Annotated in this window: 48 protein-coding genes; 23 read left to right on the forward strand and 25 right to left on the reverse strand. The window is 73.6% G+C overall.

What is annotated here, in order from left to right; all coding sequences use genetic code 11:
• Window positions 1-91: 91 nt before the first annotated feature.
• Window positions 92-958: a GNAT family N-acetyltransferase gene (locus tag ACFV3E_RS40230; RefSeq protein ID WP_500540521.1), complete on the reverse strand. Its 867-nt coding sequence runs from the start codon at window positions 956-958 to the stop codon at window positions 92-94.
• A gap of 141 nt (window positions 959-1,099) precedes the next feature.
• On the opposite strand from ACFV3E_RS40230, the gene ACFV3E_RS40235 reads away from it, so the two are divergent.
• Window positions 1,100-2,377, forward strand: coding sequence for an MFS transporter (locus ACFV3E_RS40235; RefSeq protein WP_500540523.1), 1,278 nt, complete (start codon window positions 1,100-1,102; stop codon window positions 2,375-2,377).
• A gap of 116 nt (window positions 2,378-2,493) precedes the next feature.
• Window positions 2,494-2,718, forward strand: coding sequence for a hypothetical protein (locus ACFV3E_RS40240; protein ID WP_500540525.1), 225 nt, complete (start codon window positions 2,494-2,496; stop codon window positions 2,716-2,718).
• A 103-nt stretch (window positions 2,719-2,821) separates the two neighbouring features.
• Here the strand turns inward: ACFV3E_RS40240 and ACFV3E_RS40245 are convergent, their stop codons facing one another.
• Entirely contained in the window at window positions 2,822-3,322 is a 501-nt protein-coding gene (locus ACFV3E_RS40245; RefSeq protein ID WP_500540527.1) for a DinB family protein, read from the reverse strand.
• 587 nt (window positions 3,323-3,909) lie between these two features.
• A complete protein-coding gene (locus ACFV3E_RS40250) occupies window positions 3,910-5,979 on the reverse strand; it encodes a SpoIIE family protein phosphatase (RefSeq protein ID WP_500540529.1) in 2,070 nt (689 codons plus the stop codon).
• A 187-nt stretch (window positions 5,980-6,166) separates the two neighbouring features.
• Here ACFV3E_RS40250 and ACFV3E_RS40255 point away from each other — a divergent pair, with 187 nt between their 5' ends.
• On the forward strand, window positions 6,167-6,751 hold the full coding sequence (locus ACFV3E_RS40255; protein ID WP_500540531.1) for a type 1 glutamine amidotransferase domain-containing protein: 585 nt from the start codon (window positions 6,167-6,169) through the stop codon (window positions 6,749-6,751).
• Between the two features lie 12 nt (window positions 6,752-6,763).
• Here ACFV3E_RS40255 and ACFV3E_RS40260 read toward each other — a convergent pair whose 3' ends face one another.
• Together ACFV3E_RS40260 and ACFV3E_RS40265 are read right to left on the reverse strand one after the other, a co-directional pair.
• On the reverse strand, window positions 6,764-7,423 hold the full coding sequence (locus tag ACFV3E_RS40260; RefSeq protein WP_499509200.1) for a response regulator transcription factor: 660 nt from the start codon (window positions 7,421-7,423) through the stop codon (window positions 6,764-6,766).
• Complete coding sequence (locus tag ACFV3E_RS40265; protein WP_500540533.1) at window positions 7,420-8,376, reverse strand: HAMP domain-containing sensor histidine kinase; 957 nt, start codon at window positions 8,374-8,376, stop codon at window positions 7,420-7,422. Before ACFV3E_RS40265 ends, ACFV3E_RS40260 begins: the two co-directional genes overlap by 4 nt.
• A gap of 264 nt (window positions 8,377-8,640) precedes the next feature.
• On the opposite strand from ACFV3E_RS40265, the gene ACFV3E_RS40270 reads away from it, so the two are divergent.
• Together ACFV3E_RS40270 and ACFV3E_RS40275 are read left to right on the forward strand one after the other, a co-directional pair.
• On the forward strand, window positions 8,641-8,922 hold the full coding sequence (locus ACFV3E_RS40270; protein ID WP_499509202.1) for a DUF3040 domain-containing protein: 282 nt from the start codon (window positions 8,641-8,643) through the stop codon (window positions 8,920-8,922).
• Window positions 8,923-9,081: 159 nt separating this feature from the next.
• Entirely contained in the window at window positions 9,082-10,662 is a 1,581-nt protein-coding gene (locus ACFV3E_RS40275; protein ID WP_500540535.1) for a multicopper oxidase family protein, read from the forward strand.
• Between the two features lie 28 nt (window positions 10,663-10,690).
• On the opposite strand, the gene ACFV3E_RS40280 is transcribed toward ACFV3E_RS40275, so the two are convergent.
• Window positions 10,691-11,953 (reverse strand): DUF6777 domain-containing protein, encoded by a 1,263-nt coding sequence (locus tag ACFV3E_RS40280; protein ID WP_500540537.1) that lies wholly within the window; start codon window positions 11,951-11,953, stop codon window positions 10,691-10,693.
• 272 nt (window positions 11,954-12,225) lie between these two features.
• On the opposite strand from ACFV3E_RS40280, the gene ACFV3E_RS40285 reads away from it, so the two are divergent.
• The 4 genes from ACFV3E_RS40285 to ACFV3E_RS40300 all read left to right on the forward strand — a co-directional run bounded on the left by ACFV3E_RS40285 (window position 12,226) and on the right by ACFV3E_RS40300 (window position 17,161).
• On the forward strand, window positions 12,226-14,319 hold the full coding sequence (locus tag ACFV3E_RS40285) for a SpoIIE family protein phosphatase (protein WP_500540539.1): 2,094 nt from the start codon (window positions 12,226-12,228) through the stop codon (window positions 14,317-14,319).
• A 125-nt stretch (window positions 14,320-14,444) separates the two neighbouring features.
• A complete protein-coding gene (locus ACFV3E_RS40290) occupies window positions 14,445-15,005 on the forward strand; it encodes a hemerythrin domain-containing protein (RefSeq protein WP_499509207.1) in 561 nt (186 codons plus the stop codon).
• 179 nt (window positions 15,006-15,184) lie between these two features.
• Complete coding sequence (locus ACFV3E_RS40295; RefSeq protein WP_500540541.1) at window positions 15,185-15,721, forward strand: hypothetical protein; 537 nt, start codon at window positions 15,185-15,187, stop codon at window positions 15,719-15,721.
• Between the two features lie 93 nt (window positions 15,722-15,814).
• Complete coding sequence (locus ACFV3E_RS40300) at window positions 15,815-17,161, forward strand: FUSC family protein (protein ID WP_500540543.1); 1,347 nt, start codon at window positions 15,815-15,817, stop codon at window positions 17,159-17,161.
• 36 nt (window positions 17,162-17,197) lie between these two features.
• Here ACFV3E_RS40300 and ACFV3E_RS40305 read toward each other — a convergent pair whose 3' ends face one another.
• Together ACFV3E_RS40305 and ACFV3E_RS40310 are read right to left on the reverse strand one after the other, a co-directional pair.
• Window positions 17,198-18,025, reverse strand: coding sequence for an alpha/beta fold hydrolase (locus ACFV3E_RS40305; RefSeq protein WP_500540545.1), 828 nt, complete (start codon window positions 18,023-18,025; stop codon window positions 17,198-17,200).
• Between the two features lie 136 nt (window positions 18,026-18,161).
• Window positions 18,162-18,758 (reverse strand): TetR/AcrR family transcriptional regulator, encoded by a 597-nt coding sequence (locus ACFV3E_RS40310; RefSeq protein ID WP_500540547.1) that lies wholly within the window; start codon window positions 18,756-18,758, stop codon window positions 18,162-18,164.
• Window positions 18,759-18,961: 203 nt separating this feature from the next.
• On the opposite strand from ACFV3E_RS40310, the gene ACFV3E_RS40315 reads away from it, so the two are divergent.
• Both ACFV3E_RS40315 and ACFV3E_RS40320 read left to right on the forward strand, forming a co-directional pair.
• Complete coding sequence (locus ACFV3E_RS40315; RefSeq protein WP_500540549.1) at window positions 18,962-19,876, forward strand: NAD(P)-dependent oxidoreductase; 915 nt, start codon at window positions 18,962-18,964, stop codon at window positions 19,874-19,876.
• A complete protein-coding gene (locus ACFV3E_RS40320) occupies window positions 19,873-20,739 on the forward strand; it encodes an SCO6745 family protein (RefSeq protein ID WP_500540551.1) in 867 nt (288 codons plus the stop codon). Before ACFV3E_RS40315 ends, ACFV3E_RS40320 begins: the two co-directional genes overlap by 4 nt.
• A gap of 8 nt (window positions 20,740-20,747) precedes the next feature.
• Here ACFV3E_RS40320 and ACFV3E_RS40325 read toward each other — a convergent pair whose 3' ends face one another.
• Both ACFV3E_RS40325 and ACFV3E_RS40330 read right to left on the reverse strand, forming a co-directional pair.
• Window positions 20,748-21,149 carry an SsgA family sporulation/cell division regulator gene (locus ACFV3E_RS40325; RefSeq protein ID WP_500372090.1) on the reverse strand — a complete coding sequence of 134 codons (402 nt, stop codon included), beginning with the start codon at window positions 21,147-21,149 and terminating at the stop codon, window positions 20,748-20,750.
• Window positions 21,150-21,301: 152 nt separating this feature from the next.
• Complete coding sequence (locus ACFV3E_RS40330) at window positions 21,302-22,657, reverse strand: PP2C family protein-serine/threonine phosphatase (protein WP_500540553.1); 1,356 nt, start codon at window positions 22,655-22,657, stop codon at window positions 21,302-21,304.
• 313 nt (window positions 22,658-22,970) lie between these two features.
• Here ACFV3E_RS40330 and ACFV3E_RS40335 point away from each other — a divergent pair, with 313 nt between their 5' ends.
• On the forward strand, window positions 22,971-24,515 hold the full coding sequence (locus tag ACFV3E_RS40335) for a GMC family oxidoreductase (protein ID WP_500540555.1): 1,545 nt from the start codon (window positions 22,971-22,973) through the stop codon (window positions 24,513-24,515).
• Window positions 24,516-24,533: 18 nt separating this feature from the next.
• On the opposite strand, the gene ACFV3E_RS40340 is transcribed toward ACFV3E_RS40335, so the two are convergent.
• Complete coding sequence (locus ACFV3E_RS40340) at window positions 24,534-27,287, reverse strand: AAA family ATPase (RefSeq protein WP_500540557.1); 2,754 nt, start codon at window positions 27,285-27,287, stop codon at window positions 24,534-24,536.
• Window positions 27,288-27,505: 218 nt separating this feature from the next.
• The gene (locus ACFV3E_RS40345; RefSeq protein ID WP_500372086.1) at window positions 27,506-28,093 is read right to left on the reverse strand and encodes a TetR/AcrR family transcriptional regulator; all 588 of its coding nucleotides are present in this window, start codon (window positions 28,091-28,093) and stop codon (window positions 27,506-27,508) included.
• A 220-nt stretch (window positions 28,094-28,313) separates the two neighbouring features.
• Between ACFV3E_RS40345 and ACFV3E_RS40350 the strand changes: the two genes are divergently transcribed.
• Window positions 28,314-29,588, forward strand: a complete 1,275-nt coding sequence (locus ACFV3E_RS40350) for an MFS transporter (RefSeq protein WP_500540559.1) — start codon at window positions 28,314-28,316, stop codon at window positions 29,586-29,588.
• A gap of 70 nt (window positions 29,589-29,658) precedes the next feature.
• Here ACFV3E_RS40350 and ACFV3E_RS40355 read toward each other — a convergent pair whose 3' ends face one another.
• Window positions 29,659-30,111, reverse strand: coding sequence for a lipocalin-like domain-containing protein (locus ACFV3E_RS40355; RefSeq protein ID WP_500540561.1), 453 nt, complete (start codon window positions 30,109-30,111; stop codon window positions 29,659-29,661).
• 123 nt (window positions 30,112-30,234) lie between these two features.
• Between ACFV3E_RS40355 and ACFV3E_RS40360 the strand changes: the two genes are divergently transcribed.
• Both ACFV3E_RS40360 and ACFV3E_RS40365 read left to right on the forward strand, forming a co-directional pair.
• On the forward strand, window positions 30,235-30,864 hold the full coding sequence (locus ACFV3E_RS40360) for a cysteine hydrolase family protein (protein ID WP_500540563.1): 630 nt from the start codon (window positions 30,235-30,237) through the stop codon (window positions 30,862-30,864).
• Between the two features lies 1 nt (window position 30,865).
• Window positions 30,866-32,443, forward strand: a complete 1,578-nt coding sequence (locus ACFV3E_RS40365) for an aldehyde dehydrogenase (NADP(+)) (RefSeq protein ID WP_500540565.1) — start codon at window positions 30,866-30,868, stop codon at window positions 32,441-32,443.
• A 19-nt stretch (window positions 32,444-32,462) separates the two neighbouring features.
• On the opposite strand, the gene ACFV3E_RS40370 is transcribed toward ACFV3E_RS40365, so the two are convergent.
• Both ACFV3E_RS40370 and ACFV3E_RS40375 read right to left on the reverse strand, forming a co-directional pair.
• Complete coding sequence (locus tag ACFV3E_RS40370) at window positions 32,463-35,111, reverse strand: tetratricopeptide repeat protein (RefSeq protein ID WP_500540567.1); 2,649 nt, start codon at window positions 35,109-35,111, stop codon at window positions 32,463-32,465.
• A 62-nt stretch (window positions 35,112-35,173) separates the two neighbouring features.
• Window positions 35,174-36,199, reverse strand: a complete 1,026-nt coding sequence (locus tag ACFV3E_RS40375; protein ID WP_500540569.1) for a terpene synthase family protein — start codon at window positions 36,197-36,199, stop codon at window positions 35,174-35,176.
• 263 nt (window positions 36,200-36,462) lie between these two features.
• Here ACFV3E_RS40375 and ACFV3E_RS40380 point away from each other — a divergent pair, with 263 nt between their 5' ends.
• From ACFV3E_RS40380 to ACFV3E_RS40390, 3 genes are all read left to right on the forward strand, one after another.
• Window positions 36,463-37,005 (forward strand): hypothetical protein, encoded by a 543-nt coding sequence (locus ACFV3E_RS40380; protein ID WP_500540571.1) that lies wholly within the window; start codon window positions 36,463-36,465, stop codon window positions 37,003-37,005.
• A gap of 77 nt (window positions 37,006-37,082) precedes the next feature.
• Window positions 37,083-37,862: a class I SAM-dependent methyltransferase gene (locus ACFV3E_RS40385; protein WP_500540573.1), complete on the forward strand. Its 780-nt coding sequence runs from the start codon at window positions 37,083-37,085 to the stop codon at window positions 37,860-37,862.
• A 22-nt stretch (window positions 37,863-37,884) separates the two neighbouring features.
• Window positions 37,885-38,844: a GNAT family N-acetyltransferase gene (locus ACFV3E_RS40390; RefSeq protein WP_500540575.1), complete on the forward strand. Its 960-nt coding sequence runs from the start codon at window positions 37,885-37,887 to the stop codon at window positions 38,842-38,844.
• Window positions 38,845-38,883: 39 nt separating this feature from the next.
• On the opposite strand, the gene ACFV3E_RS40395 is transcribed toward ACFV3E_RS40390, so the two are convergent.
• Window positions 38,884-39,150, reverse strand: coding sequence for a hypothetical protein (locus ACFV3E_RS40395; protein ID WP_500540577.1), 267 nt, complete (start codon window positions 39,148-39,150; stop codon window positions 38,884-38,886).
• A gap of 78 nt (window positions 39,151-39,228) precedes the next feature.
• Window positions 39,229-40,038 (reverse strand): NAD-dependent epimerase/dehydratase family protein, encoded by an 810-nt coding sequence (locus tag ACFV3E_RS40400; RefSeq protein WP_500540579.1) that lies wholly within the window; start codon window positions 40,036-40,038, stop codon window positions 39,229-39,231.
• A 257-nt stretch (window positions 40,039-40,295) separates the two neighbouring features.
• Here ACFV3E_RS40400 and ACFV3E_RS40405 point away from each other — a divergent pair, with 257 nt between their 5' ends.
• The 3 genes from ACFV3E_RS40405 (at window position 40,296) to ACFV3E_RS40415 (ending at window position 45,263) form a co-directional block, all read left to right on the forward strand.
• Complete coding sequence (locus ACFV3E_RS40405) at window positions 40,296-41,453, forward strand: hypothetical protein (RefSeq protein ID WP_500540582.1); 1,158 nt, start codon at window positions 40,296-40,298, stop codon at window positions 41,451-41,453.
• A gap of 81 nt (window positions 41,454-41,534) precedes the next feature.
• Window positions 41,535-42,473 (forward strand): GNAT family N-acetyltransferase, encoded by a 939-nt coding sequence (locus ACFV3E_RS40410; RefSeq protein WP_500540584.1) that lies wholly within the window; start codon window positions 41,535-41,537, stop codon window positions 42,471-42,473.
• A gap of 690 nt (window positions 42,474-43,163) precedes the next feature.
• On the forward strand, window positions 43,164-45,263 hold the full coding sequence (locus ACFV3E_RS40415) for a PhoX family protein (RefSeq protein WP_500540586.1): 2,100 nt from the start codon (window positions 43,164-43,166) through the stop codon (window positions 45,261-45,263).
• Between the two features lie 49 nt (window positions 45,264-45,312).
• Here ACFV3E_RS40415 and ACFV3E_RS40420 read toward each other — a convergent pair whose 3' ends face one another.
• The 8 genes from ACFV3E_RS40420 to ACFV3E_RS40455 all read right to left on the reverse strand — a co-directional run bounded on the left by ACFV3E_RS40420 (window position 45,313) and on the right by ACFV3E_RS40455 (window position 53,629).
• The gene (locus ACFV3E_RS40420; protein WP_500540588.1) at window positions 45,313-46,338 is read right to left on the reverse strand and encodes an LLM class flavin-dependent oxidoreductase; all 1,026 of its coding nucleotides are present in this window, start codon (window positions 46,336-46,338) and stop codon (window positions 45,313-45,315) included.
• Window positions 46,339-46,428: 90 nt separating this feature from the next.
• Entirely contained in the window at window positions 46,429-47,673 is a 1,245-nt protein-coding gene (locus ACFV3E_RS40425) for a cytochrome P450 family protein (protein ID WP_500328895.1), read from the reverse strand.
• Window positions 47,673-48,926: a cytochrome P450 gene (locus ACFV3E_RS40430; protein ID WP_500540590.1), complete on the reverse strand. Its 1,254-nt coding sequence runs from the start codon at window positions 48,924-48,926 to the stop codon at window positions 47,673-47,675. The genes ACFV3E_RS40425 and ACFV3E_RS40430 overlap by 1 nt, the downstream gene beginning before the upstream one ends.
• On the reverse strand, window positions 48,923-49,567 hold the full coding sequence (locus ACFV3E_RS40435) for a GTP-binding protein (protein WP_500540592.1): 645 nt from the start codon (window positions 49,565-49,567) through the stop codon (window positions 48,923-48,925). Before ACFV3E_RS40435 ends, ACFV3E_RS40430 begins: the two co-directional genes overlap by 4 nt.
• Window positions 49,548-49,907 carry a DUF742 domain-containing protein gene (locus ACFV3E_RS40440; protein ID WP_499509237.1) on the reverse strand — a complete coding sequence of 120 codons (360 nt, stop codon included), beginning with the start codon at window positions 49,905-49,907 and terminating at the stop codon, window positions 49,548-49,550. Before ACFV3E_RS40440 ends, ACFV3E_RS40435 begins: the two co-directional genes overlap by 20 nt.
• A complete protein-coding gene (locus ACFV3E_RS40445; protein ID WP_499509238.1) occupies window positions 49,904-50,347 on the reverse strand; it encodes a roadblock/LC7 domain-containing protein in 444 nt (147 codons plus the stop codon). The genes ACFV3E_RS40440 and ACFV3E_RS40445 overlap by 4 nt, the downstream gene beginning before the upstream one ends.
• A complete protein-coding gene (locus ACFV3E_RS40450) occupies window positions 50,344-51,876 on the reverse strand; it encodes a sensor histidine kinase (RefSeq protein WP_500540594.1) in 1,533 nt (510 codons plus the stop codon). Before ACFV3E_RS40450 ends, ACFV3E_RS40445 begins: the two co-directional genes overlap by 4 nt.
• Before the next feature lie 460 nt (window positions 51,877-52,336).
• Entirely contained in the window at window positions 52,337-53,629 is a 1,293-nt protein-coding gene (locus ACFV3E_RS40455; protein ID WP_500540596.1) for a YbfB/YjiJ family MFS transporter, read from the reverse strand.
• A 146-nt stretch (window positions 53,630-53,775) separates the two neighbouring features.
• Between ACFV3E_RS40455 and ACFV3E_RS40460 the strand changes: the two genes are divergently transcribed.
• Entirely contained in the window at window positions 53,776-54,372 is a 597-nt protein-coding gene (locus ACFV3E_RS40460) for a TetR/AcrR family transcriptional regulator (RefSeq protein ID WP_500540598.1), read from the forward strand.
• Window positions 54,373-54,397: 25 nt separating this feature from the next.
• Complete coding sequence (locus ACFV3E_RS40465; RefSeq protein WP_500540600.1) at window positions 54,398-55,363, forward strand: phosphotransferase family protein; 966 nt, start codon at window positions 54,398-54,400, stop codon at window positions 55,361-55,363.
• Window positions 55,364-55,514: the final 151 nt, after the last annotated feature.

Genomic DNA, 55,514 nt, shown 5'->3' on the forward strand with positions numbered 1-55,514 from the left:
CACCTGGCACATCGCCCCAGCCACCGCATAAACGAAAGGGCCGCCCGGCCTCCGGCCGGGGCAGTCCCACAACAAGATTTTCAGCAGTCTTCTAGGCGCCGCGGCGTCGGTCCCGCACCTCCCGGAGTCGCCGGAAGCCGGCTGACGTGTAGGTGGCGACGGCGGCGACATTGGAGCTCGGGGTGCAGACGATCGCGCTCGACGAGCCCAGCACCTGGAGTGCGGCGGCCGCGGCGAGGGTGATCGCCTTGCCGTAGCCGTGCCCGCGGTGTTCGCGGTGCACGCCCATCGGCTCGAGCAGCCCGGGCTTGCCCGGACCGGCCGACCACACCGTCACCGCCGCCACCGCGTGGCCCCGGTCGTCGTACGCGACCAGGCACCGGGCGTCGGCGTACGGCAGTCCGGCGGCCATCGCGTGCCAGCGCTCCTCCAAGAACGTCGACCTGTCGAACGACGCCCGCTGTACCGCGGCCCGCACATGCGACTGCTCCTGCCGGACCACTTCGATCCGCACGCCCGGGTCCTCCACCGGTTCCGTGAGGTCGCGGCGCAGCGGCGTCCACGGCTCGTCGGGGTTCCAGCCGTCCTCGGAGAGCAGATCGTGGACCAGCGCACCCTTGGGTGCCTCGATGTACGCCTTCCCCTCCGCCAGTACGCCGCGCTCCGGCCCGGTCACGTCCTCGACCAGTTGCCGCGCCAACTCCTCGTCCCGCTGGGCGTCCGGGGCGATCGTCAGCCGCAACAGTTCGGGCCCGTCCAGCAGCCCGACGGCGAGAATCCTTCCGTCCCGGCCCCAGGTCCGGACCGCCGCGGCCGTCGCCTCCGCACCGAACCGCCAGTACCAGCCCAGATCTCCCGGATGCAGCTGCATCGGCGCCCCGTCGTACTGCCACTCCCGCAGCACGCCCACGGCCTCGCCCAACCCGTCGACTCCCGGCGTGCCCAACACGATCGCCATGCCCCCGATCCCACACCACCGCGCGGACAGCTCGCACCTGGTTTCGCCCGGCCGGCAGGGCGAGCCCGGGACGCCGGGCCCGCTCGCCGACGGCTCGGTCGATCGTCTCCCGCGCAGCTCCACCTCCTCTAGGCTCTTTGCATGACGGCCCGTCAAGACTCCCTGGTCAACCAGGAATCCACACCTCCGTCGAAAGCGCTGTGGCGCAACCGGGACTACGTGGGGTGGTGGGTCGGTGAGACGGTGTCGGGTTTCGGTACCGCTCTGTCGGCTTTTGCGTATCCGCTTCTGATTCTCACCGTGACCGGATCCGCAGCGAGTGCGGGTATCGTCGGCTCGACCGTGAGCATCGGCGCTCTCACGACGATGCTGGTCGGCGGCTCGCTCGCCGACCGCCACTCACGGCGGATGCTTCTGCTGGCGGGCTCGCTGCTCCAGGCTGTGGCGGTCGGCTCCGTCTGCTGGGCCGTGGCCTTCGACCATGTCAATGTTGCGTACGTTGCTGCGATCGGACTGTTTCAAGGCTTTGCCGGGGGACTGACCTCCGGTGCGTCTCGTCCGGCCCTTCGGCGAATCGTGCCACCAAAGCAGCTTCCGGCGGCCTTCTCGCAGATGCAGGGTCGCGACATGGCGGTCAGACTGGCTGCACCTCCTACTGGGGGCTTCCTGTTCTCCCTCGCTCGTTGGGTGCCGTTCCTCGGGGACGCCGTCTCATTCCTTGTGAGTGCCCTGGGTGTGCTGCTGATCCGTCAGCCGCTGGGGCCGGACGTCAGGGAAGCGCGGAGGGAGCCCGTCGTGGCAAGCATCCGCATGGGACTCGCCTACATTCGCCGTGATGCCTATTTGCGGTTCTTGACCATCTACACCGCCACGTTCAACGCAGCGGTGGCCGGCATGTTCCTCCTGGTGATCGTGCTGGTACGTGGTCACGGTGGCGGCCCGATGCTCGTGGGCTGGGTGAATTCGATCGGTGCTGTCGGAGGTCTCGCCGGAGCCGTGTTCGCAGGCCGTGTCACCAGGCGCTTTCACGGCCGTGCCATCGTGATCCTGCTCTCGTGGGTCACTGTCGTGGTCTTCGCGGCGATCGGGGTCGTCCCCCTGCCGTGGCTGATAGGTGTGCTGGTGGCCGTACTGCTGTTCCTGGTGTCGCCGATCAACGTCATCTTCGCCACGTACGAGACCCGGATGATCCCGGACGAACTCATGGGCCGGGTCAGCAGCGCGATCGACTCCGGCGCCTCCTCACTGCGATGGCTCGGCCCCCTCTCCGCGGGAATCCTGTCATCCGCGTTCGGCCCGACCACCGCAATGCTGCTCCTGACGGCAGTGGTCGCCCTTGTGGCCGTGGGTACTCAAGTCGCCCGCGGACTGCGCGTGCTGGACGTACCCATCGGTGACGTACGACCCGGCAGCATCTGACGGCCGCCCCGTCCACCGGTGAACGCACCTGCGACGAGTCGTCACCGTCATGGCTAGGGTGGGCGGCTCCACGGCGACCGACCGATCGTCCGCGGAACCGGAGGAGGGGACCCGCGATGAATGCTGGGCTGAGGGCGGCATACGACCTCGGCTTGGGGGTGGTCCTGCTGCTGGTGGCGCTCAACGTGGGCGATGCGGCGGGGCGGCTTCATCGCTGTGTGGCGCGCCATCCGAGGGCCGGCGCCGTCCTCGCTCCCGTGGTGCTGAGGGCCGTGGGTGCGGTCTTCGGTGTGATCGGGACGACGATCGGCGCGGTCCGTCTGGTTCATGCCGCGGCATAGCTGCTGACCGCGACGCCTGTCACGCGTCCTTCGGGCGCGCGATGAGGAGGGCCACGTCGTCGCGGTCGGCGTACCGTCCTGGGAACGGTCCGGAGCTCCGGCCCTACTCGCCGACGGCTCCGTCGATCGCCTCGCGCAGCAGATCGGCGTGGCCGTTGTGCCGTGCGTACTCCTCGATCAGGTGGGTGAGCACGTAGCGAAGTGAGATCGGCTCCCCCCGGAACTCCACCGTGTCGTCGAGCGACCGGAAGGCGTCCGTAACAGCACGAGAGCGTCCGCACGCCTCATGCCACAATGCGAACGCCTCGTCGACGTCGGCGCCGTCGACATGGAACTCCCCGAAGACGCCATCGACCGCGGGCCACAGCGCCGCACGCCGCTCGTCGCACAAGGCCGCGAACCAACTGCGCTCGACCTCCGCTGCGTGCCTGACAAGGCCCAGCAGGGACAGGCCTGAAGTCGGCACCGCCTTCTCCTTCAGCTGGGTACCGGTCAGCCCCTCGCACTTCGTGGCCAGCGTGGCCCGTTGATAGTCGAGGAACGAGGTCAGTGACGTACGGTCGTCGCCCACCTTGGAAGGTGCCCTGCGCTGGTCATGACTCATTCGGCGATCATGACAAGGGATGGGTCCATCGAGCCACCTCGGTCCGGAGGGCGGACATCGCGCCCTCGTCCTTCATCCGCAGGAAGCAGGGCACTCGCAGCTCGCAGAACGAAGCGGCCGCGAGGCGGAGTGGATTGAGGTCACGGACTCCACAGCGAAGCGGGCCACTGCCACGCCCACACGCTCTGGGTCCGTGGGTGTCCTTGCCGTCACATCTGCGTGGTCTTGGTCAGGCACGGACAGACGAACGAGGTTGCTGAACACGTACTCGCCGTGTGTCTCGGAGAATCCATCGGCCCACAACTCGACGAACCGGCCTGCGACGAGTTCCAGATGCCACCGGCTCGGTGGACCAGCGGCAAGCTCCATGCCCGCAGTGTAGGGACACACCTACCTCCGACCGCCATCGCTCCGTGCGGGCTCGGCCCGTTCACCGCGGGTCACGGACCTGGCACATCACTTCTCGACGCCCGGAGCCCGCGGGCGTCCTGGTGATCCACGGGCAGGCGTGAAGGGGGCGGCCACGCCGAAGCCGGCGCCCAGGCAGTCCTTGACGGCCTCGAGCCACGCTGAGGATACGGCGCCTGTCACGCATCCTTCGGGCGCGCGATGAGGAGGGCCACGTCGTCGCGGTCGGCGGGGTGGCGCAGTGCGGCGAGGAGGCGGTCGCAGGTTTGCTCGACCGGTTCGTCGGGGGCGTCCAGGAGGCGGAGGAGGTCGTCGAGGCGCTCGTCGATGGCGCGGTCGCGGGTCTCGACCAGGCCGTCGGTGTAGAGGACGAGGCGGTCCCCGGGGACGAGGTCGACGGTGGTGCTCTCGAAGGGCACGCCGCCGACCCCCAGGGGGGTGCCGGTGGGCAGTTCGAGCAGTTCCGGGCGCTTGCCGACGCGGACGACGACCGGGGGCAGGTGGCCGGCGTTGGAGAGGTGGCAGACTCCGCGACCGGGGTCGTGGACCGCGTAGACGCAGGTCGCGATGTAGGGGTCCAGCCCGTGGGTGATCCGGTCGAGGTGGCCGAGGACCTGGGCGGGGTCGAGGTCGAGGCCCGCGAGGGTGGAGGTGGCGGTGCGCAGGCGTCCCATGGTGGTGGCCGCGGGGACGCCGCTGCCCATGACGTCGCCGATGACGAGGGCGACCCTGCCGTCGTCGAAGGGGATCACGTCGTACCAGTCGCCGCCGACCTCGTTGCTGGCCTGCGCCGCGCAGTAGCGGGCGGCGAGTTCGAGGCGGGGGTGGGCCGACGGAAGTCGCGGGAGGAGGCTGCGCTGCAGGGTCTCGGCGGTGCTGCGCAGCTGCTGGTGGAGGCGGGCGTTGTCGATGGACACGGCGGCGCGGGAGGCCAGTTCGCAGGCGAGGGTCTGGTCGTCCTCGTCGAAGGGCTGCGGGGTGCGGGCGCGGGCCAGGCCCAGGACGCCGAGGATCCGGCCGCGGGCGATGAGCGGTACCGCCATGGCCGTGTGGACGCCCGCCCGGGCGAGCAGCGTGGCGGCGTCGGGGTCGCGGGCGATGCGCACCAGGCTCCGCTCGTCGGCGTGGGTGATCAGGCCGGGGCGGCCGGTGTCCAGGCATCGGGCGGCCAGGTGGTCGGGGCCGTAGGAGACGAGGCGGCCGGGCCGGCCGAAGGCCTCGGCCGCCTCACTGGCCTCGGTGCACTTGGAGGAGAGCGCGCGGAAGCGGGGGCGGTCGTGGCCGGGCTCGCCGCCGTCGTCGCGCAGCGCGGAGTCGAGGACGTCGACGGCGGCGAAGTCGGCGAGTTCGGGGACGACGACGTCGGCGAGTTCCCGGGCGGTGTCCTCCACGTCCAGGGACGTGCCGATGCGGGCGGAGCTGTCGGCGATCACGGCGAGGCGCGCCCGGGCGCGGTCGGCCTCCTGGGCGGAACGGTGCCGGTCGGTGACGTCCACCACGGAGGTGGCGATGCCCAGGACGTGCCCGTTCCCGTCCTCCAGCCGGAAGTAGGACACCGACCAGGCGCGGTCGGTGGCGGGGTCCGCGGGCGTGCGGCCGACGACGTACCGGTCGACGATCGGTGTGCCCGTCCGCAGGACCTGCCGGATCGCGTCCTCCGCCATGCGGAACCTGGCCCCGGGGAGCACCTCGCGGAAAAGGCGCCCGATGTGGTCGCCCTCGGCGAGGCCGTGCATCTCGGCGAGGGCGGGGTTGACGGAGAGGTAGCGCAGGTCGGTGTCGAGCACGGCGAGCCCGATCGGGGACTGGGAGACAAGTTGGAGGGAGAGGGCCAGGCCGCGTTCCAGGCGCTGCAGTACGGGCCGGTCGGTGGCGATCCCCAGGGCGTAGACGCGGCCGCGGCTGTCCGTGAGGCGGACGTTGCGGAACTCCGCCAGCCGGGTGCTGCCGTCCTTGTGGCGGACGGGGAACGCTCCCGACCAGCTGCGGCCGGTCTCCAGCACCTCCGCGAACAGCCTCATGGCGTCGCCGCGGTGCTCGGGGCGGACGAGCAGCGGCGCGGCGTACCGGCCGACGGCCTCGCCCGCGGTGTAGCCGAACAGTTGTTCCGCCTGCGGGCTCCACATGTCGATGCGCCCGTCCGACTCGAGCAGCACCGCGGCGACTCCCAGGAGGTCCATGAGTCCGCTGGGGCCGAGTGCCCTGGCCTCGAGCTGATCGGCCCCGAGCGGTGGCCGCGCTTCGCTCATCGCAGGCTCCCTCTTCGCCCGCCCCCTGGCCGATCCCTTCCGCTTTCCGCCCGTCCGCCTACCCCGACTCCGGCGAGTGAGTCCTGCTCGCGGATACCCGGCGGCCCCCGGTGGCCGGGTTTCCCGGGCCCGCTCCCGGGCAGGCGCCCTTATCGCACGAGAAGCACACAGAAGAGGGAAAAAACCCATGGCTGCAGATTTCCCGGGCGGCCGCCGCGTCCTGGCGGTCGTCTCCAACTACGGGGTCGAGCAGGACGAGCTGGTCGTCCCCGTCGAGCACCTCCGTGAGAAGGGCGCCGAGGTCACCGTCGCCGCGACGCACCGCGACGCCGTACGCACCCTGGTCGGGGACAAGGATCCCGGCAAGGTCGTGGAGCCGGACGTTGCCCTCGACGAGGTGGATCCCACCGGTTTCGACCTGCTGCTCATCCCCGGCGGCACGATCAACGCCGACAACCTCCGCCTCCAGGGGAAGGCGATGGACGTCGTGCGGGCGTTCGCCTCGTCGGGGCGTCCGATCGCGGCGATCTGCCACGGTCCGTGGGCGCTCGTGGAGGCGGGCGTCGCGAAGGGGAAGACGCTGACCTCGTACGCCTCGGTGCGGACCGACCTGCTCAACGCGGGCGCCGCGTCCTGGGTCGACGAACCCGTGGTGAGCGACGCCTCCGCGGGGTACCCGCTGGTCACCTCGCGCACGCCGGAGGACCTGGACGCCTTCCTGGGCGAGGTCGACAAGCTCCTCGTCGGCTCCGTCGGGTCCGTCGGGTCCTGAGCGCCGTCGTGGTCAGGGCTCGATGAGTCCGGCCCGGATCGCGTAGCGCGTGAGTTCCAGTCGGTCGCGCAGGCCGAGCTTCTGCAGGAGGTTGGCGCGGTGACGCTCGACCGTCTTGACGCTGATGAACAGCAGGCCGGCGATCTCCTGGGACGTGTGGCCCTCGGCGACGAGCTTGAGGATCTCCTCCTCGCGTTCGGTGATGGCCCGGGCGGGCAGGGGCTCGCCCTGGCGGGCACGTTCGAGGTAGGTGCGGATCAGGGTGGTGACGGCGCCGGGGTAGATGAAGGGCTCGTCGCGTACGGCGGCCCTGCAGGCCTCGACCAGGTCGCGGTCGGCGACCGACTTCAGGACGTACCCGCTGGCCCCGGCTTTGAGGGCCTCGAAGAAGTACTGCTCGTTGTCGTACATGGTCAGGATGAGGATGCGCAGGTCGGGGCGGAGCCTGCTCAGTTCCCGCGCGGCCTGCAGGCCGGTCATGCGGGGCATCGCGATGTCCAGGACGGCCAGGTCGACCTGCTCCCCGCGGGCCTTGGCGACGGCCTCGGCGCCGTCACCGGCCTCGGCGACGACGGTCAGGTCGGGTTCGCCGTCGAGGATCAGCCGGACGCCCCGCCGCACCAGCGCGTGGTCGTCGGCGAGGAGGATCCGGGTGGGCGGCGGGGCGGTCATCGCGGTCCGTCCGACGCCGGAGCGGGTACGTCGAGGCGGACGTCGGTGCCGCCGCCGGGGGCGGCACCGACCGCCAGGCGGGCGCCGATGAGCAGGGCGCGTTCGCGCATGCCGCGCATCCCGGCGCCCTCGGGGACCTCGCCGACGCCTTTGCCGTTGTCCCTGATCAGTAGTTCGGCCCCGCCTCCGGGAACGGCGCCCAGGTGGATCTCCACCCGGTCCGCGCCGGAATGGCGGGCCGCGTTGGTGACCGCCTCCTGGGCGACCCGGTAGAGCACCAGCTCGGTCTCGTGGTCGAACGCGGGGAGCGCGGGGCCGAAGCGGTCCACGACCGTGAGTCCGGGGGCGGTGAACTCGCCGGCCAGGGCGCGCAGGGCACTGTGCAGGCCGAGTTCCTCCAGGACGCCGGGGCGCAGGCGGCGCGCGATGCGGCGGATCTCGTCGAGTCCGGCGCGGGTGGTCTCCTGCACCTGCCGCAGGTCGTCCTTGAGGGGATCGGGGGCCAGGTCGGCGCTGCGTCCCAATTGCAGGACGACGGCGGTGAGGGTCTGGCCGACCTCGTCGTGGAGCTCCTGGGCGATGCGCTGCCGTTCGTCCTCCTGGGCGGACAGCACGCGGGCGCTGGTGGTGGCGCGCTCGGACTCCAGGCGGTCGAGCATGGTGTTGAAGGTCGTGATCAATGCGGCCATCTCCCCCGATCCGCTGACGGCGGGGCGGCCCCCAGGGCGGAGCAGGTCGGCGGAGTTCATCGCCCGGCTCAGCCGCTGCAGCGGCGCGAGCCCGACCCGGAGCAGCAGGGCGTTGGCGACGAGCATCGCGACCAGTCCCACGCCCAGCACCAGCGCTTCGCCCAGCAGCACGGGGGTGGAGACCGTGACGGGGCCGAGCAGGAGCACCGTGGCGACGACCAGCACCGCGCCGTTCAGCAGGAAGATCCGCCAGTACAGCGACATGGTCCCGCCTTCCTCGGGGGCTTTCCTCCACTGTCCGCCGCCGTCGCCGTGACGTCCTGCGCGTGCCCTGCCGCGCTTCTCCCGCCGTGGGTGGTGGGTACCCGGGTCCCGCTTCCAGCCTGCGCCGGGCCGGGGGGCCACCGCCATCGGGGCCGGCACCCATTTCCGCGCCCCGGGATTGGGTGCCGGCCCCGATGGTTCCGCGGGCGGGGCGCGGGCGACGGTGGAGGGGCAGGGCCCACCCGGCTCCGGGAGGAGGACACCATGCCGTACCGACACAAGGCCATCGAGGACATCGAGGCCGAGACCCGGCGCACCGACCCCCGCTTCGCCGAGGGGTTGCGCACCGGGCGCCCGTGCGCGCCGCGCGAGTACCGGCGGCGGCTGGGCTGGTTCCTGCTGGCGGTGGCGCTCGCCTGGATCCTCGTCGGCATCGTGCTCCCGCAGGGGCTGCTGATGGCGGCCGGACTGGTCCTGGCCGGAATCGCCGCGGGTGTCCTGGACCCCCGCCACGACACCGTGGGACGGGGCCGCAGGCGGGCGTGATCCGGGCGTATGGCGGACCGGATCGGGGGCCGGACGGGTGGCGGGCCGCTCCGAAGGTTGTTCGCGGGGCCCGCGTGTGGCGCCGTCGCACGCGGCTCCGGCGGGCTATTGTGACGCCGACCAATAAATTGCGCAAATCGTCACATTTTGGAGCCCTACGTGATCGAAGGCATCGGCAGGCGCCGCTTTCTCGCCGCGGGGGCGGCCGTCGTCGGGGCGGGCGCGACGAGCAGGGCCTGGGCGGGCACACCGCTCGCCGATGTGCCACCGGGCGGGATCCTGCGGAGCAAGGTTCGGCTCCCGCGCCCGTACCAGGTACCCCTGCCGGTCCCGCCGGTCCTCGAGCCCATGTTCCGGACCGCGACGACCGACTACTACCAGATGACCCAGCGCGTGGCGAAACTGGAGATCCTCCCGGGACTGCGCACCAGCTGCTGGACGTACGACGGTCTCTTCCCCGGCCCCACGCTCGTCTCCCGCTCGGGGCGCCGCACGATCGTCACGCACCGCAACGAGTTGCCCCAGCCGACCGTGGTCCACCTGCACGGCGGCCACACGCCCTCCGAGAGCGACGGTTATCCGATCGACCTGACGATGCCCGTCGGCAGCAGCATGTCGTACGCCGACGCGATGGAGGGCATGCCGGAGATGCACGGCTCCTCCGGCCAGCTCAGCCACGGGCAGCGCAGCTACACGTATCCGATGCTGCAGCGCGCGGCGACGCTCTGGTACCACGACCACCGCATGGGCTACACCGGCCCGGCGGTGTACCGCGGACTGGCCGGGTTCCACCTCCTGACCGACGACGAGGAGGACCAGCTCGACCTGCCGCGCGGCTCCCGCGACATCCCGCTGCTGCTCGCGGACCGGGCGTTCGCCGAGAACGGGGCGCTGTTGTACCCCGCGGCCGACTCCGGCATGCACAAGCCCGGCGTCGTGCACGCGCACCACTTCGGCATGATGGGCGACGTCATCCTGGTCAACGGCGCCCCGTGGCCCGTGCACCGGGTCAAGCGGCAGCGCTACCGGCTGCGGTTCCTCAACGGCTGCAACGTCCGGGACTTCCGCCTGGAGCTGGACCCCCCGCCGCCGGGCGGCAAGGGCCTGCTGCAGATCGGCAGCGACGGCGGACTGCTGGGCAGCCCGCTGGCGCACGACAGCCTGCGCATGGCCCCCGCCGAACGTTTCGACGTCATCGTGGACTTCGCCCGCTACCGGCCCGGCACCAAGGTGCGCCTGGTCAACCGGTACGGCAGCGGCAGCACCGCGCAGGTCATGCGCTTCGACGTCTCGCCGTCGTCCCGGAAGCCGCACGACGACACCCACATCCCCAAGCGGCTGTCGCGCTACCCGGCCACCGTCCTCGACCCCCGCAAGGCCGTGGCGCACCGGACCTTCGCCTTCCGGCACTCGCGGGACGGCTGGACGGTCAACGGCCTGCCGTACAAGCCCGGACGCTCGCTGGCCCAGGTGAAGCTCGGCACGATCGAGATCTGGAAGTTCACCTCGGTGTTCTTCCATTCGGTGCACGTGCACCTGGACGCCTTCCGCGTGCTGTCCCGCAACGGCAAGAAGCCGGGCGCGTTCGACGCCGGCTGGAAGGACACGGTGGCGACGGGCCCGGGCGAGACCGTCGAGGTGGCGGTCCGCTTCACCGACTACGCTGGCAAGTTCATGATCCACTGCCACAACCTCGAGCACGAGGACATGGCGATGATGGCCGACTTCACCACGCATTGAGGCACGGCGGCCCCGGCCCGGCGGCGTCCTAGGACGCGGACGGGCCGGACGGCTGTCCGGGGGCGGTGCCGCCGGGCGGGGGGCTCTCCCCTCCCGGCGGTCCGGGGGTGCCGGGGGCCGGGCTCTGCGGAACGGGGCCCGTGCCGGGCGGCGGGGACTGCGGGGCGGTCCTGCCCTGTTCCCCCGTCGGTGCGGAGGGGCCCGTCGAACCGCCGCCCTCGTCCGGGGCGGCCGGTGAGCCGCCCTGCGGCGACCCGGACGGGCTGCCGGACGGCGCGTTCTGCGGGGGTGTCGTCCGCTCGTCGCCGGAGGCCTTGCCGTCGCCGCTGTCGCGGGTGAACCACTCGCCGGTGCCCGGGTCGCGGACCACGAACTTCTTCACCGGCTCGGGCGCCGGGGCCACCACCACCGTCCTCGACGGCTGGTAACCGGGCCACGCCCGGCCGACGGTCCTGGCGCCGTCCTTCTGCTCGACCGGACCGGTCAGCGGGTTGCCGCAGGCGCAGCGCACCCGGGGCATCCCCCGGTCGTCCACCAGGACCGCGGTCCCGGCCTGCAGCACCGACTGGAAGGCGGTGGGCCTGCGGTCGCGGTAGCCGTGGTTGGTGACCCTCGTGTCCGCGCGGAGCTGGAGCGGGGTCAGGCCCCGCAGGTACGCCGGGACACCCGCGGGCGTGAGGCCCAGCACCGAGGCGAACGCCCTGTTCTTCGACGGGTCCGACGACAGGGCGCTGATCTGCTTCTCCACGTCGCAGCTGGCGGCGTCGCGCGTGCCGCCGTACAGACCGGGCATGCCGCCGCTGTAGACCTGCCGTACGGTGCCCCCCGTCGTCGTGGGGGTCGGCAGTGCCGGTGTCGCCGAGGGCGCGGCGGTCCCCTCGGACGTCGACCCCGTGAACGGGTTCGGTCCCGCGCTGCCCGCCGTCTGCAGGAACAGCTCGCCCTGCGTCCCGCCCGAGACGCCGCCGGGCCGGGTGAACACCACGGCCAGTGCCACCGCCGCCACCACCGCCGCGGTGATCGCGGCCACCTTGGGCACCGAGCGCCACCAGGGCCGTTCGTGTCCTCCGCCGTCCCCGCCGCCGCCCCCGCCCCCTCCGCCGCCGTCGTCCGGTGGTCCGCCTGGTGGCGAGGGCGGTCCGCCCACGACGACCGTCGGCGTCCGGCGCCGCCGTCCGGACGAGTCCCGGTCCTGGCCGAGTGGCCTCGCCTCGTCGGTCCCGTCCGATCCGGACAGCGGGCCCGAGGGCGGGCCCTCGGGGCGGGCGAGCGAGGGCGGTAGAACGCTCACAGGGCTTTCCTCCACTCGTCCCGGGCCGGCACCCCGGCCGGACGGCGTCGCCGGTCGCTTCAGAAGCCCCACCTGTTGACCATTGTGTGCGTCCCCCTCACAGTCCCCGCAAGCCGACGCCCGCCGGGGACGGCGCGTCCGGGCGGCCCCGGGAGGGCCCTTGCGAGGGGTGCGCCGCCGCGTCTTCGGGGGGACCATGGAATCGCGTCGGCACGGGCGAGAGGGGACGGCGGACCGACCGGCCGGAACGGCAGGCGGAAGAGGCGCCCACCATGAGCGACACGGATCGGTACACGACCGGCCCGGAGCGGCTGGACGGAGTCTCGACGAGCCCGAGCGGGCTGATGGACCTCCTGGGTGTGGCCGCGGTGCTCCTGGAGGGCGACGGCCGGGTGGACATGTGGAGCCCGCAGGCCGAGGCGCTGTTCGGCTACACCGCGGAGGAGGCCGTCGGCCAGTACGCCGCCCACCTGCTGGTCCACGACGCGCAGCGCAAGCTCGTCATCGGGCTGTTCTCCGAGATCATGAAGACCGGCGAGAGCTGGGCGGGGTCCTTCCCGGTGCGCCGCAAGGACGGCAGCCGGCGGCTGGTGGAGTTCCGCAACATGCGGCTGATGGACAGCCTCGGCGACTACTACATCCTCGGGCTCGCCACCGACCAGTCCACCATGCGCGAGGTGGAGCAGGAGGTCGCCCTGTCCACGCGGCTGATCTCGCAGTCGCCGATCGGCATCGCCGTGCTGGACACCGGCCTGCGGTACCTCAGCCTCAACTCCGCGCTGGCGCGGTTCCACGGCACCTCGGTCCAGGACCACCTGGGGCGGCCGTTCCGCAGCGTCCTCCCGGGCCACGACTACCGGGCGGTGGAGGCGGAGATGCGGCAGGTGCTGGCGTCGGGGGTGCCGATGGTCGACCGCTACACCGTCGGCCGGACCCCGTCCGACCCGCGCAGCGAGCACGCCTGGGCGGTGTCCCTCTACCGGCTGGAGGACCACCGCGGGCACGTGCTGGGCCTCGCCGAGGTCGTCGTCGACATCACCGAGCGGCACCGCGCGGCCGCGGAGGCCGACCGGGCCCGGCGGCGGCTGGCGATGATCGCCGACGGCTCCGCCCGCATCGGCACCGCCCTGGAGGTCGAGCCGACGGTACGGGAACTCGTCGAGGTCGTCGTGCCCGACCTGGCGGACCTGGCGGCGGTCGACATCCTCGACAGCGTCCTGGACCAGCGCGCCCCCGCCGGCCGGCAGGACGCGCCGGTGTTCCGCTCCCTGGCGATCAGGGCCGCCTACGCCACGGAGGCAGCCCGCGCCGTCCCGGCCCCGGGCGAGGTCGTCACCTACCACGCGGAGCACCTCTCCGCCCAGTGCGTGCGCACGCTCCGCCCGCACATGATCGCGCACGCCGGTCAGCACGACCTCGAGCGCATCACCCCCGACCCCGAATCGGCGCGGCTCCTCGCCGACGCCGGTGTGCACTCGTGCATGGCGATCCCGCTCATCGCCCGCGGCGAGGTCCTGGGCGTGCTGGGCATGAGCCGGGCCCGTACGCACGCGTCCTTCGACGAGGACGACCTGACCCTCGCCTGCGAGCTGGCCGCGCGTGCGGCCGTGTGCATCGACAACGCCCGCTGGTACCAGCAGGTGCGCAACACCGCAGAGACCCTGCAGCGCAGCCTCCTCCCGGAGCCGCAGCCCTACCATCCCGGCCTGGAGGTCGCCGCCCGCTACCGGCCCGCGCAGGCCAGGAGCAAGGTGGGCGGGGACTGGTACGACGTCATCCCGCTCGACGACGAGCGGACCGCGCTGGTCGTCGGCGACGTCATGGGCAGCGGCATCGACGCCGCCACGACCATGGGCCGGCTGCGCACCGCCACCTCCACACTGGCCGAGCTCGACCTGGACCCCGCCACGGTGCTGGGCCACCTCGACAAGATCACGCGCGGCCTCGACCCGTACATCGCGACGTGCGTGTACGCCCTGTACGACGCGCGCACGGCCGAGTGCCACCTGGCGACCGCCGGGCACCTGCCCCCGGTCCTGGTGCACGGCGACGGCTCCCCCGAGCTACTCGACCTGCCGACGGGGACGCCCCTGGGCGTCGGCGGCGTGCCGTTCGAGAGCACGAGCATCACGCTCGCGCCCGGGGACCGTCTCGTGCTGTACACCGACGGGCTCGTGGAGACCCGTGACGACCCGATCGACGAGCGCCTCGCACTGCTCCTGACCCTGCTCGGCACACCGGACGCCTCGGTGGAGGAGACATGCGACCGGCTCCTGCGGGAGCTGAGGGGCGCCGACGACCACGACGACGTCGCCCTCCTGATCGCCCACGCGGACCCGCACCGCCGGCCGCGGGGACGCCTCTGATCAGGTGCCGCCGGGCGGGTGGTGACCGCGTCCCCGGGTGGGCTCGGCACCGGGAGGGTGGAATGCATGGGGTTCGGCCCCGGCGCACGCCCGGGCCGTACTGCCGCACGGAAAGGCGTGAGGGAATGGGACACGGCGGAAACGTGATCGCTGAGCTGCTGGCCGACCACCGCGAGGTCGAGGAGATCTTCGACCGCATGCAGTCGATGTCGACCGGCGACCCCGCGCTGCGGGAGCTGGTGGACGAGGTGACCATCGAGCTGGTGCGGCACTCGGTGGCGGAGGAGCAGTACCTCTACCCTGCGGTCCGCGAGCACGTCGAGGGCGGGGACCGCATCGCGGACAAGGAGATCGCGGACCACGCCAGGATCGAGGAACTGCTGAAGGAGCTGGAGCAGCTGCCACCGAACGACGGCCGGTTCCACCCCCTGCTGATGCGTCTGATGGACGAGGTCACCGCGCACGTCCAGGACGAGGAGGGCACGCTCTTCCCCGGGCTCAGCAGCGCCTGCTCCCCCGAGGCGCTCGACGACCTGGGCGACAAGGTGCGCCGCGCCAAGTCCCTCGCCCCCACCCGGCCCCACCCGGCGGCACCGCACACCCCTCCCGCCAACAAGCTCCTCGCCCCGGGCGCGGGCCTGGTCGACCGGGCCCGCGACTTCGTGAGCGGCCGCGGCCGGTCCTGAACTCCGGCCGCAGGGGCGGCGGCGCAGGGTCCCCGTTCCTCCGGGAACCCTGCGCCGGGTCCTCGCCGGGAGCCGGCGTGATGCGGCTCATGTCGCGAAAGCACGACTTTGCATACGCTGGGCGCGCCGCGCGCCGGACGGGCGCGGCATCCACGCGCACGGAGGACGGTTCGTTCGGCATGCACAGTGAGTTCTCGTCGGTCATCGCCGCGGCCACCCGGTGGCTGCTGGCCGCCTATCCGGCGACCGGCGGGGCCCTCAGCCGTGCGCTGGCCGAGGCGCAGGCCCGCCAGGCCGCCATGGTCGCCGCCGCCCTGCGCTACCCGACGGCGGTGGACGCCGCCCTGCTCGGACTGCTGCCGCCCGGCGGCGCCGACCGGCTGGACCGGGTTGCCGGCGCCGGGGTCGTCGACGAGGACGCCGGGGACGTCGAGGCCGGCTGGCGCACCTGGGTGGACGAGGTCGTCGTGAGCTGGGCGGCCTGCCTGCTCGCCGACCAGGAGCTGGCGGCCTCCGCGGTGACGGCCCTCGCGGCCACCGAACACGGTGCCTCCCTCGCCGGTGACGCCCTCCGGCTCACCACCCCCGGCGCCCACGACCGCGCGGCGGCCGCCCTCCTGCGCCACCCGGACCTGGTGGCCCCGATAGCGGGCCTGCACCGCGCGGAACTGACGGCACTGCTGGAGGCGGCGCCGCTCGACAGCTTCTCGGCGTAGCCACCGGTTCCTGCGGCGGCCCGGGCCCGATGCCCAGGGACCGGGAGCGACATCCGCAGGTGTACGCGGTGTTTGTTCGGGAAAAGGCAGAAGATGCCTATACGTGATGCCGTGACCTGGTTGGCCCGCCGCAGCCGGGACCCGGTGGTCACCCTGACGGCGCGGGCCACCGTCGCCGCGACCATCTCCTACGTGATCGCCGTGCACGTCAGTAGCGAGTCTGCCCCGCTGACGGCGCCGCTCACCGCCCTGCTCGTCGTGCAGGTGACGCTCTACTCCACGCTCACCACCGGCATCCGCCGGGTGAACTCCGTGGTGGTCGGTGTGCTGATCGCCGTCGGGTTCAGCGCGCTGGTCGGCCTGACGTGGTGGAGCCTGGGGCTGATCATCCTCGCGGCGCTGGTCATCGGGCAGTTCGTGCGGGTCGAGGAGTTCGTCAACGAGGTGGCCATCAGCGCGATGCTGGTGCTCGGGGTGAGCCAGTTGACGGAGCAGGCATGGGACCGCGTGCTGGAGACCCTCATCGGGGCAGGGGTGGGCCTGCTGCTCAACGTGCTGTTCGCGCCGCCCGTGTGGGTGGGGACCGCCGGGGCGTCGATCGAGGACCTCGCCCGCCGTATGCGTCATCTCCTGCTGTGCTGCGCCGAGGAACTGGACTCCCCCGCCGCGGTGGAGCGTGCCGCGGCACGTCTGCACGAGGCGCGGCGGCTGGACCAGGACGTCGCCGAGGTGGACACCGCGCTTCGCCGGGCCGAGGACAGCCTGCGGCTCAACCCCCGGGTCAGGGAAGCGCTGTTGTCGCGGGTGGTGCTGCGGACCGGTCTCGACACACTGGAGATCTGCGTGGTGGTCCTGCGCGTCCTGGCGCGGTCGCTGACGGATCTCGCCAAGCGGCGCGGCGCGGAAGAGCCGCTGTTCGACCGCGACGTGGCGGTGGCCCTGGAGGAGCTCTTCGCCCACCTCGGCGGGGCGCTCGTCAGCTTCGCCGTGCTGGTGACCACGCAGGTCAGCAGCAACGCGGAGGAGGCCGAGGCCCGGCTGGCCGCGGAGCTCGCGGCGGCCCGCGCGAGCCGGGAGAAGGCCGCCGACATGCTGCTCGACCGCGTACGGCAGCATCCAGGGGCCTGGCAACTGCACGGGTCCCTGCTCGCCGAGGTGGACCGCATCCTGGACGAGCTGGCCCTGGAGCACCGTTCCCACCGGCTGATGGAGGAGCTCGACGAGGCCGCCCGGGCGCAGCAGGACCGCTTCGCCGTGCTGGCCAGGCTCCGGCTCGTGGCCCGCGGTGAACGCGTCCGGCGCCGCCGTCACGGGCGGGGTCCGTCCGGCGGGGAGACGCGGACCGGTCCGCCGCCGGCGCCCTCGGCCCGGGCGGACCGGCCGGGCCGGGCGCCGGGGGACCGGCGCCGTGCGGCGCGCGACCGGTCGCGCTCGGGGTGACGCGGGTCAGGGCGCGGGCGCGGCGCCGCGGACGGCTCAGCCGCGCGCGAAGTCCAGCAGGTCGGCGTTGAACCGCTCGGCGAACTTGGGCACCATCGCCAGCCCGTGCGGGGCTCCCTCGTACACCTTGTAGACCGCTCCCTTGACCAGCTTCGAGCTCTTGGCACCGGCAGCCACGATGGGCACGATCTGGTCGTCGTCGCCGTGCACGATCAGCGTGGGGACGTCGATCTTCTTGAGGTCCTCGGTGGTGTCCGTCTCGGAGAACGCCTTGACGCAGTCGTAGGCGCCCTTGATGCCCACCGTCATGCTCCACAGCCAGAACTCGTCGCGGGTGCCCTGGCTGACGGTCGACCCTTCGCGGTTCGCGCCGTAGAACGCGGCGCTGAGGTCCCTGTAGAACTGGGACCTGTCCGTGGCCACGCCCTCGCGGATCTCGTCGAAGACCTCGATCGGAAGGCCCTCGGGATTGGCCTGCGTCTTCAGCATCAGCGGGGGGATCGCGCCCAGCAGCACCGCCTTGGCGACCCTGCCCGTGCCGTGCCGGCCCATGTAGCGGGTGACCTCGCCGCCACCGGTCGAGTGCCCGACCAGGATGACGTCGCGCAGGTCGAGTTCCTCGATCACGGCCGCCAGGTCGTCGGCGTAGGTGTCGAGGTCGTTGCCCTCCCAGGGCTGACCGGAACGCCCACCGCCACGACGGTCGTGGGCGACGCCCCGGAAACCGTGGTCCACCATCCACTTCAACTGCGGGTCCCAGGCGTCCGCGGTCAGCGGCCATCCGTGGGAGAACACGACGGGTTGGCCGGTCCCCCAGTCCTTGAAGAAGATCTGGGTCCCGTCCTTCGCTGTTGCATACGGCATGATCCTGAGTCCTTCTCGCTCCAGGGGGAACGCAGGGTTCCGGGGTTGCCCATACCCAAGCCCGACCCCGACCGGGATGAGTACGCCGTTGGTCAAACCGTAGTGCCGGGGCGGAGTCCCGGCGCGTCGAGACGGCTCAGCGCTCCGGGGCCACGGAGGCGTCCAGCAGCGGGCCGAGTTCACGGGCCACGGTGGTCAGGGCGCGTACGTCGCGCTCCGCCCTGGCGATGACGAGGGCGCCCTCGATGGCGCTGATCATCAGCGTCGCCAGCGACGCTGCCCGCCCGGCCGGCACACCCATCTCCTCCAGTGCCCCGGCGACGGGCCCGGTCCAGGTCGCGAAGGCGGCGGCCGCCGCCGTACGGGTGACCTCGGAGGTCCCGGCGCAGTCGACCGTGGCGGCCGCGACGGGGCAGCCGGCGTCGTAGCCGGAGGTCAGGAACTCGTCCGTCCACTGGCCGACCATGGCGGCGAACAGCCCGCCGGGAGTCGGCTCGGGCAGGGCGGCGAGGAAGCGGGCCACACGGTTGCCGGCATAGCGGCCGGCCCAGCCGACGGCCTCGTTGACCATCTGTTCCTTGCCGCCGGGGAAGTAGTACTGCAGCGATCCGCGGGGCGCCTGCGCGTGGGCGGCGACCTCGCGCATGCCCGTCGCCGTGACGCCGCCGCGGCGGATCAGCTGTGCGGCGCTGAAGACCATGCGCTCGCGGGGACCCCGCTCGGAACCGGTCATCGCCGACCTCCCACCGTCTGCCCTTCTGCCCGCCCGCGTAAGGGGTGGCGGCCCTGCCCCGGTGCGCGCCGGCCCGGCGACGCAGTTCGCGCACGCGGGCCGGCGTCCGGCGCCGGGGTCTATTATGACGGCTGTCATAGCGCGTATGACAGCCGTCATAACGCGCGGGTCGAGCGGTCGGACGGCCGGGACGGCGGTGGGCAGTGGACGTGGGATTCATCGGCCTGGGGATCATGGGGCAGCCCATGGCGCTCCGTCTGGCCGGTTCGGGGACGCCGTTGGTGGTCTGGAACCGCACCGCCGCCCGGTGCGCCCCGCTGCGCGCGGCCGGGGCCGAGGTCGCGGACGGGCCCGGCGAGGTCTTCGACCGGGCCCGCGTGGTGGTCCTGATGCTCGCCGACGGCGCCGCCGTCGACGCCGTCCTCGGCCGCGGCACCCCGGACTTCGCCGCGCGTGTGGCCGGGCACGTCGTCGTCCACATGGGCACCACCTCGCCCGCGTACTCGCGCGGGCTGGAGGCCGCCGTCCGCGCGGCGGGCGGCCGCTACGTCGAGGCTCCCGTCTCCGGCTCCCGCAAGCCCGCCGAGGCGGGGCAGCTCGTGGCGATGCTCGCCGGGGATCCCGCGGCGGTGGAGGAGGTGCGGCCGCTGCTCGCGCCGATGTCCCGGGAGTCCTTCGCCTGCGGTCCGGTGCCCGGCGCGCTGCTGATGAAGCTTTCGGTCAACCTCTTCCTGATCACGATGGTCACCGGGCTCACCGAGGCGTTCCACTTCGCGGAACGGCAGGGCCTGGACACCGGGCAGTTCCTCTCCGTCCTGGACGCCGGGCCCATGGCCAGCGCCGTGTCGCGGATGAAGGCGCCCAAGCTGAGGGAGCGCGACTTCTCCGCGCAGGCCGCCGCGGCGGACGTGCTGCACAACAACCGCCTCATCGCCGAGGCGGCCCGCGCGTCCGGCCTGGCCTCGCCGCTGCTGGACGTCTGCCACGCCCTCTTCGACGAGACCGTGCAACAGGGCGACGGACGCGCGGACATGGTGGCCGTCCTGCGGGCGATCGAAGCCCGCACGGACGTCGCCGGCGACCTGGTCGCCGAGGTACGGGGCGGAGGCGTCCGGTGAGCCGGAACGTGACGCCCTCGGAGGCCGCCGTCACCGCCCGCCGCATGTGGCGGCTCGCCGAACCGGTGCACGCCGTCACCTACTTCACGCCCGAGGCACGCGCCGCGTACGAGGACGCGGGGCTGCGTGGTTACTGGCGCGGCTACTTCGCCGGTCGCGCGGCCCCCCTCGGCCCGGTGGGCCCGGAGCCCGTCGTGGCCGCCTTCTTCGGCTTCGCGCCCGCCATGGTGGCCCGCGCGCTGCCCGGCGTGTGGGCGCTCGCCCCGCCCGAGCGCGCTCTGGAGGCACGGCGGCGTGGCGCGGGCGCCGCGCTGCGGCGGCTGCTGGCGGGGCAGGAGACGGCGGTGGCGGAGGCGGTGGACCTGCTGGCTCCGGTCGTCGCCGGCCTCGACGTCGCGGGGCGGGTGCTCGCCGCCGCGAATACAGCGCTCCCGTCCCCCGGCGCCCCGGTCGACGCGCTCTGGCACCAGGCCACGCTGCTGCGCGAGCACCGCGGGGACGGTCATGTCGCGGCGCTCGTCGCGGCCGGGCTGGACGGGTGCGAGGCGCTGGTGCTGCGCACGGCCATCGACCTGCCGCGTACGGAGCTGCAGCCGCACCGCGGGTGGACCGACGAGCAGTGGGCCGGCGCGGCAGCCCGTCTCACCGCCCGCGGCCTGCTCGGCGCGGACGGCGCCGCGACCGCCGCGGGGCGCGAGGCCCACCGCGCGCTGGAGGAGGCCACCGACCGCGCCGCCGGGCGGCCCTGGGAAGCCCTGGCACCCGAGGCCGTCGAGCGCCTGGTCACCGTGCTGTCCGCGGCGGCGCGGGCCTGCGCGGGGGCGCTGCCGTACCCGAACCCGATGGGCGTGCCCGCCCCCTGAGGAACGCCTCAGGCCGAGAGGAGCCCCGCGATGCAGGCGTCCCAGTCGATGTGGCCGCCCTCGGTGCCGAGCGGGACGAGTTCCGCGGTCGCGGCCAGGAACCGGGCGAGTTCACCCGTGGCGACCTGCAGGACGGCCGTGCCGCCGGGGGCGGCCAGGGTGATCAGGGTGTGGGCGTGGTCGCCGGGTTCGACGTGCACGTCGCCGTCCCCGGCGGAGGCCGCGAGCCCGGCCAGCAGCAGCTCGCGGGAGAGCACCCACTCCGCCTCGTCGGCACCGTCGCCGTGGCCGAAGCGCATCCGCACGATGTAGGGGTCGTCGGAACGGTACCGGCAGTCCGCCGACAGATCGAGGAACCGCCGGGTCCCGATGATCAACCGCAGGGACAGGTGTTCCGTGAGTGCTCGCATGGACGCCCCCTCGTGGGCCCGGTTCGGCCGCGTTCGCCGTTCAGCAGCATGTCGTTGCCGTGCGTTTGCCCCGTGACGCATGGTCCGGGCCGGGGCGACGGGAAAGATTTCGTGAAGGCTCGCCCTGGACGGCCGCTCACCGGGGTGCCCGGTCAGGAGCGCCGGTCCTGCGCCATGACGCCGGCGGGTCCGGGGAGTTCACCGCCGATCGCGGGGACCGGGTCCGGGGCTCCGTCCGTCGGGCGCAACGGCAGCGGTACCCCGGCGACGGCCGCCGCCCGTTCGCTGCTGTCGGGGGAGCAGCCCAGCCATGCGCAGAACAGCACGGTCGCGTCGTCCTGGAATTCGCCGACCTGGTGGTCCGAGACCCGGCGCATGAGACGGCACAGGGTCTCGGGCAGGGGCAACCGGTCGGCGTGGTGGCGGATGAGGAAGTCCAGGAACCCGGAGAGCCCGAACTCCCCGCCGGTGGCGGTACGGGCCTCCGGGATGCCGTCGGTGTAGAACACGAGGCGGTCGCCCGGCTCCAGTTGTTCACGGCACACCTGCGGTGCCACGCCCAGTCCCAGGCCCATGGGGTCGCCGGGCGAGCAGGCGAGTTCGGCGACCCAGCGCCCGCCCCGGATGAGGATCGGCGGGTGGTGGCCGCGGTTGACCCATTCGAAGAGGCCGGAGCCGGTGTCGAGCCGGGCGACGACGCCGGTGGCGTAGCGCGTCCCCTCGAACTGCTCGACCAGCACCTTCTCGATCTCCTCGGTGATCTCGACCAGTTCCGCGTGGCGGCGGCGGGCGTTGCGGCTCGCGCCCATGGCGAGGCTCGCGGTCAGGCCGGCCGCCGTGTCGTGCCCCATCGCGTCGAAGATCGACAGATGGACCAGCGGGCCGTCGAGCGCGTAGTCGAAGGCGTCCCCTCCGACCCGGTAGGCGGGTTCCAGCGCCGCGGAGATGACGACCCGGCCGTCCGAGTACGAACGGGGCGGCAGCAGGCGCCACTGCATCTCGGCGGCCACGTTCATGGTCTCGGTGCGCACCGTGCGGGCGTACGCGTCGCTGTAGTCGCGCTTGGCGGTGACGATGAGCGCCACCGCGTCGGCCAGCGACTGCACGTCCTCGCGGGTGCGGTCGTCGTCCCCCTCGGTGGTGACGCGGAGCAGGCCCAGCCGCTCGGAACCGCCCAGCAGGGGTGCCCACCAGCGGCACTTGCCGGGGCACGCGGAGACGGCGGGGAGCAGCCGGCCGTACTGGAAGGCGCGGCCGGGCACCGTGCCCTCGATCCGCAGTTCTGAGCTGTGGTTGCGGCGGCCGCACTCGCCCGCACCCTCCTCGGCGAGGTTGCGCAGCACATGGCGCTGGAGGTCGGAGAGGTAGATCGTGACGTGGGCGAGGCCCGCGGGTTCCGCGTGCTCGGCCACCTTCGCCGGCAACTGTTCCAGGGGCATCAAGTGGCTTTCGGCCAGCAGGCCCGCCAGCATCCGCCGACTGCGCCGATCCCTGTCCTGCACCGTCACCCTTGCTCCTCGCCGCCCGTCGGCGGGTCCGGGGTTCCGGCGACCTCGCCCGGGCCGGGTGGCCCCCGCCTCGAACCTTTCCCATCGTACGCATACCACCCATAGATGATGTAACGGGCACTTCCCGTCACCCATGGGCCGTGACCGGGCCGCCGGGCGCGGCGATGACGTACGGCGGTACGCATGGCCGGGCGCGCGGCGAACCGCCGTTACGTAGCTTGACGGACGCCTTTCGGCGGCTTTCGCCCTAGTTTTTGCTGTGTCCGCGGCCGAGGGCCGGGCGACCGCGGACGGGTCGACTCGGAGGTCTGGGATGACGGCATACGACTACATCGTCGTCGGTGGCGGGACCGCGGGGTGCGTGCTCGCCGCGCGGCTCTCGGAGGACGGGCGTGCCCGGGTGCTGCTCCTCGAGGCGGGGCCTGCCCGGGCGGCGAAGCGCTCGGCCGCGCCGCCGCGGTGGATGCGGTTGATCGGCAGCGGGATGGACTGGGGCGACCGGACCGTGGCGCAGCGCGGGGCCGGCAGTGCCGTGCTGCCCTATCCGCGGGGGAAGGCGCTGGGCGGATCGAGCAGCATCAACGCCATGGTCCACCTGCGGGGGCACCGGGCCGGCTACGACGCCTGGGAGAAGGCCGGCGCCACCGGCTGGAACTTCGACACCCTGCTGCCCTACCTGCGCCGCAGCGAGCGGGCGGCGGGGCGCGACCCGGAGTTCCGCGGCACCGAGGGTCCCATGCGGGTCGCGCCGCCGCACCGGGTCCACCCGCTGTCCCCCGCGTGCCTCAGCGCCGTTCAGGCGGCGGGTCACCCCATCAGCACCGACCTCAACGGCCGCCACCAGCAGGGCGGCGGGTGGCTGGACCTGAACATCGTCGACGGGGTCCGGCAGAGCGCCGCCGACGCCTACCTGCGGCCGGTACTGCACCGGCCGGGCCTGACCGTGGTCACCGGGGCGCAGGTCCACCGGCTGATGCTGCACCACGGGCGGTGCACGGGCGTGGAGTACAGCCGTGACGGGGTGCTCGAACGGGCCGAGGCCGGCCTGGAGGTCGTCCTCGCCGCCGGCGCGGTCGGCTCGCCGCACCTGCTCATGCTCTCGGGCGTCGGGCCGCCCGACGAGCTGCGGTCCCACGGGATCGGCGTGGAGGCCGACCTCCGCGAGGTCGGAAGCAACCTGCACGACCACCCCGTCACGGTCGTCAACTTCTCCGCGGCCCGGGCGGTGCCCACGCCGACGGGCCCCGCGTTCGACGCCGCCGCGGCCCTGTGCAGCACCCACGCCGACACCGCCCCCGACATCCAGGTGCTGTTCCTGTGCGCGCCGTACGTGCCGCCGCCGCTGGAGGGCGCGGAGAACGGCTACAGCTTCGTGGTGGGCCTGATGACGCCCCGCAGCCGGGGCTCGGTCCGGCTGGCCGGGGCCGACCCACGCTCCGCGCCGCTGGTCGACCCGAACTTCCTGTCCGCGCGTTCCGACGTGGAGAGCCTCATCAGGGGGGTGCGCATGGCCCAGGAGATCGGCAGCGAGCAGGTGCTGAAGGTATGGCGGAAGGAGGAGGTCCTGCCGGGGCCCGCCGCGTTCAGCCACGGGCTCCTGGAGGACTACGTACGGCGCAGCGTCGGCAGCTTCTACCACCCGGGGGGCACCTGCCGCATGGGGTCCGACGACCATGCCGTCGTCGACCCCGAGCTGCGGGTCAACGGGGTGTCCGGGCTGCGGGTCGCCGACGCGTCGGTGATGCCGTCCGCGGTGTCCGCGCACCCCAACGCGACCGTGCTGGCCGTCGCGGAACGGGCGGCCGACCTCATCAGTGGCGAGGGGGGCGACGGCCTGACCGGGCGGGCCGCCGCGTGACCGGTGCCCCGTCCGGTCTCAGGACCCCGGTGGGAAGAAGCGGGCCAGCTGGCTGCGCGAGGTGACGCCGAGCTTGGGGAAGATCCGCGTCAGGTGGGTGCTGACCGTCCGGTGGGACACGTAGAGCCGTGCGCCGATCTCCTTGTTGGACAGGCCCTCGGCGGCAAGCGTCGCGATCTGCAGCTCCTGCGGCGTGAGCCGGTCGGCGGCCCGGGGCGACCGCTGACGGGTGGTCTCGCCGGTGGCCTCCAGTTCCTGCCGCGCGCGGCGGCTCCACGCCGCGGCTCCCAGGTCGTCGAAGGCGTCGCGGGCGGCCCTGAGCGGTGCGCGGGACTCCAGGACGCGGCGCTGTCTGCGCAGCCACTCGCCGTACGCGAGCCGCAGGCGCGCCCGCTCCAGGGACCAGCCCGTGAGGTCCGCCTCCAGGGCGGACGCGAAGGCGGCCTCGCCCTCTTCCTCCCCGGCCAGGACCGCCCGGGCGTGGCGCGCGGCCAGCCGCACGCGGGCCGCGGGCGTCCGGCGGGCCAGCGGCGCGAGCCGCTCCAGGACCCCTCGCGCGTCGTCCTTCTCGCCGCAGTGCGCGGCCGCCTCGGCGAGGTCGCCCACGGTCCACAGGGCGGTCATCACGTGGTGCCCGGCGTCGGCCGGGTCGGTCAGCCGGCGCAACTGGGCGTACGCCTGCACATGGTCCCCGCTGCAGGACAGCGCCGTGCCGCGCGCCATGCGCACCGTCGCGTGCAGCAAGGGGGAGTTCAGCCGGACGGCGATGGCCCGGGCCTGCCCGATCAGCCGGTGGGCGGTCGCCGCGTCGTCGCGCAGGGCGGCGAGACAGCCGAGCACGGCGAGCGCGGTCGCCTCCCAATCGGGCTGACCGGTCTCCCGCGCGAGCCCGCGGGCCTCGTCGGCGTCCAGCCGCGCCGGATCGCAACGGCCCGTGGCCGCGCGTCCCGAGGCCCGCAGGGCCAGCGCCTCCGCCAGCGGTGCCAGCCGCCCCTGGTGCCTGAGCCGTTCGACTGCCGCGGTGAGGAAGGGGTCCGCGCGTTCGGGCGCGCCGACGCACCACAACGCGCGGGCCGTCGTGTGCAGCGCCGCGGCATCGTCCGTCCGCCGGGCCACGGCGCGGGCCGCTTCGAGCACCGAGGAGGCGCGCTCCACCGGCGCGGCCTGCGCGGCGATCAGCACCATGGCGGCGCCCCCGGTGTCGCACCGGCCGTCCCGCTCGGCGGCCAGCCGGTCGGCGATGCGCAGGACCTCCCCGTGGAGCGCGGACTCCCCGTTCCCGCGGTAGAGGTGGGCGGCAGCGGCGCTCGTCAACCGGACCGACAGGGCCGTCTCGCCGCCGGCGCGCATGCGTTCGGCCGTACGGAGCAGCGTCCGGACGGCGACCGGCTCCCGGCCCCCGCAGACGGTGAGCGACTCGGAGATCCACAGCAGGCGGGCCGTGTCCTTGCCGGTCAGCTCCAGCCGCTCGATGGTGCGCACCAGGCGACGGACGAGGTCGCGTCGACCGAGGCCGACGGCCAGCTCCGCGCTGCGCAGCATGAGGTCGACCTGTCGGCCGGCGTCGGGGGTGAAGGCGGCGGCGTGCTCGAAGGCGTGCACGGCGGCGACGACGGCGCCGCGTCGCAGCGCGTGGTCGCCGCACCGCTCCAGTCCCCGCGCGACGGTCCCGTCCGGGGGAAGGGTCGTGGCGGCCAGGTGCCAGATGCCGCGGTCGGGACGGCCGACGTGGACCGCGGCGAGCGCGGCGTGAACGGCGTTGCGCTGCGTGACGGACGCGGCCTGGTGTATCGCGGAGCGGACCAGGGGGTGCCGGAAGCGCACGGCGTGCCGGTCGACACGGACGAGACCCGCGTCCACGGCGGGCACGAGTCCGTCGACGGTGACGGGGGCCCCGGACACGGCGCCGGCCGCGGTCAGGACGTCACCCGTCGCCGCCTCGGCGTCGAGCGCGGCGGCGAGCAGCAGGGTGCGCGTGGCGTCCGGGAGTTCCAGGATCCGGGTCTCGAACGCGCGCTGCAGGTTGACGGTCAGCGGGAGCCAGCGGGGGATGACCGCGACGGATTCCAGGCCCTCGGCCGCCAGGGGGAGTTCGACGAGGGCCAGTGGATTGCCGTCGGCCTCCTCCAGCAACCGTGCGCGGACGAAGGGCGCGAGTGCCGGCGCGCCGGCGTCCAGCAGCCGCGCGGCGTGGTCGGCGTCGAGCCGGCTGACCGGCATCTCCTCGACGCCTTCCCAGGCGGGCGCCTCCGTCTCGCCCTGGGTGGCGGCGGCCAGCAGCACCACGGGGTCCGAGGACAGCCGGCGGGCGACGAAGGCGAGCAGGTCGCTGGTGGACCGGTCAAGCCACTGGAGGTCGTCGACGAGCAGGAGCAGCGGGCGGGCGGAGGCGCACTCGGCGAGGAGGTCGAGCACGGCGAGGGCGATGCGGAAGGGCTCGGGGCGGCCCACGTCGTGGAGGCCGACCGCGGCCAGCAGCGTCTCGCGCTGGGGCTCCGGGAGGCGGCCGGTCTCCGGGAGCACCGGGCGCAGCAGTTGGTGGAGTCCGGCGAACGGCAGGTGGTACTCGGACTGCACGCCGGCCAGGCCGAGCACCCGCCGTCCCTGCTCCGCCGCCCGTTCCTGGGCGAGCGCCAGCAGCGTCGTCTTGCCGATCCCCACCTCGCCGCGCAGCACCAGGGCGCCGCCGCGGCCGTCCGCGGGGCGCAGGAGGGCGTCAATCGCCTCGGTCTCGGCCTGTCTGCCGATCAGGGAGGGGATCCGTGTCGCCATGGTCCGCCCTCGCGGTATCCCGGTACTCGTACACGAACCACCGTACAAGGGGATGAAAGGGTTCATTCTGTCGCTTTTGACAGACACTCCGGGGGACGTCCTCCGCGGACGCGACCCTGTCGCGCCTGGCGCGGCCGTCGGCGGAGCGGCCGGCAGTGGCGGACCAGGCTGCGGCACCGGCCAGGCGGTCGACGACCCGGCGCGCGAGGCCGGTTCGGTCAGGCCTCCGCGGGTACGTGGGCGTCCTTCAGGCGCCCGGCGACCGTCGTCAGGAACTCGTCGGACAGCTCCGGGTCGGCGACCGCGCGCGAGATCAGCAGCGCGCCGACCAGGGCGCTGAGGGTGAGCATCGCGTCGGCACGCGCCTCGCCGGGGTCGTCGCCCTGCGCCGCCTCACCGATGAGCGCGAGGTAGCTGCGGACCTGCTTCTCGTACGCCTCCTGCAACTCCGCCTCGCCGCGACCGGCCGCGGCGCCCAGGGTCACCAGGGCGCAGCCGGTGCCGGGAGCGTCCCGGTGGCGGGCGCTGAGGTAGGCGTCGATCAGCCCCGAGCGGGGCTCATCGGGGTCCCGGCGGGCGGCCTCGGCCATCTTGGCCTCGCCGTCGGCCAGGGCCAGCGCCGCCGCCTGACCCATCAGGTCCTCGCGCGAGGCGAAGTGCTTGTAGAACCCGCCGTGGGTCAGTCCTGCCTCGTTCATGAGGTCCGCGACGCCGGGTCGGGTCATGCCCTCCTCGCGGATCCGGCGGGCGGCGATCCGCAGGACCTTCTCGCGCGACTCGGCCTTCGCTGCCTGCGAGTGACCCATCGCATGACCTCCCGGGTGTGCGTCGGGCTGACCCGACCCAATGTGGATGACGGACATCATACACCCCTCACGGAGCCTCCCCCGGGGCTTTGACATGCAGGATGACACGCATCATCCTGCATGTGTGGATGACATCAATCATCCAGACCTCGGCACGAGCCTCCACCGGAGCAGGCCCGCCGCCTCTCCCCTCCCGCCCGCGAACCCTCCGCGAGGACCCATGACCACCGCAGCAACCCGCCCGGACGTCAAGCGGGGAACCCTCCCCGTCTTCGCCACGGCGACGGCGATCACGGTCGCCAACATCTACTTCACCCAGCCCCTCCTCGACCAGATCGCCCGCGGCTTCGGCATCTCCGCGTCCGCCGCCGGCCTCGTGGCCACGGCAGGACAGATCGGCTACGCGCTGGGGATCGTGGCCGTCGTCCCGCTCGCGGACAGGGCCCGGCTGCGCCGGCTGTCCAGAGTTTTGCTGGCGGTGACCGCCGTCGCGCTCCTGGGGGGCGCCCTGGCTCCGTCCGTCGCCCTGCTGGGGATGGCGACCCTCGTGCTCTCGGCGAGCACCGTGCTCCCGCAGGTGATCATGCCCACGGTCGCGTCGATGGCCGCCCCCGGCCAGGCCGGGCGGGTCCTGGGGGCGGTCGGCACGGGGCTGACGATGGGCGCCCTACTCTCGCGCACCGCCTCCGGGCTCATCGCCCAGGCCGCGGGCACCTGGCGGGCCGGCTTCCTCGTCGCCGCGGCGGCCACGGCGGCGCTGCTGCTGGTCCTCCCCCGCTACATGCCGGCCGGGCGCCCGCCGGGGGCCGCGACCTCCGGCGGCTACGGGAGACTGCTCGCCTCACTCCCCCGACTGCTCGTGGACCACGCCCCGTTGCGCCTGTCGGCCGCACTGGGGGCGACGGCGTTCGCCTCCTTCTCGGCCTTCTGGTCCACGCTCGCCTTCCAGCTCACCGCGCCGCCGATCGGGCTGGGCCCCGCCGTGGTCGGCCTCTTCGGCCTGTGCAGCGTGCCGGGCGCCCTGGCCGCCCGCTACTCGGGGCGGCTCACCGACCGGTGGGGGCCGCTGGGGGTCAACGCCCTCGCCGTCGCCTCGGCACTGGCCGCCTTCGTGCTGTTCGGGGTCGCGGGGCGGTCGCTCGTCGTCCTCGCCGTCGGCTGCAACCTCCTCGGCTACGGGGTGACGAGCGGTCAGATAGCCAACCAGGCACGCATCTTCACCGCAGGGCCGGAGATCCGGGGGCGGCTCAACACGGTGTACATGTTCGCGGTCTTCGGTGGCGGCGCCACGGGTTCCGCCGTCGCCGGGGTGCTCTTCTCCGCCTTCGGCTGGCGCGGCGTGGTGACGGGCGGCCTGGGCTTCCTGCTCCTCGCGTGCCTGACGCTCGCCTGGCACGGCCTCCGCGCCCGCCACACGACCCCCGGGCACAGCGACGACGCCGGCCCCGGACAGGCCGACGCGGACGCCTCCGCCACTCCCGCCCTGCGGGGATGACCACACCCGGCCCCCCGCGGGGCGCGGGCGCCACCGCCCGCGCTCCGCACCCGCCTCCCCGGGGCCGCCACTACCGCCCGTCGCGCTCCCAGGTCAGGACGCCGGTGCGCTGCGCCCCCCAGATCCTGGCGGCGCCGGGCAGGCTCAGCCGGAGCCTGCGGCCGTCCAGGTCGGCGATCCGCGTCTGGGAACCGCCCACCCAGTTGGGGAACAGGCTCAGCTCGACGTGGTGGACGACCGTGTCCCCGGCCGGGACCTCGAAGGTGCCGGCGTACGCGAGGTAGCCCGCGGCCGCCGCGGCCAACTCCTCCGGCAGCCCCTCCTCCAGCCGCCCATGGCGGAAGCCCGGCCGCCCGACCCGCATGATCTGGGCCGCCATGTGGCCCTCCGGCCCGTACGTGATCAGTCCCCGGGGCCGCGGCCCGAAGGGCTCGACGACCTCCCCGGTCCCGACGTCGGTGGCCTCGTAGGACACCAGACGCCAGGCGCCGATCAGGGATGTGCGCAGTTCATCGGGGGTCATCGCCGTACCTCGCTCACGTGCCGGGCACCCGGAGGCGCCGTCCTTGACTTTCAGGATGACGAGAGTAATCCTGAATGAGGAATGAGGATGATGCAAATAATCCAGATTGGGAAAGGACCCGTCATGACCGACACCTACGACCCCACGCGCACCGCGATCCTGCTGGTCGACCCCTACAACGACTTCCTGTCGGAGGGCGGCAAGGTCTGGCCCGCACTGGAGGGCGTCGCCACCGAGGTCGGCCTGCTCGACAACCTCCGCGCCGTCGTCGGAGCGGGGCGCACTGCAGGCCAGAAGGTCTTCTTCGTCCCCCACCGCCGCTGGCAGGAGGGCGACTACGAGGACTGGGAGCACCCCAACCCCACGCACCGCATCATCCAGGAGCGGCACACCTTCGCCCTCGGCACCTGGGGCGGCGAGTTCCACCCCGACTTCCGGCCCGCCGACGGCGAGGTGGTCATCCAGGAGCACTGGTCGCAGAGCGGGTTCGCCAACACCGACCTGGACTTCCGGCTCAAGCAGCACGGCATCACGCACGTGATCGTCGTCGGCCTGCTCGCCAACACCTGCATCGAGTCCACCGGCCGCTTCGCCATGGAGCTCGGCTACCACGTGACGCTCGTCCGCGACGCCACCGCGGCCTACCGCCCCGAGATGATGCACGCCGCCCACGAGCTCAACGGCCCCACCTACGCCCACTCCATCACCACCACCGCCGACCTGCTCAAGACCCTGGAGAACGGAGCCCACTGACATGCGACTGACCGGAGAGATGCTGATAGGCGCGTCGTCCGTCCCCGCGTCCGAAGGCACGATGAAGGCCCTCAACCCGGCGACCGGCGAACTGGTCGGGCCGGAGTTCGCGCTCGGCGGGGCGGCCGAGGTCGAGCGCGCCGCCCGCCTGGCGGACGAGGCCTACGACACCTACAACCGCACCGGCCTCACGGAGCGCGCCGCCTTCCTGGAGCTGGTCGCGGACCGGCTGGACGCGATCAAGGGCGAACTGGCCGAGCGGGCGGCGCTGGAGACGGGCCTTCCGGCCGCGCAACTGGAGGCCGAGGCGGCCAAGGCCGCCGGGCAGTTCCAGCAGTTCGCCGACGTGGTGCGGCAGGGCCGGTTCCGGCAGGCCGCCGTCGACCCGGCCCAGCCCGATCGGCAGCCCAGGCCGCGCATGGACCACCGCATGCAGAAGATCGCGATCGGTCCGGTGGCCGTGTTCGGCGCGAGCAACTTCCCGATCTCGTACTCGGTCGCCGGCGGCGACACCGCCGCCGCGCTCGCGGCGGGCTGCCCGGTGATCCTCAAGGCCCACAACGCCCACCCCGGCGCCTCGGAACTGATGGGCCGCGTCATCCAGGGCGCCGTCGCCGACTCCGGGCTGCACGAGGGCGTGTTCTCGATGGTCCGCGGAGCGGGCAACGCGATCGGCGAGGCCCTGGTGGACCACCCGCTGGTCAAAGCGGTCACCTTCACCGGCTCCGAGGGCGGCGGCATGGCCCTGTACCGCCGGGCCCAGCTGCGCCCCGACCCGATCCCGGTCTTCGCCGAGATGACCAGCGTCAACCCGACCTTCGTCCTGCCGGCGGCGCTGGCGGCGCGCGGCGGCGAGATCGGCGACGGCTTCGCCGAGCGCATGCTCGTCAACGTCGGCCAGGCCTGCCTGAAGCCGGCCGTGCTGCTCGCCGTCGACGGCCCGGGCTACACCGCGATGCGCGAGGCAGCCGCGGCACGGGTGAGCGCGATGGGCGCGCGGACGATGCTCACCCCCGGCATCCACGACGCGTACGGCCGCGGGGCGCAGCGCCTGCGCGACTCCGGGGCCGCGACCGTGACGGTCGGCCCGGAGCCCGAGGGCGCCCACGAGGGCCGCGCGCAGCTCCTCGAGGTCGACGGCGACCGGTTCCTGGCCGAACCCGCGCTGGCCGAGGAGGTCTTCGGACCGGCCGCGCTGCTGGTCCGGCTGTCCGGCGTCGAGCAGATGACACAGGTGGCCCGGAGCTTCCGCGGCCAGCTGTCGGCGACGATGCACCTCGAGGAGGAGGACCACCCGCAGGCCGCGCGCCTACTGCCGGTCCTGGAGCGCCGTACCGGCCGGATCGTGGTGAACGCCTTCGCCCACCCGCAGGAGGTCGGCCACGCCACCATCCACGGCGGCCCGTTCCCGGCCACCACCGACAGCCGCTTCACCTCGGTCGGCATGAGCGCGATCGACCGCTTCCTGCGGCCCGTCACCTACCAGGGCTTCCCGGACGCGCTGCTCCCCGAGGCGCTGGTCCCGGCCAACCCGCTGGGGCTGTGGCGGCTGGTCGACGGGCAGGTCACCCGCGACTGAACCGCCGTACGCGACCCCGTCACGGGAAGCCGGCGAGTTCCTCCCGGGTACGGGCGATCCAGGGGTGGTCCTCGCCGAGGTGGCGCACGCGGTCCTGGAGGACCTGGCGCAGCAGGCGGGCGGCGCGTGGGGCGTCGCCCGCGGCGCCGACCGAGCAGGCGTGGGCGTTGCGGCTGTTGAGGGTGGAGGGGTGGTCGTCGCCGAGGACGCGGGTGCGGTCCTGGACGAGGATCTCCAGCAGGTCCGCGGCCTCGCCGTGCCGGCCGGTGGCGGCCAGGCAGCGGGCACGCCCGCCGCGTGCGGTGAGCGTCTGGGGGTGGTCGTCGCCCAGGCGCTCGCGGCAGTCGCCGACGAGCTGTTCGTACCGGGCCGTCGCCTCGGCCGCCCGGCCCGCCCTCAGGACGCAGCGGGCGTGGGCGGCGCGGACCGCGAACAGCTGGGGGTGCCCGTCGTCGAGGATCTCGCCGCTCTCGGTCAGCAGCGCGCCGAGGAGCCGTACGGCCTCCTCGGCCGCCCCGGCCTCGCTGAGGAATACCGCCTGGTAACGCCGCCACAGCAGCGGGATCGGGCTGTCCGGCCCGTGCACGGCGGCTCCGCGACCGTCCTCGATCAGGGCGCTGAGCAGTGCCGATGCGCGGCCGGGGTCGCCGGCCTCACCGAGGAACCGGGCGTGACCGTGCCGGGAGGCGAGGGTGTCCGGGTGGAGCGGGTCGAGGACCTTCAGGCAGTCCTGGAGGAGTTCCCCGAACAGCCCGGCGGCGCGGGCGGCATGCCCCGCCTCGCCGAGGAAGTGGGCGTGGTGGCGGCGGTTGTTGAGGGTGTAGGGGTGGTACGGGCCCTGGGTGCGTGACCGGTCGGCGACCAGGCTGTCGAAGAGCCGGGCGGCCTGAGCGGGGCGGCCCGCGTCGCCCAGCAGGTAGGCGTAGCCGTACCGGCTGCTGAGGGTGTGCGGGTGGTCGGCGCCCAGCAGGCGGGTCCGGTCGGCCAGCACCGACTGGAACTCGGCGACCGCCTCCTCGAGCCGGCCGGTCTCGCCGAGGAACAGCGCCAGGTTGTTGCGGCTGTTGAGGGTGTGGGAGTGCTCGCGGCCGAGGATGCGCGTGCGGTCCTCGATGACGCCGCGCAGCAGGTCGACGGCCTCGGCGGGGTGGCCGGCCATGCCGACGTAACGGGCGTGGGAGTTGCGGTTCTCCAGCGTCTCCTTGACGTCGGGCCCGCCGCCCCGCTCGGCCTCCGCGACCAGTTCGCGGTACAGGTCCGCCGCGCGCCGGGGGTCGCCGGCCTCCCCCACGCACGTGGCGTACCACTGCCGGGGCAACTGCCCGGGGTCGGCACCGGCCTTGTCGAAGGCGGCCATGGCGTGGTGCAGGTCACCGCGCTGGTAGGCGGTCGCGCCGATGTCCAGGGCGCGCACCGGGTCGGCGTGGTCGATGAGGATCTCCCACACGGCGTCCGGGATGCGCGGCGGCGGCACCTGCTCGTCCAGGGTCTGGTGCAGGTAGTCGAAGGCCAGGTAGGCGCCGTCGTCGCGGGGCAGCAGCAGGCTGGAGGTGGCGTGCAGGGGGTCGGTGGCCCAGCGCAGTGCCTCCTCCCACGCCTCCGGCCGCAGGCTGGTGCCGCCGCGCAGGTCCAGGTGGATCTCGTGCAGGCGGCGCAGCACGTCCTCGGGCAGCGGCTGGTGGTAGCCCGCGCGCCGGGCGTCCACGGCCCCCGCGACGAGGGCCGCTGCCCGCGGACGGGAGCCGGCCGCCCACGCGTTGCTGAAGTCGTCGAGCAACTGGGGGGCCGCGGCGAGGTACTCGGCCACCCCGCGGCTGCCGGACCGGGCGTCGTTGACGGCGGCCCTGATCCTCGGGTCGTCGGTGTGGTGCCGGGCCCGGGCCAGCTCCGCCTCGCTCCAGGTACGGTCCACCCGCACGACCGAGGCCAGCCGCAGCACCTCGCGCCCCGAGCGCAGCACGTCGCCGCCGGGCTCGTCGTCGGCGGCGGAGCGCGCGCCGAAGCGGATGTGCTGACGCGCGCTCATGGTCGCCACGACGGCGACCCGCGCCGGCCCGGCCTCCAGCAACCGCTGTACGTGACCTGCCGTCAGCCCGCCCGCGCCGAGGTAGTTCTCCAGGTCGTCCAGCCACACCACGGCCTGCTTCAGACGTGGCACGGTGTCCGCGAGGGCCACCATCGCCTCACGGCTGTCCGGGACGACCAGCCGGTAGCGCGGGAAGTGCTTGCGCACCACCTCGTAGGCCAGGCGCGTCTTGCCCGCCGTGGAGTCCCCCACCAGCAGCAGGAAGCCCTGTCCCCCGCTCAGCACCGCCTCCGCCTGCGGCATGGCGTCCCGGCCGACGAACGCCGGGACACGGCCGAAGCCCGCCGTCCCGCCGCCGCCCGGCGCGGCCGGGTGGACGCCGAGACCGATGGGGTCGTCCACGTCCGCCACCAGCGGCGCCGTGCCGCGCCGGGAGATCCGCAGCAGGCCCGGCAGCGCCCGCCTCCGGCCCGCCGACTGCTCCAGCGCCCTGCCTCCCGAGGCGGCCACGGTCTCCGTCGCCGCCCCGGCGACCGCTCCCGCCGGGCCGAACAGCAGGGTCAGGGCAGGCCGGGCCAGACCGGAGAACACCCTGAGCAGGTAACCCGCCGCGCCCGTGGCACGGTCCCTCCCGGCAGCCATCGCGTACTCCCCCGTTCCCCCGGTCCTCCCCTGCCGTGGTGCATTCCCGGTGGCGCCGCCGGCTACCCACCGGGGGCGCGGTAGCGGGCGGAGGCCAGGGAGAAGTCGAGGAAGCCGCGGGCCCAGGCGTGGATGCCGTCCGCGTACTGGGAGACCGCCGCCAGCTGCCCGGGGGTGAGGTCGGTCGCGAGGGCGGTGGCGTACAGGTCGCGTGTCGCGGTGCGCAGGGCGGCGACGCGGCGGGCGTGCCACAGCCGTGTCTCGTCGATCGCCTCGTCCAGCGTCAGGCCGTGGTGGTGGCGCAGGACGAGGACCAGGTTGGTGGTCTCCCCCGAGCGCAGCTCCTTCTCCACCGAGAACAGGTCGTTGGTCCAGCCGATGACGTCGGCGGCGGCCTCGCGCAGCGCGCGGCAGGCCGGCGAGAACCAGATCGCCGGGGGCAGTTCCGCCTCCTGGGCGTACTCGATGAGGTCGAAGCACCAGCCGGTCGCGCCGGAGACCCGCCGCCAGGAGACGTACGCCTCGGGGGTGGGCACCTCGTCGCCGGCGCGGATCCGGATCATGTCCTGGTTGGTGCGGATCCACCCGAGCAGGTGACGGCGGAAGCGGTCGCCCCAGGCGGGCCCCATGGCGCCGGTCACCCGCGGCAGGAGTTCGCCCAGGACGCGGACGGCCGGCGGCGCCGACGCGGGGACCTCCCACCCGCAGCCGCCGACGGCCCGTGCCATGGCCTCCAGTTCCGCGCCGGTGCCCGTGGACGGGCCGACGTCGCTGCCGTCGTCGACGGCGAACATCCACAGCGTCAGCCGGGCCAGCTCCGTCAGACGGGCCGGGGTCGCCCATGGCCACACGTGCGCGGCCATGGCGGCCTGCCGTTCTCGGCCGGCCTGCCCCGAGGCCGGCGCGGACAGCAACCCGGCCCGCCGCGCCCAGGCCATGACCTGCGGCTCCACCTCCCGCAGGCCGGGGTTGAGCAGCGACGGGCCCGGTACGCGGACGGGCCCCCCGGCCCGCCCCCGTGCGGACCCGCTGTGCGCGGCCCGTCCCCCTGGGCCGTCGATACGGACGAACGCAGATGTCTTCCCCACCGGATTCCCCCCTTCCCGGGCCGTCGGCGACCCGGGCAAGGACTACGACTTCCAGCCATCCCCGTCCCGGTTCCTACCCAGCGTTCGACTTCCGGACGCCCCGGAACGGGCGGCCGGCGTCAGGGCTCCGTCGAAACCGGGCGGACGGGAACCCGGTCCGTCCACGATGCGTCATGATCCGGGCGGGCACCGACCGCCCGCACCGTTCGCGTTCGCCTTCGTGTTCACCTTCGCGTCCACGTTCACGATCCTCGAGGAGAGAAGTGCACAGACACCGCCGCCCGTACTCCGCCGCCGTGGCCGCCGCGCTCCTGGCCGCCCTGCTGGGTGCCTGCGGGAGCCCGGACTCCGACGCCGTGGCGGGATCCGGACCGTCGGCCGCCGCTTCCGCCGGCACCCGCACCCCGGTCGCGAAGGCGGACCCGCCCGTCACCGGAGCGCTGGACGACCACCGGCACGTGGCGCGCAGGACGGCCCCCGCGCGGCGCCCGCACATGGTGCAGCGGTGCACCGACCGCACCCGGCGGGTGAAGCACACCTCCTCGAAGGGTTCCGGCAAGCGCAAGTCGACCCGGACCTGGTACACCACCGAGCACTACCAGGACTGCCGGAAGGTCCAGCAGGGAACCGAGTCCTACACCCGTGTGGTGACGGCGGAACGCTGGTGCGTCGAACTGGACGACGTCGGCGGCGACCGCACCCGGGACGACGTCTGGTACAAGGTGGACTCCACGACCTACGGTACGGCCGCCGGCGCCGAGGAGGGCACCCCGATGTCCTTCATCCCCCTGGCGTCCGGCTGCTGACGACGCACCGCCGGGCGGCGCCGGGCCCGGCGTAATCCGGATGCGTTCCGCCCGGCGGCTCTGCCATCCTCGCGCCCATGTCCACGTTCCAAGATCTCCTCGCCGAAGGGGAGGCCGTCCCGACCGAGGGATGGGACTTCTCCTGGTTCACCGGCCGCGCCACCGAGCAGCGCCCGTCCTGGGGCTACACCGGGCTCCTCGCCGAACGGACGGCGCGGGCCGAGGCCGTGCTCGACATCCAGACCGGCGGCGGGGAGGTCCTGGCGACCGTGCCCACCGCCCCGACGGTGGTCGCGGCGACGGAGTCCTGGGCGCCCAACCTGGAGATCGCCCGCCGCAACCTGGCGCCCCTCGGCGCCACCGTCGTCGAGGCCGACGACACGGCCGACCTGCCCTTCCCCGACGGCCACTTCGACCTGGTCGTCAGCCGGCATCCGGTGGTGACCCGCTGGGACGAGGTACGGCGGGTGCTGCGTCCCCGGGGCACCTACCTGTCCCAGCAGGTCGGCGCCGGCTCGGTGCGGGAGCTGACGGACTACCTGATGGGGCCCCGGCCGGTCGCCACGCACACACGGGACCCCTTCACGACCACGGCCGGCTCCAGCGGGGTCGAGGCCACCGCACGCGCCGAAGCGGCGGGCCTGGAGGTCGTGGACCTGCGCCAGGAGGCACTGCGCATGGAGTTCCACGACATCGCCGCCGTGGTCCACTTCCTGCGCAAGGTCATCTGGATCGTGCCCGGGTTCACGGTGGACGCCTACCGCGAGCAGTTGGCGCGGCTGCACGACTTCATGGAGCGGCACGGGCCCTTCGTGGCGTACTCGCAGCGCTACCTGATCGAGGCCCGCAAGGGCTGACCACCGGAAGGAGGACACCCCAGTGATCGCGCCGACCACCAGGCCGTTCGCGGCGTCCGACGTCGATGCCGCGGCCGGCCTGCTCGCCGCCCGCCACCGCCGCGACCTCGCCCGGGACGCCGCGCTCGACCCGGGTTTCACCGAACCGGCCGCCTGCGCGGCCCTGCTGCGGGACGCCTGGGAGCAGGGCGCGCGGGGCGCGGTCGCGGAGACGGCGGACGGCATGCCCGCCGGGTACCTCCTCGCCGTACCCGGCGACGACGGCCGGGGACGGCACGTCTGGACGGGGCCCGGGCACTACGCGGCACGCGAGGAGGACGTACTGCGCGGGCTCTACGCGGAGCTGTCGGGTCCATGGCTCGCCGACGGGCGGCTGCACCACTACGCCGTCGCGGCCGCCGGCGACCTGCCGGTCTGGCTGTCGCAGTGCTTCGCGTACGAGCAGGTCCACGCCGTGACGGACCTGGCGGCGGGGGCGGGCGGCTTCCACGACGACGTGCGCGCTGCGGGGCCGTCGGACCTCGCCGCGCTGGAGCCGCTGTTCCGCCTGGTCGCCGACGCGCACGCGGGCCCGCCGGTCTTCGCCTTCATCGAGCCGTCCTTCTACGAGGGCCTGCGCCCGGGCCACTCGGAGCTGCTGGAGGACCCCGCCGTGTCGTACTGGCTCGCCGAGGGGCCGGAAGGGGTCCGGGGCTTCTGCGTCATGCGGCCGGTGCCCGAGGACGAGGTCTCGCTGACGGCGCCGCGCGGCTCGGTCGAACTGCTCCTCGCCGCGACCGTTCCGCAGTACCGCGGCAGCGGTGTGGGGCGCCGGCTCACCGAGCACGCCTTCGCGGATGCCGCCCGGCGCGGGTTCCGCGTGTGCGTGACGGACTGGCGGGCGGCGAACCCGCTGTCCTCGGCGTTCTGGCCGCGTCGGGGCTTCCGTCCCGTCGCCCACCGGTTGCACCGCCTCCTCGACCCGCGGCTGCTGCGGGGCTGACCTCGCGCGGGGCCCACGCCGAGGAGGCGACCGGGGTGGTCACTCGACGACGCCGAAGTCCTCCGGGAACGTCTCCAGGAACGCGCGGCGCCGGGGGTCGGCCTCGGCTGCCGCCATCGCCTCGAGGACGTCCAGCAACTCGGCCCGCTGGGCCTCCGACATGCGGTCCAGCACGGCCGCGACGCCCTCCAGTGCCGTCACGGCGTCGTCCTCGTCCATCTGTTCGTCGTCCGTGCCGTCGATGAACCAGGTGACGTCCACGAGCGCCTCCGCCAGGGCGTGGGTCAGCGAAGGGTACTGAGGCATGGGCGTGTTCTCCCCGGAGATGGTGGCTGCGGTGTTCTCCGGTATCCCATCACAGGCCTCTGACAAGATTCTTCCGGGTCAGCGCCGAAGGTGCGCGAGTGTGACCTCGGGCAGGGCGTACGGGCCGCCCTGGGGCGCGGCCGGGTCCGGTACGGCGTCGCCGTCGTCGGTGGTGAGGCGCGAGGCGTGCTGCTCGGCGTCGTCGACGGGGGTGTAGCCGAGCACCGACGGGTCGGGGAGTTCCCAGAAGCGGCGGGTGTTGGCGGAGACGGCGTACGCCGTGGCGTGGCGCACGCCGGGCGGCGCGGTGAGCGCGGCCCGGATCCAGCCGACGGCGTCGCGGTGGCTGAGCCAGGTCGCCAGGTGGCGGGGCTCGCCGGGTTCCGCCTCGAAGCTGCCGATGCGCAGGCAGATGACGGAGAGCCCGAACTTGTCGGCGTAGAGCCGTCCCAGCGCCTCGACGGCCGCCTTGCTGACCCCGTACAGGCCGTCGGGGCGCACCGGTTCGTCCGGGGCGGTGCGGTGCCCGGCGGGGTAGAAACCGGTGACGCGGTTGCTCCCGGCCAGCACGACGCGCCGGATGCCATCGCGCCGGGCGGCTTCCAGGACGTGGTGGGTGCCGAGGACGTTGGCCTCCAGGAGGTCGGCCAGCGGGGCCTCGTCGGGGATGCCGCCGAGGTGCAGGACCCGGTCGACGCCCACCAGGGCGGACCGGACGGCGTCGGCGTCGCGCAGGTCGACGGTGTGCACCTCCTCGTTCGCGGCTTCCGCGACCAGCGGGACCCGGTCGAGCAGGACCAGCCGTGCCGTCTCACCGCGCAGTGCGGCGCGCGCCACGGAGCCGATGGTGCCCGCCGCGCCCGTGATCGCCAGCGTTCCCGCCGTCATGGCCAACTCCCCTTCCCCTGACGCCTGTTCCGTCGTGCACCGATCATTCCACGGGGCCGGTGGCGGCTTTCTCTGACGGGGCGTCATTCATTTTCCGTTGGCATGACGTTCCCGTGCGGTTTCGCAAGGCGGGCACGCCGGGGGCGGATTGGCGCGGGCCCATGGGGGACCGTTTATGCTCTGCTCCGTCATTGGGTAGTTGTGAACTCAACCACGTTTGGCCGTCGAGGGGACAGCGCGCCATGAACCGTCCGGGGATGTCGATCAATCAAGTGCGGATAGCCGTGGCCTTGCTCAGCCTCGCGCTGTTCGCCCAGACGGCGTTCTGGCTGCTCTACGACATCGTTGTCCGCGGTCTGCCGGGCGCCTGGTCGCTGTGGACCACCGGGTGGGTGCCGGGGCTGTCGGCGACCTCCTCGCTCGACCTCGGCCTGGCGGCGCTGCAGCTCTGCGCCGGTCTGGCGGCGCTGTTCCGCACCCGCGGCGCGGGCGGCCTGCTGGTGACCGCGTGCACCGTGACCCTCGGCTTCCGCCTCCCCGCGGTCTGGTACCTGCTGCTCGACTCGCCCTCCGACCCGTGGTTCGGCACCTTGAAGGGTGCCTCGCTGAACGCCGTGGGCAGCACCGCCGTCCTCGCCGTGGTGCTCACGCTCATCCTGGGAGCGCTCCTCCTGCTCGCCCGGCACATGGAGTACGAGGCCGCCGCCGCGGACGCGGTGACGGGCGGCATCCGCCCGGTGAAGGTGACGGCCACCGCCTCCGGGCTGCTGCTCGCGGTGCTCAACGTCTTCTACATCGGCCGGAACGCGGTGACGGCCGTTCAGGTCGGGCCGGGTGTGCTCAGCGACCTGATCGTCGGCAAGGGCAGCGGGCGGGCGATCCTCGCGGTGCCGTCGCCGTACCAGTGGGTGTGCCTGACCGTGCTGTGCGGGGCCGGCATGCTGCTCGCGGCCCGGCGGCGGCCCACCGCCCCGGGCTTCTCGGTGGGCCTGTCGCTCTTCATGATGCCGTCGGCCTTCACGGAGCTGTGGGGCTACGCGGTCGGCACGATGCCCGTGACCGCCGTGGACACCTCGCAGAGCCTGCTGGAATTCGTCGGTTCCGCGGCGGTGGTGGCCCTGATCGTCGGCGACGTCCGCCGCGACCGCCGGCCCGACGACGCCGACCTCGACGTCATGGCGCCCGCCGTGCCGACGGGGATCGCGGCGGCCGCAACGGCCGTACGAACCGCCCGGGCCACGCTCGCCACACCGTCCGTACCGGCCGCACCGGCCGCACCGGCCGCACCCACCGCCGAGGACGCCGACACGGCGGAGGAAGTCGGCGGGGCCCTGGAAGTCACCGTCCCCGCCCAGCGCGACACAGACGCCGACGCCGAAGCCGACCGCCCGGCGACCGAGGCGGCCGACGCCTGACACGGGCACCGTCCCAGCCGGACCGGACCCGCCCGCGAAAAACATTTGCGCGGGGCCGGTACCGGTACCGACAGTTGCGGCATGCCCATCACCGTACGGCCGGCCGCCCCCGAGGACGCGCCCGTCATCTGCGAGTTGCTCAACGCCGTCGACGTCGTGGAGCTCGGGCAGGCCGAGACCGACCTGGGGACGGTCGAGTCGTCGCTGGTCCACCCCGAGGCCGACCTGGAACGCAACTCCTGGCTGGTCTTCGAGGACGGCGTGCCCGTCGCGTTCGGGCTGCTGTGGGACGACTCCGGCGCCGAACGCATCGACGTCGACCACTACGTCCTGCCCGCGCACCAGGAGGCCGGGGAGCGGCTGCTGGACCTCCTGCAGGACCGGGCCGCCGGACGCGCAGCGGAGAACGGCGTGGCCCGGGCCGTCGTCCATCTCGCCCTGAACACCGCGCCCACCATGGACACGTCCCGCCTGACGCGGCGCGGCTGGAGGACCGTACGGCGCTACCACGTGCTGACCCGCCCGCTGTCCGCCGCCGCGGACACCGTCCCCGAGCCGCCGCCGGGGCTGACGCTGCGCGACTGCGCGGAGGAGGCCGACCGGCGCCGCGCCCACGAACTCCTGCAGGAGACCTTCGCGGAGCACTTCGACCACCAGCGCCGCACCTACCCGCAGTGGCTGGACGACCTCGGCTCGGGCATCGACTGGTCCCTGGTGTGGATCGCCTCGCTGGAGGGCGCGGGGGACGTCGGCGTGGCGCTGACCCGTGACGACCGCGCGGCCATGGCGTGGATCCGCAGCCTCGGGGTGCGCAAGGAGGCCCGGGGCCGGGGCGTCGCCGGCCACCTGCTGCGCCACGCCTTCGGGGTGTACGCCGCCCGCGGCCGCGACACCCTCGGCCTGGGGGTGGACACCGACAACACCACGGGGGCCCTGCGCCTGTACACCGCGCACGGCATGGGTCTGCACTTCGCGGTGGACACCTGGGAGGTGACGCTGCCCGCGGCCGCCCGGGCGTGAGCGGGGCGGGCCGGGCGAGGACGTATCCCGCGCCGGGCTGTCCGCGTCGTCCGGGTACCGACCGCTCCCGGCCGTCCCGCCGCGGGAAGTGCCCGGCGTCCGGGAACAGTTCCGCCACCTCGGACATCGCGGGCGCCGTACGCGCGCGCTCCGGTTCCCAGGCGCCCTCCGAGCCGAAGACGGCCGAGGCTACGTCGTTCCTCTCCTCGGCGCCTGCGGCCTCCAGCGCCCGCGCGGTCGCGTCCCAACGCCCGTGGAGGAAGGGCGCTACAGCCTCCCCGCAGCCCTCCTCCCCGCGCCCCGCGACGCCCTCCTCCAAGGCCGTGCAGCCCGCGTCGTACCAAGGCTCGCCCTGCCGGAGCCGGACCGTGGCCGGCAGAACGTCCGTACCGACGTCGAAACCCAGGCCCCCGCGACCCGCCGGTACGCGGCGTGCCCGCTCCCCCGGGCAGGCCGATCACGGGCGGGCACTCCTGGTCGCCGCACAAGCAAGCGTCGTACCGTCGGCAGCCGCGAGAACGGGCAGCCGCGACCCCGTCCACGGCCTCCGCGCGGCGGCAACCGCCCGGCGCCACCCCCGGCCGCGCGCACCGGTTCATGCGCGGTTCACGTTCCGGCCACCCCCGCGAGAACAGGGTTCTTTACCGTCCCTTGGGATTCGCTATACCGGAACATAGACTTGGAGGCACTGTGCGGCCGCACAGACTTCTTCCGCTCCTCCCCCGCCACGACGGTGGCAGGTCCGCCCTCACCTGCCGGTTCAAGTGCGGTGACGCCTGCGCCCACGAGGCCCCGAACACCAGCGGCAACGCCTACCTCGGCGACGTCGTCGCCGACGCCCTCTCCCGCCGCACCATGCTGCGGACCGGCGCCGTGGTCACCCTGGCCGCCGCCGCAGGAGGCATAGCCGTCACGTCCGGCACCGATGTGGCCGCCGCCGCGCCCGAACCGAAGCACGGCGGTCACGGCGGTCACGGCGGCACCGTCGACCCCGACGCCGCCAAGGGCCTGCGCTTCCGGCCCGTCGAGCCGAACACCGTGGACGCCCTCGTCGTCCCCGAGGGCCACGCGCAGAACGTCGTGATCCGCTGGGGCGACCCCATCCTGCGCGGCGCCCCCGCGTTCGACCAGGCGCGGCAGACCGCCGCGGCGCAGGCCGGCCAGTTCGGCTACAACAACGACTTCCTGCACCTGTTCGACCTGCCCGGTGAGCGTGCCCGTCAGGTACTCGTCGCCAACCACGAGTACACCGACGAGATCCTCATGTTCCCGGGCTACGAGGCGGCCGACCCCACCCGCGAGCAGGTCGAGATCGCGTGGGCCGCGCACGGCCTCAGCGTGGTCGTGGTCGAGGAGGACCGGCACTCCGGCCGCCTGTACCCGGTGAACCGGCACGGCCTGAACCGGCGGGTCCACACCAGGACGGCCTTCCGGCTGACCGGCCCCGCCGCGGGCAGCCCCCTGCTGCGCACCAAGGCCGACCCCACCGGCACGAAGGTCCTCGGCACCCTCAACAACTGCGCCGGCGGCACCACCCCGTGGGGCACCGTGCTCTCGGGCGAGGAGAACTTCAACCAGTACTTCGGCAACGCGGCCTCGGTCACCGACCCGGTCACCGCGGAGCGGCTGAAGCGCTACGGCATCGCCGGCGCGGCCAGCGAGCGCAAGTGGGAGCGGTTCGACGACCGCTTCGACCTGGCCAAGGAACCCAACGAGGTCAACCGCTTCGGCTGGATCGTGGAACTCGACCCCTTCGACCCGGACTCGACGCCGCGCAAGCACACCGCCCTCGGCCGCTTCAAGCACGAGGCCGCGCAGCCCCGCCTGACGCAGGACGGCCGCCCCGTCGTCTACATGGGCGACGACGAGCGCTTTGACTACATGTACAAGTTCGTGGCGAGCAAGGCGATGCGGCACGGCACCGGACGGGCCGTCCGCGAGCACAACCTGTCGCTGCTGGACGAGGGCACGCTCTACGTCGCCCGGCTCACCGGCGACAGCCCGGCCGCGGAGTTCGACGGCAGCGGGAAGCTGCCCTCGGACGGCGAGTTCGACGGCTCCGGCGAATGGATCAAGCTGGCGAGCGGCACCACCTCCTTCGTGGAGGGCATGACCGCCGAGGAGGTCTACCTCTTCACCCGGATGGCGGCGGACAAGGCCGGCGCCACGAAGATGGACCGCCCCGAGGACGTCGAGCCCAGCCCGCGCAACGGTCGCGTCTACGTGGCGCTGACCAACAACACCAACCGCGGCAAGGCCGGATCCGCCGGCCCCGACGAGGCCAACCCGCGGAGCAACAACAAGCACGGGCACGTGCTGGAGCTGGCGGAGTTCTTCGACGACCCGGCCGCCGACCGCTTCGCGTGGCGGCTGTTCCTGGTCGCCGGAGACCCCTCGGACCCCGCCACCTACTTCGCGGGCTTCCCGAAGGACGACGTCAGCCCGATCTCGTGCCCGGACAACGTGGCCTTCGACCCGCACGGCAACCTGTGGATCTCCACCGACGGCGCGCCGGGCACCCTCGGCACCCACGACGCCCTCTTCGGCGTCGCGGTCAAGGGTGACAAGCGCGGTCAGGTCCGGCAGTTCCTGAGCGTGCCCAAGGGTGCCGAGACCTGCGGCCCGATCGTCCAGGACCAGCGCGTCCTGGTCGCGGTGCAGCACCCCGGCGAGACCGACGGCTCCACGTACGAGAACCCGTCCTCGCGGTGGCCGGACGGCGGCGAGCGGATCCCCCGCCCCTCCGTCGTCGTGGTGTGGCGCAAGGACGGCCACGACATCGGCGTGTGACGCCGCGGCCCCGCCCGGCGTGCCGGGCGGGGCCGCCCCGCGGTGGCCCTCAGGGGGCCGGGGCCGCCGGGCGGCCGAGGGCCGGTCCGAGCCGCGTGGCGATGTCGGTGAGGATCTGCACGTAGTCCTCGGGTTCGAAGGCGAACGGCAGCGCGAAGGCGACCTCGTCGACCTCGCGGAAGGCCACGTGCGCGGAGAGCCGCTCCGCGATCTCCTGCGAGGTGCCGACCAGGTCGGGGGCGAACAGCAGCCGCCCGGGCCCCTGCGGGCCGGCGGTGCGCGGCAGCCGGCGGCGGGCGTACTCCAGGTACTTCTCGCGCTGGCCGGCCGAGGCGCTGTCGGTGGGGACGACGACCAGTCCCTGGGAGACCCGGGCCCGTTCGCCGTCGGGGTGTGCGGCACGGAAGGCACGGATGTGGGACAGCTGGATCGCCGCGAATTCCTCGGACTCCTCCGCCGTGACCACGCTGCTCGTCAGGAAGTTCATCCCGTGCTCCCCGGCCCACCGCGCCGAGCGCAGGCTCCCGCCGCCGTACCACATGCGGTCGCCGAGCCCCGGGGAGTACGGCTGGACGCGGTCGGAGAAGACCTCGAAGCCCTCGGTGCCGCTGAAGGCGGTGGCCGGCTCGCCCCGGACGAAGCCCAGCAGGCGCTCCACCCGGGTGTAGGAGAAGTCCTCCTGGCCTGCGGTGTCCGGGTAGAGGGCGCCGCGGACCTCGTCGAAGTGCATCGGCGGGCCGACGCTGACGCCCGGGTTGAGGCGGCCGCCGGACAGCAGGTCCACCGTCGCCAGGTCCTCGGCCAGTCGCAGCGGGTTCTCCCATCCCAGCGGGATGACGGCCGTGCCCAGTTCGATGCGGCTGGTGCGCTGCGAGGCGGCGGCGAGGACGGCCACCGGCGAGGAGATGCCGAACTGCAGGTGGCGGTGGCGCACCCACGCGCTGTCGAAGCCCAGTCGCTCGCCCAGCTGGATCATCTCGAGCGTCGCCTCGTGCCCGCGCCGCGGATCGGCCTCGTCGAACAGCCCGATGGTCAGGAAGCCCAGCTTGCGCAGCGGCCTGCCGTACGACGGCACGGAGCCCTCCTCGTCGCGGGGTCGGACGGGACCGGCACCGCCCCGCTCCGGCTCGAGCGGGGCGGGACGGTGCCGGACACCGACGGTAAGTCAGTTCACGGTGACCGGCAGCTCGTACAGGTCGTTCTGGGTGACCACGGGCTTGTTCCGCAGCTCCGTCGCCGGCACCGCCAGGTCGAGCTTGGGGAAGCGCTCGAACAGGGCGGGCAGCGCCACCGAGGCCTCCAGCCGGGACAGCGCGGCGCCCGGGCACACGTGCGGGCCGTGGCCGAAGGCGATGTGCCGGATGGGGTGCTCGCGGGTGATGTCGAAGACGCCGGCGCTCGGACCGTGCTGCTTCTCGTCGCCGCCGATCGCCGCGTAGGAGACGATCAGCGCCTCGCCCTTGGCGATGACCTTGTCACCGACGGGGACGTCCTCGGTGGCGAAGCGGATCAGCACGTGCGAGGTGGGCGTGGAGTGGCGCAGCGTCTCCTCCACCACCGACTCCCAGCTCGCCTTGCCCTCCCGCACCAGCGCGAGCTGGTCGGGGTGGGTGAGCAGGTTGACGACCGCGTTCACGATGAGGGAGATCGTGGTCTCGTGGCCCGCGGCGATCATCAGCTGCAGGGTGCTCTGGATCTCCGCGTCGGTGAGGTGGTCACCGTCCTCGGAGGCCGCGATGAGCGCGCTGGTCAGGTCGTCGCCGGGCTCGGCACGCCGGTCGGCGACGGTCTTGGCCATCAGGGTCGCGAGCTCGCCGAGGGTGGCGATGACCTCGTCGGGCGGGGTCTGGGTGGAGAAGAACTTCTCGAACAGCACCTTCAGGCGCGGCAGGTGGGCCTCGTCGATGCCCATCAACTCCTGCACGACGTACATCGGCAGCGGGTAGGCGAAGGTGGCCTTCAGGTCCAGCACCTCGCCCTCACGTGCCGCCTCCTCGACGCGCTCCAGGAGACCGGCCGTCAGCTCCTCGATGCGGGCCCGCATCTGCTCGACGCGGCGGGGGGTGAGCGCCTGGGCGACCAGGGCGCGCAGCCGGCGGTGGTCGGCGCCGTCCACGGTGAGCATGGAGCGGCCGGGGTTGGCCAGGCCGATCAGCGCCCAGTCGGCGGGTATCTCACCGCGGGTGAAGGCGTCCCAGTGGGCGATGTCCTTCACCAGCCGCGGGTCGGTCAGCAGCGCGCGGGCCTCGGCGTGGTGCGTCACGGCCCACACCGGCACCCCGCCGGGCAGGACGACCGCGGCCAGCGGTCCCTCCTCGCGCAGCGCGGCGCTCTCGGCGACCAGGTCGCCCACCAGCGGGTCCAGCACGATCGGGGAGGCCGCGCGGTGGCCGGTGACCGGGCATTCCATCAGAGTTCTCCTAGCACGGGGGTGGGGGTGAAACGCACGGGGAGCTTGGTCATGCCCCGCAGCCACGGGGACGGACGGCGCACCAGTTCGGCGGGGTCGACCGCCAGTTCGAGGTCGGGCAGCCGGTCCAGCAGCACCTCGATGCCGGTGCGGGCGATGGCCTCGGCGATCTCCTGCGCCGGGAACGGGCAGCGGTGCTCACCGTGGCCGAAGGAGAACCAGGCGTTGTTGCCGTTGGTGGAGGCCCCGGCCTCCAGGTGCACCTGCGGGTCGGCGTTGGCCGCGGCGAAGCCGAGGATGAGCAGGTCGCCGGAGGCGATCTGGCGCCCGCCGAGCCGGGTGTCGCGGCTGGCCCACCGCCCGGCGATGTTCTGGCTGGGGGTGTCCTCCCACAGGACCTCGTTCATGGCCTGACCGACGCTGTTCCGGCCGCCGGTGAACGAGGCGGCGAAGCGGTCGTCGGTGAGCATCAGCCGCAGCGAGTTGCCGATCCAGTCCGCGGTGGGCTGGTGCCCGGCCACGGTCATCACCATCAGGTCCTGCACGATCTCCTCGTCGGAGAAGTCGTACCGGTCGGCGAGCATCCGCGAGACCACGTCCGCGCCCGGCTGCTCCTTCTTCGCCTCGAGCAGCTCGGTCATCGCGGAGTAGACGTACATCTGGCCGGCGATGGCGTCCGCGCCGCCGTCGACCAGGTCCTTGACCGCCTTCACCAGGCGGGGGCCCTGCTCCTCGGGGAAGCCGTAGAGCCGGGCCAGCACGCGGACCGGGAGCAGCATCGCGAACTCGTCGAGGATGTCCGCCGTGCCGCTGCCGCAGAAGGTGTCGACCAGCCCGTCGGCGTAGCGCTCGGCGTGACGGCGCAGTTCGACCGCGTCGATGGCCTCCATGGCGTTACCCATCATCGCGGCGCGCTGCCGGTGCCGCTCACCCACGGTGTAGAGGATCGACGGCTGCTTGCGCCCGATCATGGGCAGCAGCGACCAGTCGTCGGGGATGCGGTCCCACTGGTTCCACAGGTCCGAGTCGCGGCTGAAGAGCACCGGGTCGCCGGTGACGTGCAGCAGTTCCCGGTAGCCCAGCACGAGCCAGGCCGGTATGCCGCCGTCGAGCTCCACGGGGGCCAGGGCCCCGTGATCGCGGCGCAACTCCCGGTACAGGGCGGCCGGTTCGACGTGGAAGCGCGGACCGCTGAACGGCACCGCCCCGGCGAACGGGCAGGCACCGGCGGCCGCGGAGGGCTGACTGGTCACGGGGCGGTCCTCTCCCGGGGGCGCGGGCGGGCGCCGGACAGGGTCTGCAGGTGCTGGACGAGGGTGATGAGGACGTCCTTGGAGGACTGCCGGGACCGCGCGTCGCAGTCCACCAGCGGCACCCCGTCCGCCAGCGACAGCGCGTCGCGGACCTGTTCCTCGGTGTGCTTCGGCCCGCCGAAGTCGTTGCGGGCCACCACGAACGGGGTGCCGTGGTGCTCCAGGCGGTCGATGGCGTACCAGGAGTCGTCCAGGCGGCGGGTGTCGACCAGCACCACCGCGCCGAGCGTGCCGGAGAACAGCCGGTCCCACAGGAACCAGAACCGTTCCTGCCCGGGTGCGCCGAACAGGTACAGCACGGTGCGCGCGTTGACGCTGATCCGGCCGAAGTCGAAGGCCACGGTGGTGGAGGTCTTCGCCCCCACACCGGCGAGGTCGTCGACCCCGGCACCGGCCTGCGTCATGGTCTCCTCGGTGTTCAGCGGACGGATCTCGCTGACCGAGCGGACCATGGTCGTCTTCCCGACGCCGAACCCACCGGTGATGACGATCTTCAGCGCGTTGTCGGCGCTCGCGTCGAGCGGCGCCCGCGGCCCCGGCGGGCCGGGAACGAGGCCGGGGTCAGAGGTTGCGTAGTCCAACGAGCACCTGCTCCAGGATCTCGGGGTCCGGCAGTTGAGCCGCCGTCCGGGCGGTACGGGGGTGCCGGGCGCTGATCCGGCCGGTGTCCAGCAGGTCGCACAGCAGCACCTGGGTGATGCCGACCGGGAGTCCCAGGTCGGCGGCGAGCTCCACGACGGCGGTGGGCCGGCGGCAGATCCGCAGGATCGCCGCGTGCTCGGACTGCATCCCCGGGACCGGATCGCATTCGGCGACCACCAGGGTCACCAGGTCGAACGCGTCGGACGCGGGCCGGCTGCGGCCCGACGTGAGGGTGTACAGCCGGTCCGGATCCTCCTCCCGGCCCGGGCGGGGTGTCATGCGCCGTCGCCGTCCTCACCGGGCACCTCGCGCGGGGGCGCGCTCAGGTGCTCACCGAGCTGTTCGACCAGCTCGTGCATGTTGTGGCCGATCAGGCCGACCTCGGCGTCGTCGGCGGCGACGACCGCGAGGTGGGCGCCGTCACCGGCCTCGACGATGAACAGGATCCCGCCGTAGAACTCGGCCATGGCCTGCCGCACGCCGCCGCTGCCGTCGCCGAACTCCATGGACGCGCCCTGCGACAGGCTCTGGATGCCGGCGGAGATCGCCGCGAGCTGGTCCGCCTGGTCCACCGAGAGCTCGGGGGTGCGGCACAGCTTGAGCCCGTCCCGGGACAGGACCAGGGCGTGGCGGGCGCCCGGGGTGCGCTCCAGCAGGTTCTCCAGCAGCCAGTTGAGCCGCTCGTCCGTACTGGTGTGGCCGGTGGCCGGTGCGGTCATCGCGCGTCGCTTTCTGGGGATGGGGCCGTCGCGTTGTGCTCGTCGCGGTCCGCGCCGGGCGCGGACGCGGGTGACGGGTGGTCGGGGGCGGGTGCGGGTGCGGCGGGGGTGGTGCCGTGCACCGCGCTGCGGAACGTGCTGAACCGTGCGGCCCGTTCGGCCGCCGTGCCGTGGCCGCCGGAGCTCGAACCGGTCGGTGCGGCGGGCCGGTCGTGGCCGGCGGAGGACAGCGTCTGGCCGCGGCGGCGCTTGGGCAGGCCGCTCTCACCCAGGGCCGGCGCCGGGCGCCGGGCCTCCTCGTCGCGGTCGGACGTCTCGGCGGGGGCCGGGACGGACGGGGCGGCGGCCGGGGCCTCCGGGGGCAGGACGGGCTCGGCGTCGGGACCGGCGTCCATGCCGGGACGCGGGACGGTGAGCATCTCCTGCGGGATCATCATGACCGCGCCGGTGCCACCGCGGGCCGAGGGCCGGAAGGACACCGTCAGGCCGTGCTTGCGGGCCAGCCGGCCGACGACCGTCAGCCCGAGCCTGGTCCCGGACAGGCCGGTCAGGTCCCCGGACCCGGCCGCTACGGCGCTCTGCGCCCGGCGCAACGCGACCTCCCCCATGACCAGACCGCTGTCCTCGACCGTGATGACCGCGCCCGCGGGCACCTCCTCCACGTACACGTGGACCTCGGCCGTGGGCGGGGAGAAGTTGGCGGCGTTGTCCATGAGTTCGGCCAGCGCGTGCATCACGCCCTCCGCGGCGTGACCGACGACGGCGACCTCGCTGGTGGAGTGGAGCCGCACCCGCTGGTAGCCGGCGATACGCCCCATCGCGCCGCGCAGGATCGACTCCATCCGGATCGGCTTGGCCCACCGGCGTCCGGAACGGGCCCCGGTCAGCACGGCGATGCTGTCGGCGAGGCGGCCGGCCTGGGCGGTGCGGTGGTCCAGGTGCAGCAGGTCGTGCAGCACGGCCGGGTCGCTGTGGCGGTGCTCCATCTGCCGCAGGTCGGCCAGCATTCCGGTGGCCAGCGCCTGCATGCGTCCCGCGGCGTTGGCACCGACGGCCATCGCCGCGGCGCGGCGAGACTCGCTCGTGCCGACCCGCTCGGCGATCAGGGCCAGCATGCGGCGCTGCGGGCCGGTCAGCGGCTCCCGCACCCCGGTGAGCACCCGGTCCACGGTCTCACCGGCGGCGATCCGGCCGACGGCGGCCGGCAGCAGCTCGTCGGCGAATCGTTCCGCCTCGGCCCGCAGGGCGTCGAGCTGTCCGGCGAGGCGCCGCGCCCGCCAGCGCTCCTGCGCCGCCACGGCCACGGCGCAGGCCAGCGCCAGGATCCCGGCGGCCGCGCCGATCACCGCGGGGGCACGCAGCGACCCGGGGGCGGCGACCACCAGCCACACGGCGACCGGGACGGTGACCACCAGGGGCACCGCCAGGGCCCGCGCCAGGTACGCGAACGGAGCGCGCTGCTCACGCCGCCGTGCCGGGATGCGCAGGCGCCCGGTCCGCGGGCGCGGGAGCGCGGTCTGCGCTGTCATCGATCAGGACCTCGGGGCCGTACGGACGGATGGGATGGGCGAAGCGGAATCCAACAAAAACGGGCACCACCGCGAACACGAATCCCGGACGGGCTTCGTGTTCGCGGGGAACTCGCGGTCACTATATGCGAGTTGCCAGCGGTGTTGATCAATGCGCCGATGACATTTGTTGGCTGGTGAGGATATGTGAGGTTGCCGCGGCACGCCGGCGCCCGAGCGAGGAGGAACCGGCGCCTCCGCTCCCCGCAGGCGCCGCCACCGCCGCGTCCACCGCCGCCACGGCTCCTCGGTGCCGCTGACCACGTCGTTCGCCATACCGAACGGGCCGGGGGCCACGGCACGCGCCCGGCGGTCGGCGGCCGGGACCCCGCCGGGCGCGGACCGCGGGCGGCGGGAACCTGACGGCGTGTCCACTGTGCGACATGTCGCAAGCGCGCCACACCTTTCGCCCTCGGCCCCCTCAGCCCGTGACCGAGGCGCCCCGGGCGCCGGCCGCGCGGCGCGCGGCTTCCGCGTCCGCCTCCGGCTCCGCTTCCACCTCCAAGGGCACGCCCGCACGGACGAACCGCGCGGCGACGGCGGCGACCAGAGCGAGGGCCAGGGCTCCCGCACCCATGAGGAACAGCGTCCGGTGGTCCTGGCCGGTCCGGGCGAAGACGTAGGAGTAGAGGTAGGCGGAGAGGGCCAGCGACAGCGCTCCGGCGACGGTCGCCTTGCCCCATGCCGCCGACTGCGCCTCGGGGTGCCGCGGTACGAGTTCGTGGACGCGGCCCAGCACGACGGGCACCACCCCGGGCGGGAAGGAGCCGATGACCACGCTCAGCACCGCGATCTCGGGCAGGCCGTGCGCCGCGGCGAGCGCGGCGAGGGCCCCCGTCTGCACCAGGGTGATCAGCAGCAGGGCCCTGGCGAAGCCGAGGCGGTCGCCGAGGAGGCCGTAGAGGGTGGGGCCGACGAGGGCGCCGAGCCCGTACAGGATCCAGATCATGGAGCCGCCGGCGGAACCGCGGCCCAGGCCCCGGCTGACGAAGTCGGCGAGGAACGCCATGGCCGGGGTGAGACCCATCGAGATCAGCGCGTACTCCACGAGCAGCAGCCGCAGCCGCGGCGAGCGCGCGGGCTTCCGCTCCCCCGGCACCGGCCCCGGCGCCGCTGGGACCGCGGACGGCGACGGGGCGGCGGCCGGCGTCGGCCAGCCGTTCCAGCTCAGTACGGTGAGGAGCGCGCACAGGACGGCCAGCCCCGCCCAGGTCCCGCGCAGCCCGAGGTGCAGCAGCAGGGGCACCAGGGTCCCCGTGGCGGCGATGCCGACACCGAGCCCCGCGAAGATCGCCCCGCCCGCCAGCCCGCGCCGCTCCCCCTTCAGGTGCGGGAGCACCGCACCGGCCACCCGCACCATGATCACGCCGCCGGCAAGCCCCGAGGCCAGGCGCCAGAGGAAGAACCACGGCACCGAGACGGGAACGCTGCAGGCCAGCAGCGCGAGCGTGGCAAGCGCCATCATCCACCGCAGGGCGCGGCGGTCGCCCAGCCGGCGCCCCACCCACCGGGCGCTCAGCGCGCCCGCCAGGTAGCCGGCGAGGTTGGCCGCGCCGAGGTACGCCACGGCGGACGGGGAGAACCAGTGGGCGTTGATCAGTTCGGGGACCAGAGGCGTGTAGGCGAACCGGGCGAGGCCGATGCCGACGAAGCTGGCGCTCGCGCCCGCCGCTATGGCCCGCCATGCGGCGGGTCCCGGTGGTGTGGTGGTCATGTGCTCGCTTCCGCCTTCCGCCCGGGCGCGACAGGTCCGGGCGCCGCCCGGTCCGTCAGCCGTCTGGGCCATCTTTGACAACCCTGTCATGTTTGACAGCCTTGCAAACTTTGACGGAGCCGTCAAAGATGAATTACGGTGAGCGCATGGCTGGACGGCGTCAGTTCGATGAGCAGCACACCCTGGGCCGGATCCTGGACGTCTTCTGGAACCAGGGGTACGGAGCGACCTCCATGCAGGACCTGGCGACCGCCACGGGCGTGCAGCGCGGCTCGCTCTACAACGCCTACCGCGACAAGGAGACGCTGTTCCTGCGCGTGTTCCAGGACTACGCCGACGCCTTCGTCGCCGAGGCCGCCGCCACGCTGGACCAGCCGGACGTCCGGCGGGCGCTGGAGGACTTCTTCGACTTCACCATCGCCTCCATGACCCACGGCGCCCCCGCCCGCGGCTGCCTGTCGACGAAGACCGCCACCGACACCCAGGCGGACGCCGAACCCATCCGGGCCGCGATCCGCGGCCTGCTGGACCGGCTCGAGGGCGTCATGGCCGAGCGGCTCTCCCGCGGCGACGCGGCCGGCCTGCTCGCCGTCCCTCCCACCGAGGCCGCACGGGTCCTGGTCACCATGACCCGCGGCACCGTCGTCATCGAGCGCGTCTACCAGGACGCGGACCGGCTCCGGGCCACCGCGAGGTCCCTGATCACGATGGTGCTCGGCGCACGGCAGCAGGCCACCGCCTGATCAACGGGCCCGGTAGATTGGCCTGATGACGGCGGCGGAGGAGAACGAGCCCGGCTGGACGGCCACCCGTGCCTGGGTGCAGCGGCACCTCCGCGACGGGGAACACCTCGAGTCCGCGGAGCGGCTCCGCGGCGGCTGGACCTCGCAGATGCGCCGCCTGCGGGTCACGGGGCCGGGAGGCGGACGCCAGTTGGTGCTGCGCTCCTTCGTGAAGTCCTTCTACCTCCGCCACGCGGAGGGCCTGCTCACCCGTGAGGCGCGGATCCTGGCGCTGCTCGGCCCGACCGCCGTCCCCGCCGCCGAGTTCCACGCCGTCGACGCGACGGCGGAGCACTGCGACCATCCGTCGCTGCTCATGTCCCTCCTCCCGGGGGAGGTACGCCTGGAGGACACCGACGCCGGGGCGCGGGCGTGGCTGCTGGCCCGTCAACTCGTCCGCGTCCACGGGCTCGACGTCGGCGAGACGGACCGGCCGCGCACCTACCAGGCCTGGACGGCGCCCGAGCGCGTCCGCCCGCCCGAGGCCACGGGCCGTCCGGACCTGTGGGCCCGCGCGGTGGACGTCATACGCCGTGACCCGCCCGCCCACGAAGGCCTGTTCCTGCACCGCGACTTCCACCCGGGCAACGTCCTGTTCTCCGGGCACGGCGGCCACCTGCGCATCTCCGGCGTCGTCGACTGGGTCGAGACCTCCTGGGGCCCCGCCGACCTCGACGTGGCCCACTGCGCCACGGCACTCGCGCTGTTGCACGGACCCGAGGCAGGACTGCGCTTCGCCGACCTCTACACCGCCGCGGGCGGCCGGCTGGCGGGCTCCCCCGGCGCCCACCTCTACTGGCGGCTCCTGGACGCCCTCGCCTTCGCACCCGACGCCGAGAAGGTCGCCGTGCCCTGGCGTGAACTCGGCCGCACCGACCTCACCCCGGCGACGCTCGCGACGCGCCTGGAGACCTACGTCGCGGCGCTGCTCGCCCGCTACGGCGACGCCTGACCCAACAGGCGGGCGTCCGGTGCCGGACACCGTTCCCATCTGTGCAACTGCGCGTCCTCCCCCCGGCTTTCGTCTTGTCACCCGGGTGTGATCACCACGAGGGTGCAGGGCGAGCCGCGGGCGCGAAGGTGCGCCGTGCATCCGATGTCCC

This window comes from Streptomyces sp. NPDC059718 (genome assembly GCF_042733315.1).
GTDB lineage: Bacteria > Actinomycetota > Actinomycetes > Streptomycetales > Streptomycetaceae > Actinacidiphila.

What these genes read in the sequence shown, in the direction of transcription:
- ACFV3E_RS40230 (WP_500540521.1), bottom strand. Translation starts at nt 958, where the DNA reads ATGGCGATCGTGTTGGGCACGCCGGGAGTCGACGGGTTGGGCGAGGCC.
- ACFV3E_RS40235 (WP_500540523.1), top strand. Translation starts at nt 1,100, where the DNA reads ATGACGGCCCGTCAAGACTCCCTGGTCAACCAGGAATCCACACCTCCG.
- ACFV3E_RS40240 (WP_500540525.1), top strand. Translation starts at nt 2,494, where the DNA reads ATGAATGCTGGGCTGAGGGCGGCATACGACCTCGGCTTGGGGGTGGTC.
- ACFV3E_RS40245 (WP_500540527.1), bottom strand. Translation starts at nt 3,322, where the DNA reads ATGAGTCATGACCAGCGCAGGGCACCTTCCAAGGTGGGCGACGACCGT.
- ACFV3E_RS40250 (WP_500540529.1), bottom strand. Translation starts at nt 5,979, where the DNA reads ATGAGCGAAGCGCGGCCACCGCTCGGGGCCGATCAGCTCGAGGCCAGG.
- ACFV3E_RS40255 (WP_500540531.1), top strand. Translation starts at nt 6,167, where the DNA reads ATGGCTGCAGATTTCCCGGGCGGCCGCCGCGTCCTGGCGGTCGTCTCC.
- ACFV3E_RS40260 (WP_499509200.1), bottom strand. Translation starts at nt 7,423, where the DNA reads ATGACCGCCCCGCCGCCCACCCGGATCCTCCTCGCCGACGACCACGCG.
- ACFV3E_RS40265 (WP_500540533.1), bottom strand. Translation starts at nt 8,376, where the DNA reads ATGTCGCTGTACTGGCGGATCTTCCTGCTGAACGGCGCGGTGCTGGTC.
- ACFV3E_RS40270 (WP_499509202.1), top strand. Translation starts at nt 8,641, where the DNA reads ATGCCGTACCGACACAAGGCCATCGAGGACATCGAGGCCGAGACCCGG.
- ACFV3E_RS40285 (WP_500540539.1), top strand. Translation starts at nt 12,226, where the DNA reads ATGAGCGACACGGATCGGTACACGACCGGCCCGGAGCGGCTGGACGGA.
- ACFV3E_RS40290 (WP_499509207.1), top strand. Translation starts at nt 14,445, where the DNA reads ATGGGACACGGCGGAAACGTGATCGCTGAGCTGCTGGCCGACCACCGC.
- ACFV3E_RS40295 (WP_500540541.1), top strand. Translation starts at nt 15,185, where the DNA reads ATGCACAGTGAGTTCTCGTCGGTCATCGCCGCGGCCACCCGGTGGCTG.
- ACFV3E_RS40300 (WP_500540543.1), top strand. Translation starts at nt 15,815, where the DNA reads ATGCCTATACGTGATGCCGTGACCTGGTTGGCCCGCCGCAGCCGGGAC.
- ACFV3E_RS40305 (WP_500540545.1), bottom strand. Translation starts at nt 18,025, where the DNA reads ATGCCGTATGCAACAGCGAAGGACGGGACCCAGATCTTCTTCAAGGAC.
- ACFV3E_RS40310 (WP_500540547.1), bottom strand. Translation starts at nt 18,758, where the DNA reads ATGACCGGTTCCGAGCGGGGTCCCCGCGAGCGCATGGTCTTCAGCGCC.
- ACFV3E_RS40325 (WP_500372090.1), bottom strand. Translation starts at nt 21,149, where the DNA reads ATGCGAGCACTCACGGAACACCTGTCCCTGCGGTTGATCATCGGGACC.
- ACFV3E_RS40335 (WP_500540555.1), top strand. Translation starts at nt 22,971, where the DNA reads ATGACGGCATACGACTACATCGTCGTCGGTGGCGGGACCGCGGGGTGC.
- ACFV3E_RS40340 (WP_500540557.1), bottom strand. Translation starts at nt 27,287, where the DNA reads ATGGCGACACGGATCCCCTCCCTGATCGGCAGACAGGCCGAGACCGAG.
- ACFV3E_RS40345 (WP_500372086.1), bottom strand. Translation starts at nt 28,093, where the DNA reads ATGGGTCACTCGCAGGCAGCGAAGGCCGAGTCGCGCGAGAAGGTCCTG.
- ACFV3E_RS40350 (WP_500540559.1), top strand. Translation starts at nt 28,314, where the DNA reads ATGACCACCGCAGCAACCCGCCCGGACGTCAAGCGGGGAACCCTCCCC.
- ACFV3E_RS40355 (WP_500540561.1), bottom strand. Translation starts at nt 30,111, where the DNA reads ATGACCCCCGATGAACTGCGCACATCCCTGATCGGCGCCTGGCGTCTG.
- ACFV3E_RS40360 (WP_500540563.1), top strand. Translation starts at nt 30,235, where the DNA reads ATGACCGACACCTACGACCCCACGCGCACCGCGATCCTGCTGGTCGAC.
- ACFV3E_RS40365 (WP_500540565.1), top strand. Translation starts at nt 30,866, where the DNA reads ATGCGACTGACCGGAGAGATGCTGATAGGCGCGTCGTCCGTCCCCGCG.
- ACFV3E_RS40370 (WP_500540567.1), bottom strand. Translation starts at nt 35,111, where the DNA reads ATGGCTGCCGGGAGGGACCGTGCCACGGGCGCGGCGGGTTACCTGCTC.
- ACFV3E_RS40385 (WP_500540573.1), top strand. Translation starts at nt 37,083, where the DNA reads ATGTCCACGTTCCAAGATCTCCTCGCCGAAGGGGAGGCCGTCCCGACC.
- ACFV3E_RS40395 (WP_500540577.1), bottom strand. Translation starts at nt 39,150, where the DNA reads ATGCCTCAGTACCCTTCGCTGACCCACGCCCTGGCGGAGGCGCTCGTG.
- ACFV3E_RS40400 (WP_500540579.1), bottom strand. Translation starts at nt 40,038, where the DNA reads ATGACGGCGGGAACGCTGGCGATCACGGGCGCGGCGGGCACCATCGGC.
- ACFV3E_RS40405 (WP_500540582.1), top strand. Translation starts at nt 40,296, where the DNA reads ATGTCGATCAATCAAGTGCGGATAGCCGTGGCCTTGCTCAGCCTCGCG.
- ACFV3E_RS40410 (WP_500540584.1), top strand. Translation starts at nt 41,535, where the DNA reads ATGCCCATCACCGTACGGCCGGCCGCCCCCGAGGACGCGCCCGTCATC.
- ACFV3E_RS40425 (WP_500328895.1), bottom strand. Translation starts at nt 47,673, where the DNA reads ATGGAATGCCCGGTCACCGGCCACCGCGCGGCCTCCCCGATCGTGCTG.
- ACFV3E_RS40440 (WP_499509237.1), bottom strand. Translation starts at nt 49,907, where the DNA reads ATGACACCCCGCCCGGGCCGGGAGGAGGATCCGGACCGGCTGTACACC.
- ACFV3E_RS40445 (WP_499509238.1), bottom strand. Translation starts at nt 50,347, where the DNA reads ATGACCGCACCGGCCACCGGCCACACCAGTACGGACGAGCGGCTCAAC.
- ACFV3E_RS40450 (WP_500540594.1), bottom strand. Translation starts at nt 51,876, where the DNA reads ATGACAGCGCAGACCGCGCTCCCGCGCCCGCGGACCGGGCGCCTGCGC.
- ACFV3E_RS40455 (WP_500540596.1), bottom strand. Translation starts at nt 53,629, where the DNA reads ATGACCACCACACCACCGGGACCCGCCGCATGGCGGGCCATAGCGGCG.
- ACFV3E_RS40460 (WP_500540598.1), top strand. Translation starts at nt 53,776, where the DNA reads ATGGCTGGACGGCGTCAGTTCGATGAGCAGCACACCCTGGGCCGGATC.
- ACFV3E_RS40465 (WP_500540600.1), top strand. Translation starts at nt 54,398, where the DNA reads ATGACGGCGGCGGAGGAGAACGAGCCCGGCTGGACGGCCACCCGTGCC.